This window comes from Arthrobacter zhaoxinii (assembly GCF_025244925.1).
In the GTDB taxonomy this organism is placed as follows: Bacteria; Actinomycetota; Actinomycetes; order Actinomycetales; family Micrococcaceae; genus Arthrobacter_B; species Arthrobacter_B zhaoxinii.
Map to the genome: position 1 here is coordinate 3,357,234 of NZ_CP104275.1, position 55,609 is coordinate 3,412,842.

At 67.1% G+C, this 55,609-nt stretch carries 59 protein-coding genes (2 of these 59 only partly in view); 32 read left to right on the top strand and 27 right to left on the bottom strand.

The features are described from left to right. From N2K95_RS15710 to N2K95_RS15725, 4 genes are all read left to right on the top strand, one after another. A protein-coding gene (locus N2K95_RS15710; RefSeq protein ID WP_260652310.1) for a hypothetical protein crosses the window boundary here: on the top strand, positions 1-93 show its 3' portion. The gene continues 579 nt to the left of window position 1, outside the view; only the last 93 of its 672 coding nucleotides appear in the window; its start codon lies beyond the left edge, outside the window; its stop codon occupies positions 91-93. Positions 94-192: 99 nt separating this feature from the next. Then, the gene (locus tag N2K95_RS15715) at positions 193-552 is read left to right on the top strand and encodes a hypothetical protein (RefSeq protein WP_260652311.1); all 360 of its coding nucleotides are present in this window, start codon (positions 193-195) and stop codon (positions 550-552) included. A 78-nt stretch (positions 553-630) separates the two neighbouring features. Beyond that, a complete protein-coding gene (locus N2K95_RS15720; protein ID WP_260652312.1) occupies positions 631-1,428 on the top strand; it encodes a sigma-70 family RNA polymerase sigma factor in 798 nt (265 codons plus the stop codon). A gap of 54 nt (positions 1,429-1,482) precedes the next feature. Then, a complete protein-coding gene (locus N2K95_RS15725) occupies positions 1,483-2,532 on the top strand; it encodes a S66 family peptidase (protein ID WP_260652313.1) in 1,050 nt (349 codons plus the stop codon). On the opposite strand, the gene N2K95_RS15730 is transcribed toward N2K95_RS15725, so the two are convergent. Then, positions 2,529-3,467, bottom strand: a complete 939-nt coding sequence (locus N2K95_RS15730; RefSeq protein WP_260652314.1) for a glycosyltransferase family 9 protein — start codon at positions 3,465-3,467, stop codon at positions 2,529-2,531. The genes N2K95_RS15725 and N2K95_RS15730 overlap by 4 nt on opposite strands. 158 nt (positions 3,468-3,625) lie before the next feature. Here N2K95_RS15730 and N2K95_RS15735 point away from each other — a divergent pair, with 158 nt between their 5' ends. Genes N2K95_RS15735 through N2K95_RS15765 form a run of 7 tightly spaced genes read left to right on the top strand, consistent with a single transcriptional unit; the run spans position 3,626 to position 10,310 of the window. After that, entirely contained in the window at positions 3,626-4,159 is a 534-nt protein-coding gene (locus tag N2K95_RS15735) for a D-glycero-alpha-D-manno-heptose-1,7-bisphosphate 7-phosphatase (RefSeq protein ID WP_260652315.1), read from the top strand. Continuing rightward, positions 4,156-5,217, top strand: coding sequence for a glycosyltransferase family 9 protein (locus N2K95_RS15740; RefSeq protein ID WP_260652316.1), 1,062 nt, complete (start codon positions 4,156-4,158; stop codon positions 5,215-5,217). The genes N2K95_RS15735 and N2K95_RS15740 overlap by 4 nt, the downstream gene beginning before the upstream one ends. Beyond that, positions 5,214-6,242 carry a glycosyltransferase gene (locus N2K95_RS15745; protein WP_260652317.1) on the top strand — a complete coding sequence of 343 codons (1,029 nt, stop codon included), beginning with the start codon at positions 5,214-5,216 and terminating at the stop codon, positions 6,240-6,242. Before N2K95_RS15740 ends, N2K95_RS15745 begins: the two co-directional genes overlap by 4 nt. Further along, complete coding sequence (locus N2K95_RS15750; protein WP_260652318.1) at positions 6,239-7,492, top strand: glycosyltransferase; 1,254 nt, start codon at positions 6,239-6,241, stop codon at positions 7,490-7,492. Before N2K95_RS15745 ends, N2K95_RS15750 begins: the two co-directional genes overlap by 4 nt. Next, entirely contained in the window at positions 7,489-8,136 is a 648-nt protein-coding gene (locus N2K95_RS15755) for a D-sedoheptulose-7-phosphate isomerase (protein ID WP_407080097.1), read from the top strand. Before N2K95_RS15750 ends, N2K95_RS15755 begins: the two co-directional genes overlap by 4 nt. Continuing rightward, on the top strand, positions 8,133-9,497 hold the full coding sequence (locus N2K95_RS15760) for a PfkB family carbohydrate kinase (protein ID WP_260652319.1): 1,365 nt from the start codon (positions 8,133-8,135) through the stop codon (positions 9,495-9,497). Before N2K95_RS15755 ends, N2K95_RS15760 begins: the two co-directional genes overlap by 4 nt. A 39-nt stretch (positions 9,498-9,536) precedes the next feature. Then, entirely contained in the window at positions 9,537-10,310 is a 774-nt protein-coding gene (locus N2K95_RS15765; protein WP_260652320.1) for an SDR family oxidoreductase, read from the top strand. A gap of 11 nt (positions 10,311-10,321) precedes the next feature. Here the strand turns inward: N2K95_RS15765 and N2K95_RS15770 are convergent, their stop codons facing one another. Beyond that, positions 10,322-10,804, bottom strand: coding sequence for a GNAT family N-acetyltransferase (locus tag N2K95_RS15770; RefSeq protein WP_260652321.1), 483 nt, complete (start codon positions 10,802-10,804; stop codon positions 10,322-10,324). A gap of 128 nt (positions 10,805-10,932) precedes the next feature. On the opposite strand from N2K95_RS15770, the gene N2K95_RS15775 reads away from it, so the two are divergent. Further along, positions 10,933-11,445, top strand: a complete 513-nt coding sequence (locus N2K95_RS15775) for an adenylyl-sulfate kinase (RefSeq protein WP_260652322.1) — start codon at positions 10,933-10,935, stop codon at positions 11,443-11,445. A gap of 41 nt (positions 11,446-11,486) precedes the next feature. Here N2K95_RS15775 and N2K95_RS15780 read toward each other — a convergent pair whose 3' ends face one another. From N2K95_RS15780 to gap, 5 genes are all read right to left on the bottom strand, one after another. Next, positions 11,487-11,774, bottom strand: coding sequence for a helix-turn-helix domain-containing protein (locus N2K95_RS15780; protein ID WP_260652323.1), 288 nt, complete (start codon positions 11,772-11,774; stop codon positions 11,487-11,489). After that, the gene (locus N2K95_RS15785) at positions 11,774-12,265 is read right to left on the bottom strand and encodes a DUF2975 domain-containing protein (RefSeq protein WP_260653846.1); all 492 of its coding nucleotides are present in this window, start codon (positions 12,263-12,265) and stop codon (positions 11,774-11,776) included. The genes N2K95_RS15780 and N2K95_RS15785 overlap by 1 nt, the downstream gene beginning before the upstream one ends. Positions 12,266-12,353: 88 nt before the next feature. Continuing rightward, positions 12,354-13,400, bottom strand: a complete 1,047-nt coding sequence (locus N2K95_RS15790; protein ID WP_260652324.1) for a CU044_5270 family protein — start codon at positions 13,398-13,400, stop codon at positions 12,354-12,356. After that, positions 13,366-13,962: an RNA polymerase sigma factor gene (locus tag N2K95_RS15795; RefSeq protein ID WP_260652325.1), complete on the bottom strand. Its 597-nt coding sequence runs from the start codon at positions 13,960-13,962 to the stop codon at positions 13,366-13,368. Before N2K95_RS15795 ends, N2K95_RS15790 begins: the two co-directional genes overlap by 35 nt. A gap of 160 nt (positions 13,963-14,122) precedes the next feature. Beyond that, on the bottom strand, positions 14,123-15,130 hold the full coding sequence (gene gap, locus N2K95_RS15800) for a type I glyceraldehyde-3-phosphate dehydrogenase (protein ID WP_260652326.1): 1,008 nt from the start codon (positions 15,128-15,130) through the stop codon (positions 14,123-14,125). A gap of 96 nt (positions 15,131-15,226) precedes the next feature. On the opposite strand from gap, the gene N2K95_RS15805 reads away from it, so the two are divergent. Further along, entirely contained in the window at positions 15,227-16,432 is a 1,206-nt protein-coding gene (locus tag N2K95_RS15805) for an ROK family protein (protein ID WP_260652327.1), read from the top strand. Positions 16,433-16,481: 49 nt separating this feature from the next. Here the strand turns inward: N2K95_RS15805 and N2K95_RS15810 are convergent, their stop codons facing one another. Both N2K95_RS15810 and N2K95_RS15815 read right to left on the bottom strand, forming a co-directional pair. Next, the gene (locus N2K95_RS15810) at positions 16,482-16,997 is read right to left on the bottom strand and encodes a hypothetical protein (RefSeq protein ID WP_260652328.1); all 516 of its coding nucleotides are present in this window, start codon (positions 16,995-16,997) and stop codon (positions 16,482-16,484) included. Between the two features lie 202 nt (positions 16,998-17,199). Further along, on the bottom strand, positions 17,200-17,658 hold the full coding sequence (locus N2K95_RS15815; protein WP_260652329.1) for a MarR family winged helix-turn-helix transcriptional regulator: 459 nt from the start codon (positions 17,656-17,658) through the stop codon (positions 17,200-17,202). Positions 17,659-17,833: 175 nt separating this feature from the next. Here N2K95_RS15815 and N2K95_RS15820 point away from each other — a divergent pair, with 175 nt between their 5' ends. Genes N2K95_RS15820 through N2K95_RS15835 form a run of 4 tightly spaced genes read left to right on the top strand, consistent with a single transcriptional unit; the run spans position 17,834 to position 21,430 of the window. After that, positions 17,834-18,778 (top strand): SDR family NAD(P)-dependent oxidoreductase, encoded by a 945-nt coding sequence (locus N2K95_RS15820; RefSeq protein WP_260652330.1) that lies wholly within the window; start codon positions 17,834-17,836, stop codon positions 18,776-18,778. An 11-nt stretch (positions 18,779-18,789) separates the two neighbouring features. Continuing rightward, positions 18,790-19,719, top strand: a complete 930-nt coding sequence (locus tag N2K95_RS15825) for an amidohydrolase family protein (RefSeq protein ID WP_260652331.1) — start codon at positions 18,790-18,792, stop codon at positions 19,717-19,719. Beyond that, entirely contained in the window at positions 19,716-20,912 is a 1,197-nt protein-coding gene (locus N2K95_RS15830) for an acyl-CoA dehydrogenase family protein (protein ID WP_260652332.1), read from the top strand. The genes N2K95_RS15825 and N2K95_RS15830 overlap by 4 nt, the downstream gene beginning before the upstream one ends. A 41-nt stretch (positions 20,913-20,953) precedes the next feature. Then, entirely contained in the window at positions 20,954-21,430 is a 477-nt protein-coding gene (locus N2K95_RS15835) for a MaoC family dehydratase (RefSeq protein ID WP_260652333.1), read from the top strand. A 42-nt stretch (positions 21,431-21,472) separates the two neighbouring features. Here N2K95_RS15835 and N2K95_RS15840 read toward each other — a convergent pair whose 3' ends face one another. The 7 genes from N2K95_RS15840 to N2K95_RS15870 form a co-directional block, all read right to left on the bottom strand. Continuing rightward, positions 21,473-21,700, bottom strand: coding sequence for a hexameric tyrosine-coordinated heme protein (locus tag N2K95_RS15840; protein WP_260652334.1), 228 nt, complete (start codon positions 21,698-21,700; stop codon positions 21,473-21,475). A gap of 152 nt (positions 21,701-21,852) precedes the next feature. Then, positions 21,853-22,635, bottom strand: a complete 783-nt coding sequence (locus N2K95_RS15845) for an ABC transporter permease (protein WP_260653847.1) — start codon at positions 22,633-22,635, stop codon at positions 21,853-21,855. Next, complete coding sequence (locus tag N2K95_RS15850; protein ID WP_260652335.1) at positions 22,635-23,456, bottom strand: ABC transporter permease; 822 nt, start codon at positions 23,454-23,456, stop codon at positions 22,635-22,637. Before N2K95_RS15850 ends, N2K95_RS15845 begins: the two co-directional genes overlap by 1 nt. Then, positions 23,453-24,172: an ABC transporter ATP-binding protein gene (locus tag N2K95_RS15855; protein WP_260652336.1), complete on the bottom strand. Its 720-nt coding sequence runs from the start codon at positions 24,170-24,172 to the stop codon at positions 23,453-23,455. Before N2K95_RS15855 ends, N2K95_RS15850 begins: the two co-directional genes overlap by 4 nt. Positions 24,173-24,304: 132 nt before the next feature. Then, on the bottom strand, positions 24,305-25,369 hold the full coding sequence (locus N2K95_RS15860) for an ABC transporter substrate-binding protein (protein WP_260652337.1): 1,065 nt from the start codon (positions 25,367-25,369) through the stop codon (positions 24,305-24,307). 150 nt (positions 25,370-25,519) lie between these two features. Then, on the bottom strand, positions 25,520-26,662 hold the full coding sequence (locus N2K95_RS15865) for a glycosyltransferase family 9 protein (protein ID WP_260653848.1): 1,143 nt from the start codon (positions 26,660-26,662) through the stop codon (positions 25,520-25,522). 83 nt (positions 26,663-26,745) lie between these two features. Further along, entirely contained in the window at positions 26,746-27,717 is a 972-nt protein-coding gene (locus N2K95_RS15870) for a sugar phosphate isomerase/epimerase family protein (RefSeq protein WP_260652338.1), read from the bottom strand. A gap of 62 nt (positions 27,718-27,779) precedes the next feature. Between N2K95_RS15870 and N2K95_RS15875 the strand changes: the two genes are divergently transcribed. From N2K95_RS15875 to N2K95_RS15895, 5 genes are all read left to right on the top strand, one after another. Further along, entirely contained in the window at positions 27,780-28,469 is a 690-nt protein-coding gene (locus N2K95_RS15875; RefSeq protein ID WP_260652339.1) for a GntR family transcriptional regulator, read from the top strand. 189 nt (positions 28,470-28,658) lie between these two features. Next, positions 28,659-29,651, top strand: a complete 993-nt coding sequence (locus N2K95_RS15880; protein ID WP_260652340.1) for a 3-hydroxyacyl-CoA dehydrogenase family protein — start codon at positions 28,659-28,661, stop codon at positions 29,649-29,651. A 92-nt stretch (positions 29,652-29,743) separates the two neighbouring features. Continuing rightward, entirely contained in the window at positions 29,744-31,492 is a 1,749-nt protein-coding gene (locus N2K95_RS15885; RefSeq protein ID WP_260652341.1) for a dihydroxyacetone kinase family protein, read from the top strand. After that, entirely contained in the window at positions 31,489-32,262 is a 774-nt protein-coding gene (locus tag N2K95_RS15890; RefSeq protein ID WP_313771117.1) for a triose-phosphate isomerase, read from the top strand. The genes N2K95_RS15885 and N2K95_RS15890 overlap by 4 nt, the downstream gene beginning before the upstream one ends. Positions 32,263-32,294: 32 nt before the next feature. Next, on the top strand, positions 32,295-32,762 hold the full coding sequence (locus N2K95_RS15895) for a ribose-5-phosphate isomerase (protein WP_260652342.1): 468 nt from the start codon (positions 32,295-32,297) through the stop codon (positions 32,760-32,762). A gap of 32 nt (positions 32,763-32,794) precedes the next feature. Here the strand turns inward: N2K95_RS15895 and N2K95_RS15900 are convergent, their stop codons facing one another. Beyond that, positions 32,795-33,820, bottom strand: a complete 1,026-nt coding sequence (locus tag N2K95_RS15900; RefSeq protein ID WP_313771118.1) for a LacI family DNA-binding transcriptional regulator — start codon at positions 33,818-33,820, stop codon at positions 32,795-32,797. 284 nt (positions 33,821-34,104) lie between these two features. On the opposite strand from N2K95_RS15900, the gene N2K95_RS15905 reads away from it, so the two are divergent. Genes N2K95_RS15905 through N2K95_RS15930 form a run of 6 tightly spaced genes read left to right on the top strand, consistent with a single transcriptional unit; the run spans position 34,105 to position 40,244 of the window. Continuing rightward, complete coding sequence (locus tag N2K95_RS15905; RefSeq protein ID WP_260652343.1) at positions 34,105-35,418, top strand: extracellular solute-binding protein; 1,314 nt, start codon at positions 34,105-34,107, stop codon at positions 35,416-35,418. Continuing rightward, positions 35,415-36,332 (top strand): carbohydrate ABC transporter permease, encoded by a 918-nt coding sequence (locus N2K95_RS15910; protein WP_260652344.1) that lies wholly within the window; start codon positions 35,415-35,417, stop codon positions 36,330-36,332. Before N2K95_RS15905 ends, N2K95_RS15910 begins: the two co-directional genes overlap by 4 nt. Then, positions 36,332-37,219 carry a carbohydrate ABC transporter permease gene (locus tag N2K95_RS15915; protein ID WP_260652345.1) on the top strand — a complete coding sequence of 296 codons (888 nt, stop codon included), beginning with the start codon at positions 36,332-36,334 and terminating at the stop codon, positions 37,217-37,219. The genes N2K95_RS15910 and N2K95_RS15915 overlap by 1 nt, the downstream gene beginning before the upstream one ends. Beyond that, positions 37,216-38,421 carry a Gfo/Idh/MocA family protein gene (locus tag N2K95_RS15920; protein ID WP_260652346.1) on the top strand — a complete coding sequence of 402 codons (1,206 nt, stop codon included), beginning with the start codon at positions 37,216-37,218 and terminating at the stop codon, positions 38,419-38,421. Before N2K95_RS15915 ends, N2K95_RS15920 begins: the two co-directional genes overlap by 4 nt. 33 nt (positions 38,422-38,454) lie before the next feature. After that, positions 38,455-39,150 (top strand): ThuA domain-containing protein, encoded by a 696-nt coding sequence (locus N2K95_RS15925; protein WP_260652347.1) that lies wholly within the window; start codon positions 38,455-38,457, stop codon positions 39,148-39,150. Then, complete coding sequence (locus N2K95_RS15930) at positions 39,135-40,244, top strand: Gfo/Idh/MocA family protein (protein WP_260652348.1); 1,110 nt, start codon at positions 39,135-39,137, stop codon at positions 40,242-40,244. The genes N2K95_RS15925 and N2K95_RS15930 overlap by 16 nt, the downstream gene beginning before the upstream one ends. An 86-nt stretch (positions 40,245-40,330) precedes the next feature. Here N2K95_RS15930 and N2K95_RS15935 read toward each other — a convergent pair whose 3' ends face one another. Further along, positions 40,331-41,551, bottom strand: coding sequence for an MFS transporter (locus N2K95_RS15935; protein ID WP_260652349.1), 1,221 nt, complete (start codon positions 41,549-41,551; stop codon positions 40,331-40,333). A gap of 274 nt (positions 41,552-41,825) precedes the next feature. On the opposite strand from N2K95_RS15935, the gene rfaE2 reads away from it, so the two are divergent. Together rfaE2 and N2K95_RS15945 are read left to right on the top strand one after the other, a co-directional pair. After that, positions 41,826-43,400, top strand: coding sequence for a D-glycero-beta-D-manno-heptose 1-phosphate adenylyltransferase (gene rfaE2 / locus N2K95_RS15940; RefSeq protein WP_260652350.1), 1,575 nt, complete (start codon positions 41,826-41,828; stop codon positions 43,398-43,400). Continuing rightward, a complete protein-coding gene (locus N2K95_RS15945) occupies positions 43,397-44,302 on the top strand; it encodes a glycosyltransferase family 2 protein (protein WP_260652351.1) in 906 nt (301 codons plus the stop codon). Before rfaE2 ends, N2K95_RS15945 begins: the two co-directional genes overlap by 4 nt. Before the next feature lie 71 nt (positions 44,303-44,373). Here the strand turns inward: N2K95_RS15945 and N2K95_RS15950 are convergent, their stop codons facing one another. The 5 genes from N2K95_RS15950 to N2K95_RS15970 form a co-directional block, all read right to left on the bottom strand. Continuing rightward, entirely contained in the window at positions 44,374-44,748 is a 375-nt protein-coding gene (locus N2K95_RS15950; RefSeq protein ID WP_260652352.1) for a hypothetical protein, read from the bottom strand. 75 nt (positions 44,749-44,823) lie between these two features. Beyond that, positions 44,824-45,342 carry a DUF308 domain-containing protein gene (locus N2K95_RS15955; protein WP_260652353.1) on the bottom strand — a complete coding sequence of 173 codons (519 nt, stop codon included), beginning with the start codon at positions 45,340-45,342 and terminating at the stop codon, positions 44,824-44,826. Between the two features lie 94 nt (positions 45,343-45,436). Then, entirely contained in the window at positions 45,437-46,795 is a 1,359-nt protein-coding gene (locus N2K95_RS15960) for an MATE family efflux transporter (RefSeq protein WP_260652354.1), read from the bottom strand. Between the two features lie 106 nt (positions 46,796-46,901). After that, positions 46,902-48,173: an MFS transporter gene (locus N2K95_RS15965; protein WP_260652355.1), complete on the bottom strand. Its 1,272-nt coding sequence runs from the start codon at positions 48,171-48,173 to the stop codon at positions 46,902-46,904. Further along, positions 48,170-49,084 (bottom strand): DUF4031 domain-containing protein, encoded by a 915-nt coding sequence (locus N2K95_RS15970; protein WP_260653851.1) that lies wholly within the window; start codon positions 49,082-49,084, stop codon positions 48,170-48,172. The genes N2K95_RS15965 and N2K95_RS15970 overlap by 4 nt, the downstream gene beginning before the upstream one ends. A 155-nt stretch (positions 49,085-49,239) precedes the next feature. On the opposite strand from N2K95_RS15970, the gene N2K95_RS15975 reads away from it, so the two are divergent. Then, positions 49,240-50,373: a WD40/YVTN/BNR-like repeat-containing protein gene (locus N2K95_RS15975; RefSeq protein WP_260652356.1), complete on the top strand. Its 1,134-nt coding sequence runs from the start codon at positions 49,240-49,242 to the stop codon at positions 50,371-50,373. Continuing rightward, complete coding sequence (locus N2K95_RS15980; protein WP_260652357.1) at positions 50,351-50,701, top strand: MoaD/ThiS family protein; 351 nt, start codon at positions 50,351-50,353, stop codon at positions 50,699-50,701. Before N2K95_RS15975 ends, N2K95_RS15980 begins: the two co-directional genes overlap by 23 nt. A gap of 131 nt (positions 50,702-50,832) precedes the next feature. Here the strand turns inward: N2K95_RS15980 and N2K95_RS15985 are convergent, their stop codons facing one another. The 4 genes from N2K95_RS15985 to chvE all read right to left on the bottom strand — a co-directional run. Continuing rightward, positions 50,833-51,609 carry a transglycosylase family protein gene (locus N2K95_RS15985; protein ID WP_260652358.1) on the bottom strand — a complete coding sequence of 259 codons (777 nt, stop codon included), beginning with the start codon at positions 51,607-51,609 and terminating at the stop codon, positions 50,833-50,835. A gap of 458 nt (positions 51,610-52,067) precedes the next feature. Beyond that, positions 52,068-53,318, bottom strand: coding sequence for a multiple monosaccharide ABC transporter permease (gene mmsB, locus N2K95_RS15990; RefSeq protein ID WP_255791266.1), 1,251 nt, complete (start codon positions 53,316-53,318; stop codon positions 52,068-52,070). A 2-nt stretch (positions 53,319-53,320) separates the two neighbouring features. Next, positions 53,321-54,829 (bottom strand): multiple monosaccharide ABC transporter ATP-binding protein, encoded by a 1,509-nt coding sequence (mmsA, locus tag N2K95_RS15995; RefSeq protein ID WP_407080098.1) that lies wholly within the window; start codon positions 54,827-54,829, stop codon positions 53,321-53,323. Positions 54,830-54,922: 93 nt separating this feature from the next. Next, on the bottom strand, positions 54,923-55,609 hold the 3' portion of the coding sequence (gene chvE / locus N2K95_RS16000) for a multiple monosaccharide ABC transporter substrate-binding protein (protein WP_260652360.1). It continues 429 nt past the right edge of the window; only the last 687 of its 1,116 coding nucleotides appear in the window; its start codon lies beyond the right edge, outside the window — the gene reads right to left on this strand; it ends in the stop codon at positions 54,923-54,925.

The following is a 55,609-nucleotide window of genomic DNA, read 5'->3' on the forward strand; positions in this document are numbered from 1 at the left end:
CAGGCTGCGGCCGACGAACAGTCTCCGGCCGGAAAAGTACCTGTCATTGTGGAGGAATCGGCCGGGATGGCAACCCCCCTGTCCACAAACTAGGAACAAGACAAGCGGAACCGGCGCCGGACGCCGCCTGCGGGCCTAGGGTTGATGGGTCAAGCAGACGGCGTCTTCCTTCTTCCTGTCTGGACGTCTGCCATGGAGCAAACGCTGCTCTCCCTCCTCAGCCGCCGCACCGCATGGATTCTCCTCGCCGCCTGCACGGTGTTCTGGCTGGTCCTGGCCGCCGGATTCCTCGAGGCACCGATGGGCACCCCGCCCACCCTCATGTTCCTGTGGATGTACTCCAGCCTCATGATCGCCCTGGCCAGCGCACCGGTTGCCGCGGCCGCCGTCGCCGCCCTGGTGCTGCACCGCGCAGAAGACCGCGCCGAACCAGGGGAAACCGACGCCGCCGGTGCTGCCGCCCCCGAGCAGCCGCACGAATCACGGAGCTTATACCTTCTGCTCCAACGGCAGTTCAAGAAGCAGCAACAAACAAGTGGTCCGGACTCTTGATAACCGATGAGTGCTCTGGTGTCCTGATCTGGCGGTCCAGCAGTGGGCCGGACCTGCTGCCGAAACCCCCTGCCGCTCATGAGCGCTCTCTCCAGTGTTCCGCCGTCCCTGCTTCCATTCGAAAGAGCCCGCCAGGCACGCGGTGACCTGCAGCAGGCCCTGCACAACGAACTGGTCCTCAGATACCGCGAAATCGCCGAAACGGCAGCAGTTTCCTATGCCGGGAGGGGACGCGAGCTCGCGGATCTGCGCCAGGTCGCCTATCTGGGGCTCATCAAGGCGGTCCGGCGTTTCGACCCTGCTGTCGGTCCGCATTTCCCCGCCTTCGCGGTTCCCACCGTCCACGGCGAGCTCAAGCGCTACCTCCGTGATTCCACCTGGATGGTCCGGCCGCCCCGGCAGCTCCAGGATCTGCGGACCTCCCTCGCCCGCCTCCAGCCGGAGCTTCTCCAGGCCCTGGGACGTGAACCTTCGCTGCGGGAACTCGCCGAAGCGCTGGGGGTCACTGCCAAAACCGTTGCGGAGGCACTGAACTGCCAAAGCAGCCTGCGCCCGGAGTCCCTCGAAGCCCTCGCCGACATCAACGGATCGGAAGAGTGCGCCGTCGCCGACGGACGGTTGGAACGCGCCGAAAACCTGGCCATGCTCCGCCGTGCTGTGCGGAACCTTTCCGGCCAGGACAAGGAACTGCTGTTCCTTCGGTATTTCCACGAGGAATCCCAGCAGGCCATCGGCGAGCGCCTGGGCCTGACACAGATGCAGGTTTCCCGTGGACTGGCCAGGATCCTGGTCCGGCTGCAGCATGAGCTCCTGGACGCCCCCGCTTTCCGAGGCCGGACGGCCGCCCCTGCCGGCAAAGGCACAGCCACAGCCTGAACCTGCAACGCGTTCCTGCCCGGATACCGCCGTCGGCCTTGCTATCGTTCCACCATGAATCCCTCCGCCGCTCCCGAAAACGCCGCCTCCGCAATCACCGCACCCACAGTCACCGCACCCACAGTCACCGTGCCTCCGAAACTGGCCAGGGGCGACCTGCTGCGCGTCATTGCCCCGGCGAGCAGCCGGGCCATGGTCGCCGAACACGACCACAGTGCACTTATCGAGAGCCGTTTCGCCGACCTGGGCCTGCGGCTTTCCTACGGCAGCCATGTGGATGAACGCGACATGTTCGACTCTTCCTCGGTCGCCTCCCGCGTCGCTGACCTGCATGACGCGTTTGCGGATCCGGCAGTCAAGGGCATCCTGACCGTCATCGGCGGCTTCAACAGCAACGAACTCCTCCCGTACCTGGACTGGGACCTGATTGCCGCCAATCCGAAAATCCTGTGCGGATACTCCGACATCACGGCACTGCAGAACGCGATTTTCGCCCGCACGGGCCTGGTCACCTACTCCGGTCCGCACTGGTCCAGCTTCGGCATGCGGGACCACTTTGACCTGACCCGGCAGTGGTTCGTGGACGCCCTGGTTGACGGCTACCGGATGGAACTCACCCCGTCCGCGGAGTGGACCGACGATGCCTGGTTCCTGGACCAGGACAACCGCAGTCCCCTGGCGGGGGAAGGATGGTGGCCGCTGCAGCAGGGCAGCGCAGCCGGGCGCATCATCGGCGGGAACCTGTGCACGCTGAACCTCTTGCAGGGCACCGCGCAGATGCCTCCGCTGGCAGGCAGCGTCCTGATGCTGGAAGACGATGCTTCCACCGATCCGATGACCTTTGCCCGTGACCTCACCTCATTGCTCCAGTTGCCGGACGCGGAAGATATTCAGGGCCTGGTCATCGGCAGGTTCCAGCGTTCGAGCGGCATCACCCGGGCGCATCTGCAGGAAATCACGGCCCAGCCGGCGCTGGCCGGCCTGCCGGTCCTGGCCAACGTGGATTTCGGCCACACCCAGCCGCAGTTGACCCTGCCCATCGGCGGCCGGGCGGAACTGGCGGTGGACTCATCCGGCGGCAGGCTGCGCCTCGCCGACGGCTAGAACGCGTCCAGCTTTTCGACGGCGGCCAGGACATCCTCCACAGTGACCGCCAGCAGAGCGGGATCAGGGTCTACGGCGAAGGTGTCCCCGCGGCGCCGGGTTTCGTCGGTCAGGGCGATGTGCGGGCCCGGAGGCGGCCCCCATTCGCTGACCGGCGCCGGGCCGAACAGGACCACCGACGGCCGGGCATAGGCGGACGCGAGATGCGCGGCACCGGTATCGGCGGAGATCACCAGCCGGGACCGGGCAATGACGGCGGCAAACTCCTCCAGCCGGAGTTCACCTGCCACGACGCGCTCCGGCGCCAGCCCGGCGGCGTCGGCCACGGCGAGCGCCCGCCGGCGTTCACCTCCGCTGCCGGTGAAGAGAATCGGTGAACCTGCGGTGTCCAGTTCACGGGCGACGGCGGCAAACCGGGCTGCGGGCCACAGCCGGCTGCCGTACGCCGCCCCCACATGGATCACCACCGCTTCCGGCGCCGTCGACCACGCCGCCGGCGGGTCCAGGCGGTAATCCAGCGGATCGGCAGGGATTCCGTGCCAGGACAGCAGCCCCGCCCACCGCTCGCGTTCGTGCACGCCGTCCTTCCACGGCGGGCCGTCCCAGCCGGGTCCGGCATGTCCGATGAGCCGTGAGGGCTGTAGTACCTCCAGCCGGCTGCAGCTCTCCGGGCCGCTGCCGTGCAGGTTGACGGCAATGTCGAGCTGTCCGGGCTCGAGGGGAATGGGCACATCGAGGCCGTGCAGGGGAAGCAGGTCATCCACGGCACCGGTGAGCGGCAGGATGGGGCGCAGCCACTCCTGCGCCGCATAGCGGATGCGGTGCCCGGGGAAGGCCCGCCGCAGGGCCTTCAGTGCGGGAACCGCCACCAGGAGATCCCCCAGTTTCAGTGCGCGCAGCACCAGCAGTTCGGGACGGTCAGCCGGTTCGGGCATGGTCGCGGTGTCCTTCCGGTCGGTGCTTCTCCTGCCAGGAACGTCCACATCCTGCCAGAACCCAGCGGCTCGGGATACGCGTGGGGCGGCAGTGGAGGCTGTCCAGGAAGTGACCGGCGGGATGTTTAGCTTTCCTTCCGGCGGGGAACAGATGCGGTATGGAGTTCTTCCGGCCGCCGCCGCGTGCCGTCCTGTTTGACCGGGACGGAACGCTGATAGTCGACGTCCCCTACAACGCGGACCCGGCACGGGTGCGGCCGATGCCCGGCGCTGCCGGGGTGCTGGCCGGGCTCCGCCGCCGGGGCGTACCCGTAGGGGTGGTCACCAACCAGTCCGGCATCGGCAGCGGGAGGCTGTCCGCCGAGGACGTGGCGGCAGTCAACGCCGCCGTAGAAGACCTGCTGGGGCCGTTCGACGTCTGGGAAATCTGCCCGCATGTTCCCGGCTACGGCTGCATTTGCCGCAAGCCGATGCCCGGCCTGGTGCTGCGGGCCAGCCGCCGCCTGGGGCTCGACCCCGTGGAAGTAGCCGTCATCGGCGACATTGGTTCCGACGTTAAAGCCGCAGCTGCCGCGGGGTCACGCGGTGTATTGGTGCCCACCGCCGCTACCCTCCCCGCTGAGACCGCCGCGGCCCGGCTCGTGGCCCGCGATCTGGCCGAGGCCGTGGACCTGCTGTGGGGGAACGGATGAGCCGCCGGGTACTGATCGCCCGGCTCGACGGCGCCGGCGACGTTCTGCTCGCGGGCCCCGCCGTCCGGGCAGTCGCCGCCGCCCCGGGAGTGGAGGCGGTTTTGCTGTGCGGTCCGCAGGGCGCGGCCGCCGGCCGGCTGCTGCCCGGCGTCGCGCAGGTATTGCAATGGCCCTGCCCCTGGATCCTGAACCCCGCCCCGGAACCCACCCCCGACCTGATGCAGGCCCTGCTGCAGCTGGTCCGCTCCGCTCGGACCGAGGAAGCGGTAATCCTCACGTCCTTCCACCAGTCCCCGCTGCCGCTGGCGCTGCTGCTCCGGGACGCGGGGATCCGCACCATCACCGCGGCATCCACGGATTACGCCGGCACGTTGCTGACCACCCGGCTCAAGCCCGGGGAGGACTTCCTCGAAGACCAGCCCGAGGCCGAACGTGCACTGCGGATCACGGCTGCCGCGGGTTTTGCGCTTCCGGCCGGCGACGACGGCCGGCTGCGGCTGGGTCCGCTGCCCGATGTCTCCCCTCTGGTGGGCGCCGGCCCCTACATCGTGGTGCATCCCGGCGCCGCAGTGCCGGCACGGGCCTGGCCGGCACTGCACCATGCGGCCGCCGTCGAACTGCTCACCGCCGCCGGCTTCCGCGTGGTGGTCACCGGCGGCCCGGGCGAGAAGGAATTAACCGCGACGGTGGCGGCAGTCGCCGGCCTGGACCTGGGCGGACGCACCGACCTGGCCGCGCTGGCGGCCGTCCTGGCCGGAGCCGATGCAGTGGTGGTCGGAAACACCGGACCGGCCCATCTCGCCGCCGCCGCGGGCACCCCCGTGGTCAGTCTCTTTGCCCCCGTGGTCCCCGCCATCCGCTGGGCGCCCTACCGGGTGCCGCTGGAACTGCTGGGCGAGCAGCACGCCGCCTGCAGCGGAACCCGGGCCCGGACCTGTCCCGTGCCCGGCCACCCCTGCCTGTCCGGGGTCTCTCCGGAACAGGTGGTGGAGGCAGTGCAGCGCCTGGTCAACGGCGTCCCGTCCCTGCAGACGCACCGCGAAATGAGGCACCGATGAAGATCCTGCTGTGGCACGTGCACGGCGGCTGGATGGAGGCCTTCGTCCGCGGCGGGCACGAGTATCTGCTGCCGGCCACCCCCGCCCGGGACGGCTGGGGGCTGGGCCGCGGCGGCCGGCCCTGGCCCCGGTCCGCCGTCGAACTGGCGCCGGACGAGCTGCGCGGACAGCAGATCGACGTGGTGGTGCTGCAGCGCATCGAGGAAATCGAGGCCTGCACCCGCCTGCTCGGCCGCCGGCCGGGCCGTGACATTCCGGCGGTGTTCCTGGAACACAACACGCCGCGCGGCAGTGTGCCCGAGACCCGGCATCCCCTGGCCGGCCAGACGGACATCCCGATTGTGCACGTGACACAGTTCAACAGCCTGTTCTGGGACAACGGGGAGACACCGGTCCGGGTGATCGAACACGGCATACCCGATCCCGGCTATCTCTATTCCGGGGAGCGCCCGCACCTGGGCGTTGTGGTGAACGAACCGGTGCGCCGCGGCCGGGTGGCCGGAACCGATCTGCTGCCGGCCTTCGCCCGGACCGCTCCGCTGGAAGTCTTCGGCCTCGGCACCGAACGGCTGCCCGCGCTGCTCGGGCCGGACCGGCTGCTGATCCGCGGCGACCTCCCGGTTGCCCGGCTGCACCGGGAGCTGGCCGGCTGCCGGGCCTACCTGCACCCGATGAGGTGGACTTCGTTGGGCCTGTCCCTGCTCGAAGCCATGCACATGGGCCTGCCGGTGCTCGCCCTTGCCACTACCGAAACCGTCCGGGCTGTTCCGCCGGGGGCGGGAATGGTCAGCAACGATCCCGACGAGCTCCGCCAGGCTGCGCAGCTCTTCCTGGCAGATCCGGAACAGGCCCGCGCCTGCGGCCGGACGGCCCGCCAGGCCGCACTGGCCCGGTACGGGCTGGACCGGTTCCTGTCCGACTGGGACGGACTCTTCGCGGACCTGCTGACAGGAACGGCCTCCACCGCGCCGCCGCGTGCCGCGGCAGGACCCATGCCGGCATCAACAGGAGGGGGACAACAGTGAAAATCTCGATGGTGTCCGAACATGCAAGTCCGCTGGCCGCCCTCGGCGGGGTGGATGCCGGCGGCCAGAACGTGCACGTGGCGGCGCTCTCCGTGGCACTGGCAGCCCGCGGCCACACCGTTCAGGTGTACACCCGGCGGGATGATCCCGGACTCCCGGACCGGGTCCAGGTCCAGGACGGCCTGGAGGTGGTGCATGTAACGGCCGGTCCTGCGCTGCCGCTGCCCAAGGATGACCTGCTGCCCTACATGGGGCAGCTGGCCGGCGGGGTCCTCGCCGACTGGGGCACCGAACCGCCCGACGTCGTGCATTCACACTTCTGGATGTCCGGCCTCGCGGCACTGGAGGCAGCCGGCAAGGCACCGGAGGGCGTGCCGGTGGTCCACACCTTCCATGCCCTGGGCACCGTGAAGAAACGGCATCAGGGCTGCGACGACACGTCCCCGCCGGAGCGGGCCTGGCTGGAGCCCTCCGTAGGGCGGCGGGCGGACCGGGTCCTGGCCACGTGCTCGGACGAAGTCTTTGAACTCAAGGCCATCGGGGTGCCCGGCAACCGGATCTCCATCGCCCCCTGCGGCGTGGACGTTTCCCTCTTTGCTCCCGGGGGACCGGCGGAGCCGCGCGGACGGCGGTACCGGATTGCCGCCGTCGGGCGCCTGGTGCCGCGCAAGGGCGTGGACCTGGCCATCCGTGCGCTGGCGCTGCTGCGGGACGAGGGCCTGGCGGACGTGGAACTGCTGATTGTCGGCGGCTCAAGTGACAGCGCGGGATTGGAATCGGACCCGGAGGCCCGCCGGCTGCTGGCCCTCGCCCGGTCCCTGGGCGTGGCGGACCGGGTGCTGCTCCGGGGACAGGTCCCCCGCGAACAAATGCCCGCGGTGCTGCGCAGCGCCGACGCCGTGGTGTGCGCCCCCTGGTACGAACCCTTCGGCATCGTCCCGCTGGAGGCCATGGCGTGCGCCGTGCCGGTGGTGGCGGCCGCCGTCGGCGGGCTGATCGACACCGTGGTCCACGGCAAAACCGGGCTGCATGTGCCGCCCCGGGATCCGGCAGCCCTGGCCGCGGCGCTCTCGGAATTACTGCAGAATCCCCGCTACGCGCGGCGGCTCGGTGCGGCGGGGCGGCAGCGCGCCTCCGCCCGCTACTCCTGGGACCGGGTGGCGCTGGACACGGAGAAGGCCTATCAGCTGGCCCTGGGGGCCACCGCCCGGCCGGCCCGGCTGCAGCCGCTGGGAGGGAAGGCACTGTGAGCATCGAATCATCGGTCACCGCCGCCCCGGCCCTACCCGGTGCGGGACCTGCGGCACCGGAACAGGCCGTGCTGGACCATCTGGCCAACGCGCAGCCCGCCCTGATGTCCGTCCAGCGGCAGGCCCGGCACCTGACCGACTGGGGGGTGGAGCTGGCAGCCCGCCTGCTGGCCGGGCACCGGCTGCTGACCGCCGGAAACGGCGGATCCGCCGCCGAAGCCCAGCACCTGAGCGCGGAACTGGTGGGACGGTTCGACGGCGAGCGCCGCCCGTTTTCCGCCATCGCCCTGCACGCGGAAACCTCCGCCGTGACGGCCATCGCCAACGATTACGGCTTCGAGCAGCTTTTCGCCCGGCAGGTGCAGGGCCACGGCAGGCCCGGGGACGTCCTGATCCTGTTCTCCACCAGCGGCGCCAGCCCCAACCTGCTGGCCGCGGTGCAGGCCGCGCACGCTGCCGGTCTGCGCACCTGGGCCCTTACCGGTCCCGCACCGAATCCGCTCACGGCCGCCTGCGAGGACTTCATCGCCATCGACGCGCCGGCGGCGAACGCGCAGGAGGCCCATCTGGTTGCCCTCCATGCGCTCTGCCGGTCCTTTGACGCCGAAATCGATCGGCGTACCAGCGCAGGAGGAACATCGTGAAAACGATCGTAGTGGTGGGCGATGTCCTCCTCGACACGGACATTTCCGGTTCCGCCCAGCGGCTCTCCCCCGACGCGCCCGTCCCCGTCGTGGAGGTGGACGACGTCGGCCGGCGGGCCGGCGGGGCGGGCCTGGTGGCGCGGATGCTGGAACGGGACGGCCGGCAGGTCCATCTGGTGACGGTACTGTCCGACGACGACGCCTCCGGACTGCTGCGGTCCGCGCTGGCCGGCATCCCGTTGACCTGCGGTCCGTCGGACGCGCCCACCCCGGTCAAGACCCGGATCCGGGCCGGCACCCACGCCGTCGTCCGCTTCGACTCCGGCTGCTCCCCCGCCCCGGTCCCCGCGGTCACCGCACAGATGCTGTCCGTCGTGGCGGCAGCCGACGCGGTGGTGGTGGCCGACTACGGCCGCGGGCTCACCGCCAATCCCGCCCTGCGGGATCTGCTGGAGATCCTGGCCCAGCGCATTCCCGTGGTCTGGGACCCGCATCCGGCCGGGGCTGAGCCGGTGCCCGGCGTCGCGGCGGTCACGCCGAACCTGGCGGAGGCCCTGCAGACCGCCGGGCGGGTGCCGGGCGGCGTTCCGGCGGCATTACGCGCAGCCGAACAGCTGCTGACCCGCTGGCAGAGCCGGTCGGTGGTCATCACCATGGGAGCACAGGGGGCGCTGGCCCTCCCCGCGGCGGGCCTGGCGCAGGTCCTTCCCGCCCCGAGGATTTCCGTGGACGATCCGTGCGGTGCCGGGGACCGGTTTGCCGCTTCACTTACCGCCCGCCTGCTCGACGGCGCCGGGCTGGAGGCCGCCGCCGAAGACGCCGTGTCCGCCGCGGCCGCCTTCCTGGCCGCCGGTGGTGTGGCCGGCCTCGACGCAGGGGAAGTTCTGCGGCTGCCGGGCCCCGAAACGCCGGACGCCATGGCGACGGCGGCGCGGATCCGGGAACGCGGCGGAACCGTGGTGGCCACCGGCGGCTGCTTCGACCTGCTGCATGCCGGCCATGCCCGGACCCTGCTGGCGGCCCGCGGTCTGGGCGACTGTTTGATTGTCTGCCTGAACTCCGATGATTCCGTCCGGCGGCTCAAAGGCGAGCAGCGCCCGATCATCGGCGTCGGGGACCGGGCGGAACTGCTGCAGGCCCTGGAATGCGTGGACGGGGTGCTGGTCTTCGAGGAGGACACCCCTGCGGCGGTGCTGGAGCGCCTGCGGCCGGACATCTGGGTCAAGGGCGGGGACTACCGCGAAGACCAGCTCCCGGAGGCCGCGCTGATCCGTTCCTGGGGCGGGGAGACCGTCACCGTCCCGTTCCATCCGGCGCGGTCCACCACCGCCCTGGCCTCCGCACTGGCAAAGGTCGGCTAGGCGAACTGACTCAGACCCGTTCTACCGAAAGGAAATCCCATGAGCTTGAACCCTGTGGCCCCCCTACCTGCGACCGTCCCCGGCCCGACCCCGGACCCCGCCCTTCGGGGGCCCCGCCTGCAGACCGCCTTCCGCGGCCGCGTCCTGGTGACCGGCGGTGGATCCGGGCTGGGCGCCGCCGTCACAGCTGCCGTCACCGCCGCCGGGGGCAGCGTGGTGGTGCTGGACCGCGATGTCAGCTCGGTTGCCGAAGCCAAGGCCCTGCAGGTTGACGTCGCGGACCGCGCCTCGGTGGAAGTAGCGGTCCGCGAAGCGGCGTTGATGCTCGGCGGGCTGGATGCCGTGGTCACCGCCGCGGGAATTGACCGGTGCGGGCGGCTGGAGGACGTGGCGGCCGCCGAATGGGAGAAAGTGATCGGCGTGAACCTGCTCGGCACGGTATCCGTCATCCGGGCCGCGCTGCCGTACCTGACCGTTTCCCACGGCCGGGTGGTCACGGTGGCGTCCTCACTGGGCATCAAGGCGGTGGCCGATGCGACAGCGTACTGCGCCTCCAAGTTCGGGGTGATCGGGTTCAGCCGGGCGCTGGCGGCCGAGACCCGCGGACAGGTGGGCGTGACCACCATGATTCCGGCCGGCATGAAGACCCGGTTCTTCGACGACCGCACCGAGCAGTACCGCCCCCAGGACGACTCACGATTGAACGATCCGGAGAACGTGGCCGCGGCGATCCTTTTTGTGCTGGGGCAGCCGCAGGGCAGCGAAGTGCGCGAAATGGTCATCTGCCACGAGGAGGAGGAATCCTGGCCGTGACCGGGGATTGCTTACGGCAGGCGCAGCAGCATGGTGTCCGAGTCCCCGCTCCTGTCGACCTTGCGAAAGCCCGCCCGCTCATACAGGCGCCGGGCGGGATTGGCGTCCTCCACGCTCAGGCTTAGCGCGTCGATCCCCAGCCCTTGTGCCTGTTCGACGACGGCCGTCATCAGTGCGGTGCCGGCACCGCTGCCGCGGTGCCCGGGCAGGACTCCCATGGTCAGCTCGGGGATCGCATCCGACACGAAGCCGTAGCCGGGATCGGCCTGGCTCAGCAGGCGCGCCCAGACAGCTCCGATGGGACGGCCGTCATCCGTTTCAGCGACGGTTCCGAAATCCTGCTCCCGCTTCCACCCGGCCACATAGTGGCTGACCGCGGGGGTGTTCAGCAGCTGATCCTTCGTAAAGGTCGGCTCCCCGGACCAGTTGAAAGCGTGCAAAAGAATGTCCACGAGAAAGGGAAAATCTGAGTCGGCAGCGGCGCGCAGGTACATGGGACCCGATCCTAATCGCTGTTACCCAACACCCCGCCTCGAAACGGCGGCAGTGGTCCTTTCGTCACCGGTTCCCCTTCCCTATGATCACTGGGAACTGCATTTTCTTCCTAGGCCTCGGGGGCTGCGTGACGACCGTAGATCAGGCCGTTTTTATTGGCGGCCGTGCCGGGGTGGGCAAGACCAGCGTCGCCATGGCCCTGCATTCCCTGCTGGCGGAGCGCCGGGTCCGCCACTGTGTCATCGAGGGAGACAACCTGGACCTGGCGTACCCGGAACCGTGGGAACACGAGCTGGCGGCACGGAACCTGCAGGCTATGTGGGCTAACTACCGGGAGCTGGGCTATGACCGGCTGATCTATACCAACACCGTAAGCGTCCTGGAAATGGATTCTCTTGCGGCGGCCATGGGCACCAACCCGGTGGTCCGCGGCATCCTGCTCACGGCCACGGATCGATCCGCGTTGGAGCGGCTCTCGCTGCGGGAACGCGGAGCGGAACTGGAGCGGCACGCCGCCCGGAGCAACGCCATGGCGCGGATCCTCGCGGACCAGGCGCCGGCGAATGTTCTGGCGGTGGACACCGATCACAAGGACATCGAGCAGGTTGCCGGAGAAATACTGCTCCATTTGGGCTGGTGAACCTGCACCGCTCCGGGAAGCGGCACCGGGACGGCTGACCGCTACTCCCGGGCGCGGGTATCCGCCGCGGCGGAGTTTCGGGCACCGTTGCCGGTTCCGTCCGGCGCGCCGTCGTCGTCCATATCCCCCGCCTCCCACCGGAGCAGGTCCCCGGGCTGGCAGTCGAGTGCCTCGCAGAGGGCGGCGAGGGTGGTGAAGCGGACCGCTTTGGCGCGGCCGTTTTTCAGGACGGCCAGGTTCGCCGGGGTAATGCCGATCAGTTCGGCCAGGGTTCCCACGGGCATTTTCCGCCGCGCGAGCATCACGTCGATGTCCACGATGATCGGCATCAGATGACACCGCCCAGTTCGGTGCGGAGCCGGGCGGCCTCGGCGGCCGTTGCGACAGCGGAGGCCAGCAGGGCCCGCATCACCAGCATCAACAGGGCACCGGCAGCGACTGTTATGCCCACTCCCCCGATCAGCAGGACAATGCCCGGCGCCGCTTCCTCGCCGGGCGCCAGTACCGTGCCCAGCGCGAACAGCAGCAGGGCTGCGGCCGTGATGGCACCAATGATGACATCCACGTAGCGGAAGGCTGCGGAGGAAAAGACCGTTCCCCGCCGCACCATGGTCAGCAGCCGCCAGACGCAGACCAGGCAGACCTGGAACGCAAGAATGCCCAGCACCACAATGAGGAGCACCGGCACCCGGACCGCTTCGGCACCGGCCTCGGCCAGGTCGATACCGAACAGCGGCACCATCACGGCCTGGACAAACAGGGTGCCGAGGAGCACCAGGGCCAGGGCTATGCGTAACACGAGGATTGCTGCTTTTCCCATCATGCTCTCCCTGCGGAAGCACTGCGGCTATTGAAGGACAATCAATAGTTATCGATTATCGAGAGATTCCGCAAGGGTCTCGCCGAGTCTAGGGTGCAGAATCCACCACCGAGGTGGTGATGGCGGTCCACGCCGTCACGGTGCCGGCCGGGACACCTCGGTAGTCCTTGAGCTGCACCTCCCGCTCGCCGATCATCTGGCCGGATTCCTGGTCGATGATGATCTCCATCCTTGTCCGGTAATCGCTGCCCTTCATTCCGAGTGACACTCCGGTCCGGCCGTCCAAGGCGACCTCGCGGTCCACCAGGGATACTCCCGGAATCAGCGCAATGGCTTGGTAGATCACGGCACGCAAGTCCGCAGGAACGGCTCCCGTACGCAGGATATTCGCGAAGGCCATGAAGGCTTCGGCCTCCGTGTTCCAGTGGTTGCCCTCTGTTTGTTCATAGATCATCTTCAACAACTCGTCCGGGTCGCGGGGGGCGCTTTCGATGAACTCATTGAGCGGCATTTGTCCTAGGACCTCCCATGCGAAGCCCTCCCATTGGCCGCCGGGTGCACGCAGGACCTCGCTTTCGTCCATCTGTATTCCGTCTGCCTGCAGGTCTGCCTTCATCCTTTCGGACGCCTCCCGGGACCCTTCGCCGAAGAATTGCACCGGCACGCTGGGCTCCCGGGACCAGACCCACTCCGCCGTCCGGTCCGCAGGCACATACATCTGTGTATCGATACTGGATAGCCAACGGGGAGTAGTGTCTCCGAGCTGCCCTGACGCGAACGTCATAGCGACACCGGTGGTGTCGACCAACAGGTACTGCCCCGGCTCCAGCACCGGGTCGGAGGTGGCAATGGTCGATGCCGCGGCGTCGTTGAGGACATCGGCCGCCTCCGCCGTCACCCCCGGGCGTTCGCCCGAACCCATGACGTCGACCGCGACCAGCGTGGCGACGAGTGCTACAGCCGCGGCGGAGGCAAACAGAGTGCGTCGCCAGGGCCGTACGGGGTGCAGCCCCGGTGCCGGCTCGCGCTCTCCGGCTGCCTTTTGCATCAGTTTCTCCCGCCCGGCGGCCAGGACGGCCGGGGGTACGGTTCCGGTGGTGTTACGCGTGGCGCGGAGCAGGTGCAGTTCGTCCATGATCACTGTCCATTTCGTCGAAAAGGGCAAAGCCGAGGTCGGCCCGGAGCTTGCGCCGGGCGCGGTTGATGCGGGAGCGGACAGTGCCGATGGGCACGCCGGTGGCGGTGGCGATCCCGTCATAGGTCAGGTCCGCCCAGGCATAGAGCAGGATGGCTTCCCGGTCGATCGGGGCCAGCGCGTGAAGCGCAGCTCCGATTCGGGACCGGTCGACGTCGGCATCCACCTTCGCGTCGACTTCTTCCAGTCCGTCAACGGAATGCCTCCGGCCCTCGTTCCGGGCCAAGGCCCGCAGCATGCGTGCTTCGGCACGGTGGTGCCGGCGCAGCAGGTTGGTGGCGATGCCGAAGAGCCAGGGGCGCACGGCCTCGGACGGACCCTCGAAGACTGCCCTGCGTTCAAAGGCGATCAGGAAGGTTTCCGCCATCACATCTTCTGCGGCAAAGTCTCCGGCGCGGCGGGCCGCGTACCGGTAGATGTCCGGCGCGTGCCGGTCATAGAGTTCCCCGAATATGGCAGGGCCGCTGCGCGACCGCTCCACAATCTCTTTGTCTGTGTTCACACCTTGTAATGCCCGCTCACCGGCAATGGTTCACGGTCCCCCCGGTTTTCTTTCCGACGGCTGCCCCTTTGGACAACAAGGCACATTAAACGACGACGGCGCCGCCCGGACCCACAGGGAGTCCGGCGCGGCGCCGTCGTGCGTTGTTACTTGGTGCTGATTAGAGCTTGGAAGCAACCAGTCCGGTCAGGTCGACCAAGCGGTTGGAGTAGCCCCACTCGTTGTCGTACCAGCCGACGATCTTGACCTGGTTGCCCATAACGCGGGTCAGACCGGAGTCGAAGATGCAGGAGGACGGATCGCCCACGATGTCGGAGGACACAATCGGATCCTCGGTGTAGGTGAGGATGCCGGCCCAGCGCGGATCCTGTGCAGCCTTGGCGTAGGCGGCGTTGATCTCCTCGACCGTGGCTTCCTTTTCCAGCGTGACGGTCAGGTCAGTGACGGAACCGGTGGGAACGGGAACGCGGATGGCGAAGCCGTCCAGCTTGCCCTTCAGCTCCGGCAGGACCACGCCGATGGCCGCGGCGGCACCGGTGGAGGTGGGAACCATGTTCAGGGCTGCGGCGCGGGCGCGGCGCAGGTCCTTGTGCGGACCGTCCTGCAGGTTCTGGTCTGCCGTGTAGGCGTGCACGGTGGTCATGAGGCCCTTTTCGATGCCGAAGGCGTCGTTGAGGACCTTGGCCAGCGGGCCCAGGCAGTTGGTGGTGCAGGAAGCGTTCGAGATGATGTCGTGCTTCTCGGCGTCGTAGTCGCCGTCGTTCACGCCCATGACCACGGTGAACGCGTCACCCTTGGCCGGTGCGGAGACGAGGACCTTCTTGGCGCCTGCGGAGATGTGCTTGCGCGCATCCTCGGCGTTGGTGAAGAAGCCGGTGGATTCGATGACGATGTCCACATTGAGGTCGGCCCAGGGCAGGTTGCCCGGATCGCGCTCAGCGAAGACCTTGATGGTGTGGCCGTCGACCACGAGGTTGCCGTCTTCGACGGTGACCTTCTCGGCCAGGCGTCCCGCAACCGAGTCGTACTTGAGCAGGTGGGCCAGCTGTGCGGGATCGCCGAGGTCGTTGACTGCGACAACCTCGAACCCTTCGCCGTGCTGCAGTGCTGCCCGCAGGTAATTGCGGCCAATCCGACCAAAACCGTTGATTCCGACGCGTACCGTCATGAGGGCCTCCTTGATGCCAAACCTAAATTTAGGAACTAAATTTATTGTCTCCTATAATTATGCTGTTATTACCGCCACACGTCAAAGGCCACTTCCATGGATGCCTCCGCAAACACCCCGCAGTTCCTGCGCCGCACGAACCTGCGCGCCGTGCTGGAGGTGCTCCGTGCTGCCCCGTCCGTCACGGGCACCGATCTGATCAATGCCACGGGCCTGACCCGGGCCACCGTGATTGCGGTGTGCGATGACCTGATCGCCCGCGGCTGGGCCCGGGAAACGGTCTCCCCGCGCATCGACCGGCAAAAAGGCCGGCCCGCCCGCCGGTTCGAATTCAACGAAAGCGCCGGTTACGTCCTGGGGCTCGACGTCGGCATTGCCACCGTCCGGGTCCTGGTTGCCGATCTCGCGGGCGCCGTCGTCGGCGAATCGGAGGCCCGGTTCCCGCGCCACGGCGGGGAGCCGGAGGAACGACGCCGGGTAGTCACCGAAGCCGTCGACGCCGCGCTGGCGAACGCCGGGATTTCCTCCGCGGCGGTGCTGTGCGCCGGCATGGGCATCGCGGCCCAGGTCACCGGGGCAGGCGCCGTTGCCCCGGGGCAGGACGTGGCCCCGATGTTCGATCTGGGATTGAGCTCCACCTTCAGCGACTCCCGGGGCTGGCCGCTGCTGGTGGAAAACGACGCCAAGCTGGCGGCCCTGGCCGAACGCTGGCGCGGGGTCGGCGCGGGCGAAGACAACCTCGCGGTCATCCTGGCCGGCGAGCGGCTGGGCAGCGGCATTATCGAGTCCGGCCGCCTGCTGCACGGCGCTTCCGGCGGCACGGGCGCCATGGGTGCGCTGGATCTGGTGGAGGGCGTGGGCAACGAGGACGGCATTGCGAAGCTTGCGCGGCTTTGGGGCAGCGCGGCTTTGAACGAAGGCCACAACGGCCGGATCCGCGACCTCGTGGGGCCGGACACCAACCGCGCCTCGGCCCGGCTGGTGTTCGAGGCGGCCGCCGCCGGGGATCCGGTGGCCGAAGAAATCCTGGACCGGATTGCCCGGCGGATGGCTCGGGTACTGGCCCTGGTGTCCTCGTTCTTTGATCCGCGGCTGATCGTGATCGGCGGCGCGGTGGCTGCCTCGGCCACTGCCCTGCTGCCCGCCATGACTCGGGAGCTGGACCGGTACGCGGTAAAGCCGCCCCGGGTGGCGGTTTCCAATCTGGGCACCATGCTGGTGCCCACCGGGGCTGTCCGCCTGGCCCTGGACTACGTGGAGACCCACCTCTTGGACCTCGTGCCCGAGCCGCGCCGGGAGTAGTGCAAAAAAGGGCCGGGTGCCGCTGCACCCGGCCCTTTGACTGCGGAAACTACGCGGGGGCCGATCCGTCCTCGCTGTCGTTCTCCCGGTCCTCATCCGGTCCGCCGTCGTGGTGGCCGTCGTGGTGCCGGCCGCCGTCGTGCCGGCCTTCACCTTCCTCGGCGTCCTGGTCCTTCTCCTGGGGACCTTGGCCGCCCGGACCCTGCTCCTCGGCGTCCTCGCCGTCGGTGTCCCGGTCCTGGTTCCGCCCCTCGGCGTCCTCCCGGTCGGGACCCGGTCCGTCGCCGTCGCGGTCGCGGTCACCGTCACGGACGTCGCCGTCGCCGTCGGTGTCCTGACCCTCCTCCTGGGCGTCCTGCTCGCCCTGGGTATCCTGCTCGTCGAACAAATCCCGGCTCTCGTTGTCCCCGGCGTCCTGTTCCTGGGCCGTGGTGCCGGCCTGTTCAAATTCCGTGTTGTCCCCTACAGCGGTACCCGCGAAGAAACTGGCAACCAGCAGGCCAACCCCGGCGAGGGCGCCGCCGCCCCAGACGATGGCTTTCCGAGCTCCGCTCCCCATAGCCATATTGGTGTTTCACCTCCGAATGAGTGGTTTTCTTGCAGTTCCATCTTCAAACCGGATTCTTTGAGAATGCTTGAAAAACGCAGCGGGCAAGCAGAAAGCGGGCCGCCATGGAGGCCGAACGAGCCGCTGGGAGATATATGCACCCCTGCGCATATGGCGCGGATTCCTGCGGCAGGGCGGGCCGGATGAAGGCATCCTGTGCCTAGAACGCCACCAGCTGCAGCAGACGGCGGAGTTCGCGCTGCTCGGCGGCGCTGAGCTTCGCCATGGAGATTTCGGTGGCGCCGTCCACTGCCTCCTTGGCCTTGCCATACAGGGCATGTCCGTCCTTGGTGGGCACAATGACCTTTGACCGGCGGTCCCGCGGATCGGTCTGACGCTCGACGGCGCCGCGGTGCTCCAGCTCGTCCACGATGGCCACGATCTGGCTGGGATCCAGCACCAGGAACTGACTCAGCTCCCGCTGCGTGGGTGCGGTTCCACCGCAGGCCAGGGACAGCACGGAGTAGTGGCGCACCTTCAGCCCGAAGTCGGCCAGCCGGCGGTTGGCCTCCGCCGATCCGATGGATGCGGCACGCGCCATCAGGAACACGGGTTCGGCGCCGAGGCTGGCAGCGGCGAAGCGCGCTGCGTCGGCAACGCCGTCAGGGGAGGTGCTCATAGGGTGTTGGATCCTTCGGCAGGGACACGGTAGGACCCCATCCTAGAAGACGGATGCAGCTCCTAATCAATGAGGATCATAACTGTTGACAATTTCAACGGTATGCCGTGGAATGGTTCCAATGCCGCAACGTGGCCGCAGTCACATGCAGCCGGCCTGAGCAAAGGAGCTTCGAATGACCGCTGAATCCACTGGTGCACTCGCCGGAAAGGTCGCCGTCGTCACCGGCTCCGGCCAGGGCCTCGGGCTGGCCTACGCCTCCGAACTCGCCCGCCGGGGTGCCGCCGTCGTCATCAACGACGTGGTTCAGGAAACAGCAGACCGGGCCGTCGAAATGATTACTTCCGCCGGAGGCCGGGCCGTCGCCGTCGTCGCCCCGGTAGGCACCACTGAAGCCGCCGTAGCCCTGGTGGAGGGTGCCGTGGCCGCCTTCGGCCGCCTGGACATCCTGGTCACCAATGCGGGTGTCCTGCGGGACAAGTCACTGCTGAAGATGACGGACGAGGATTTTGACCTGGTGATCCAGGTGCATCTGCGCGGCACGTTCACCTGCGCCCGCGAGGCGTACCGGTACTTCAAGGAAAACAACGTGGCGGGCCGGATCATCACCATCGGCTCCCCCACCGGCCAGTACGGCAACTTCGGCCAGACCAACTACGCCGCCGCCAAGGCCGGCATTGTCGGCATGGTCCGCACCTGGGCGCTGGAAATGCGCAAGGCCGGCGTCACCGCCAACGCCGTCATTCCCGTGGCCGCCACCGCCATGACCGAGACGGTCCCCTACTTCCGCGCCGCTGTCGAGGCGGAACGCCGCGGCGAGCCGATGCCGGACTTCTTCCGCAAGGACCTGGGGTTCGGCACCTCCGCCGACGTCGCCGGGCTGGTCGCCTATCTGGCCTCCGACGACGCCGCGGGGATCACCGGGCAGGTTATCGGTGCCGGCGGGGACCGGCTGCAGATCTTCTCCCACCCCGTCCCCGTAGTCACCGAATACCGCGAGGGCGGCTGGACGTTTGAGGCGCTGCACGAGCAGTTCCCCGCACTCTTGGAGGGCAACCTGCAGCCGGTCGGGGAGAAGATGCCTCCGCTGCCTGAGGAACTCGAACCGCAGGCATCGTAAGGGGAATCAAAATGCGATACGAATACGGCCTCGACCTGGCGTCCCTGGACGCCATCGACATGCACGTGCACATCGAGTGCTCGGACCACGGCCACGCCTCGCTGCCGGCGGCCCTCACCGAGGCTTCCGCCAAGTACTTCAAATCCGAGGACCGCAGCCCCACCCTGGACACCATCGCCGAACGCTACCGCGAGTGGCGGATGGCCGCCGTCGTCTTCACCGTGGACGCCACCACCGCGCTGGGCCACGAACCAAACTCCATCGAAGAGATCGCCGAGGGCGCGGCACGCAACAATGACGTGCTGATCCCCTTCGGCTCCGTGGATCCACTGCAGGGCAGCCGGGCGGTCGACCGGGCGCGGATGCTGGTGGAGGACTACGGGGTCAAGGGCTTCAAGTTCCATCCTTCCCTGCAGGGTTTCGATCCTTCGGACCAGCAGTTTTATCCGATCTACGAGGCCATCGCCGCCCTGGGCGTCCCGGCCCTGTTCCACACCGGGCAGAACGGCATGGGGGCCGGACTGCCCGGGGGCTACGGCATCAAGCTTGCGTACTCGAACCCGATGCTGCTCGATGCCGTTGCCGCGGACTTCCCGGAACTGCAGGTCATCATGGCCCACCCGTCCGTGCCATGGCAGGACGAGGCCAACTCGATTGCCATCCACAAGGCCAATGTCTGGATCGACCTGTCCGGCTGGTCGCCGAAGTATTTTCCGGAGTCCCTGGTGCGGGCTTCGAACTCGATGCTGGCCGACAAGGTCCTGTTCGGCACCGACTATCCGCTGATCTCCCCGCAGAAGTGGCTGGGTGCCTTTGAGCAGCAGAGCTTCAAGGATGAAGTGCGCCCGAAGATCCTGAAGGACAACGCGGTGCGCCTGCTTGGGCTGGATACCGCTGCCGGCGCTGCTGCCGGTGCCGCCGGTGCAGGGGAACGCGCATGACCGGCCTGCTGACCGAGTCCCGCCTGTACCCCGACTGCGATCCGTTCAACGTCGAGGGGCGGCTGACCGAGGCGGAGAAGGCACCGCTTCGGCGTCTGCGCCGGGTCCTGGAAGACACCGCCCGGCCGCTGCTGGCGGACTACTGGGAGGCCGGGGAGTTCCCGTACCAGCTGGACGGTCCGCTGCGGGAGCTGAACCTGATGGTTCCGCCTGAGCTGACTGCCGGCGGCGCCGAACCGCGGGCGCTCTACCACGGCTTCCGGATCTTCGAACTGGCCCGCACCGACGCATCGCTGGCCACCTACTACACCGCGCAGGCCGGGTTGTTCCGCACCGCCTGCCGGGTGGGAGGAACACCGGAGCAGTTTGCGCAGTGGGATCCGTTGATCACCACCTTCGAAATGACCGGCGTGTTCTGCCTGACCGAGCCCGAGCACGGTTCGGACATTGCCGGCGGGCTCTCGACGTCGGCACACCGCGACGGCGACGAGTGGATCCTGGACGGGGCCAAGCGGTGGATCGGCGGCGCGTTCACCGCCGACTATCTGGCGGTCTTCGCCCGGGACGTCGCCGATGGACAGGTCAAGGGGTTCCTCGTGGACCGCGAAGCACCCGGGGTGCGGCTCGAAAAGATCCGCGGCAAAACGTCGCTGCGGATGATGCAGAACGCCGACATTTCCCTCGACGGCGTCCGCGTTCCTGAATCCCGGAGGCTCGGCAACGTGAACTCCTTCAAGGATGTCGCGGCGATGCTGCGGGCCATGCGGTCCGACGTAGCCTGGATCGCTACCGGCATCCAGGCCGGAGCGTACGAAGCTGCGCTGCGGTACGTCCGCAGCCGCGAACAGTTCGGCCGGTCGCTGGGGAGCTTCCAGCTGGTCCAGGAAAAACTCGCCCGGATGCTGGGCAACGTCACCGCGTCCCTGAATCTGGTGGCCGGGCTGGCGGAGCGCCAGCAGGAAGGGATTTTCCGGGATGAGGATTCCGCCCTGGCGAAGATGTGGATCAGCCTGCACATGCGGGAAACCGTTGCCCTGGCCCGCGAAGTGGTCGGCGGCAACGGCATCACCCTGGCCACCGATGTCGCACGCTTTCACGCCGACGCCGAGGCCGTCTATTCCTACGAGGGAACCCACGAAATCAATGCGCTGGTCGTAGGCCGCGCAATCACCGGCAAGAGCGCCTTCATTTGACGTATTCCGCCGTATTCCGCCCCGCAACCCAGGAGTTTTCCATGACCGAAGCACCCGCCTCCGCCCAGACCATCGTCGCGTTCGATGAGGTTCAGAACCTCATCGGCAAAAATCTCGGACACTCGGCATACCGCGAGATTACGCAGGGCCAAGTGGACCTGTTTGCCGACGCCACCGATGACCACCAGTGGATCCACGTGGATCCGGAGCGGGCCAAGGACGGCCCCTTCGGCGCTCCGATTGCCCACGGGTTCCTGACCCTCTCGCTGCTGATCCCGATGTGGGGCGAGCTGTTCGATGTGACGGGCGTCAAGACGAAGGTCAACTACGGCCTGGACAAGGTCCGCTTCACCTCGCCGGTGAAGGTCGGCTCCCGGATCCGGATGACCGCCGAAATCGCCGATGTCCAGGACGTCAAGGGCAACGGCCTGCACGTGGTCGCGGACCTGACCATCGAGATCGAGGGCCAGGAACGTCCGGCCGTCATCGCCCGTTTCCTCAGCCGGCTGTACGCCTAGCGTTTCCGGGCCGCCCCGGGGCCCCCGGGGCGGGCGGAGGGGTTACCGCCAGTAGTTGTTCGCGGCCGCAACGGTCGCGAACTCAGTGGCCACCACGTGGGAGGCCGCGATGATGCCGTCCGGGTTGTTGGCATAGGCGTCGCGGATGATGTGCTCCGCCTGGTCGTCCGGCTGGATGGCGAAGGCGGTCTGCAGCGCCAGTTGAATGGCCAGCTGCCGGCCTTCCTCCGGGGTGGCGCACTTGAGCGAATTGTTCGGAACAAGCTCCATGGTGTCCGTCCTGTCTTTTCAAAGCCCGCCGGCCTGCCGGCTCGGGCGTGCGGGCGGATACACCCGACGGCACCAGTCTCGCCCCGCACCGCCCGGCGCTCAACCGTTCGCCCCGCTTTGCCGTCCACTGAAGCAAGGACGGCGTTGCAGGGCTATGTCCCGGTCCGCTGCTTCAAGGCCGCCTCCACCGCGGCAACCACCGCGTACAGCAGGATCGAGGCCAGGGTCACGGCGACGACGGCGGCCCACACCTGGTCATACCGTGCCCGGGACACCGCGGAGACAATCCCGTAGCCGATTCCCTGCCCCGTGGCGAGCCACTCCGCGAGCAACGCCCCGGTCAGCGCCCCGGGAATGGATACCCGCAGCGCGGTGAACAGGGCGGGCACTGCGGTCGGCACCGCCACCTTCCGGAAGGCATCGAACCGGCTACCCCCGTACACCTGCACCACCTCGAGCATGGCCGGCGAGGCGGAGCGCAAGCCAAACACGATGGTGACGAGCGCAGGGAACAGCACCACAATGCCGCCCATCGCGGCCACCGCCGCCTCCTGCCGGCCGAAGACCAGGATGATCATCGGTGCCAGTGCCACCAGCGGCACCGAGCGCAGGAGCATGGCCAGCGGCATCAGTGCGTGCTCCACCCCGCGGAACAGGGTGAAGACACAGGCCGCGGCGAGCGCGGCCAGCATGCCGGCGGCGAACCCCATGCCGGCGTCGAGCAGTGTCTGTCCCAGCTGCCCGCCCACCAGGGCGCGGTTCTCCGCGGCCTCCGGGTCCAGGACCAGGAAAGTCCAGACCTCCCACGGTCCCTTGCCGATGTAGGCGGACACGTCGAAGACCTTCAGCAGCCCGATCCAGAGCGCACCAACCACGGCCAGTGAGACGGCCAGGCCCAGCAGCATCCGGCCGACGGACCGGACCAGCGCGCCCATCACAGCCCGCCCATCCGGACACCCGGCCCGCCGGAGGACCACGGAACAACAACCCGGGACAGGAGCCCGAGCACCGCATAGGCGGAACCGGCCAGTGCGGCACACGCACCCGCCACACCCCATACCCGCGCCACTTCCAGGGTCTGCTGCGCGTTGACCATCGCCGGCCCCAGTCCGCGGTCCACTCCCCCCACGTACTCCCCGAGGATCGCACCGAGCAACGCGGCCGGTGCTGCAATTTTCAACGCCGCCAGGACCGACGGCAGGGCGGCAATAATGCGGACCTTGAGCAGCTGATGGATCCTGCGGCCGCCGAAAACCGTGACGATGTCCAGGCAGGCACGGTCCGCCGCTTTCAAGCCGGCCAGGGCGCTGACCATCGTGGTGAAAAACACCGACAGTGCTGCCAGTGCCACCGCGGTCCCGGAGGACTCCCCGGACCGCGGCGGGCCCAGGACAATAAAGATCACGGGGCCGACGGCGACCACCGGCAGGCAGTAGCTGACAACGGCCAGCTGGGTGGCGACCTGCTCGAGCCGCGGGACCAGCAGCACCAGGAACGCCAGCAGCAGGGCCAGGGCATTGCCCCACAGATAACCGGCGCCGGCCTCGGCCAGGGTCACGGCGGCATTGCGCCAGTAGAAGCCCCATCCGTCGGCGCCCATCTGGGCGAGGACCTGCCACGGGGTCGGGATGGCTCCGGGGCCGCCGTCGCCCGCGGCCCCGATGCCGCTGAGGAAGGTGGCCGCTCCCACCCACCAGAGGGCCAGTACGGCGGCCGCACCGGTGACCCCCACCGCCCACGGCGGCACGCGGGTCATGAATCCTCCGCGGAGGACGGCCCGCCGAAAAGGAGCTCGGAGGCGTGGTCGTGCAGGGCGTGGAATTCGGGGGTCCGCATCATGTGCGGGGTGCGCGGCCGCGGGAGGCCCACGGTGATGACCTCCTTGACACGGCCGGGACGCGGACTCATCACCGCCACCGTGTCCGAAAGGAAGATGGCCTCGGAAATACCGTGGGTGACCATCAGCGTCGTGGCGGGTTTCTCGGTCCAGATCCGCAGCAGCTCAAGGTTCAGGCGTTGGCGGGTCATGTCGTCCAGGGCCCCGAAGGGCTCATCCAGCAGCAGTACCGACGGTTTCAGAACCAGCGCCCGCGCAATCGAGACGCGTTGCCGCATGCCGCCGGAGAGCTGCGCAGGCCGGGCCTTTTCGAATCCCTCCAGGCCCACTAAATTGATCAGCTCGCGGATATACGCGTCATCCGCTGTATGGCCGGCAACCTCCAGCGGCAGCCGGATATTCGTGTACACGCTCCGCCATGGCAGCAGCGCCGAGTCCTGGAAGGCGATGCCCAGTTCATGGCCGCGCCGGAGATCCTGAGGCGACTTTCCGTCGACAAGGACTTCCCCGGTGGTCGGTGTTTCCAACCCGGCCAGGATCCGCAGCACGGTGGATTTTCCGCAGCCGGAGGGACCCAGCAGGGAAATGAAGGAGCCGCGGTCGGTGACGAGGTTGGTTTCCGTTAGGGCAGTCACCTCTTTCCGCCCCGATCCGAACGTCTTGCCAAGGTTCGTTATCCGGATTCCCGTACCGCTGCCCGGCCGGGCAGCTTCCCCGGGTGCTGCTGTGCCCGGGGAAGCAGGGGCCAGGGTGTGGTCGGACTGCATCTACTTCAGCTCCGGGTTTTCCTCGTACACCTCGGCCAGGAGGCTCATATCGAACACCTGCTCGGCGGTGAGGTCATATCCGGCCAGTTTCAGGATCTCCAGGTTCTCCTCGATCAGTGAGTCCGAGATGGTGAACAATCCGTTGGCCTCGGTGTCCGCCGAGACAACAAGCTTGGTGTTCTGTTCCTCGGCCTGCCGGATTTCCTTCGCCGTGTCCAGGTTCAGGTCCGTGCCGTATACCTCGACGGCCAGCCGTGCGGACTCTTCGGGGTCAGCGACGGCGTCCTTCCATCCCTGTGCGGTCGCCTTCAGGAATGCCTTCAGTTCCTCCCGGCGGGTTTCAATGGCTTCGTCGGTGGTCACGAAGCTCTCCGCGATGAACGGGAGGCCGTTGTCGGCGAATGGCAGTACGGCAGTCTGGTGCCCGGCCTGCTCCAGCGTCAGCACTTCATTGGTGAGGTAGCCGAAAAATCCATCCACATCGCCGTTGACCAGCGGCTGCGGGTCATACTGCACCGGGACCTTTTCCACGGACCCGGGATCGATCCCGTTGACCTCCAGCAGGGCGTCAAACAGTGTTTCGTTGACGCCGGCCTGCACTCCGATCCGTTTGCCGGCGAGGTCCTCCGGCGTGGTGATGGGCAGGGAATCCAGGGAGATGATGACGAACGGGTTCTTCTGATAGGTGGTGCCGATGATTTTCAGCGGCGCGTCCTGCTCCGCGATGACCGGGGCCACCCCCATGGGGCTGGAGGTTCCCACCAGGGCGCCCCCGGAGAGAACCATGGTTTCGGTCGAGGTGCCGCCGGGACCGCCTGCTATGAGGTTCACCTCGGAGAAGCCTGCATCGGCGTAATAGCCCTTCTCCTCGGCGAAGTACTCACCGGCGAATTCGGCGTTCTTGATCCAGGACAGGTTCACGTCCAGGGTGTCGTACTCCGCGTCCCCGGCGTCGTCGGCGGATCCGCCGCAGGCGGTGACCATCAGAAGGCTGGACGCGGCGAGTACGCCGAGCAGGATTCGTGCATTCGCGGTGCGTTCGCGCAGCCGGGGCAGGACGTTCATGGGTACCGCTTTCAGTAGGTGCGGGGTGATGAATCCCGAGCCTAGGAACGCTTTGTTTCTGCGGCGGACACCCCCTGTTACGGTGCGGTATCGGTCCGTTACGGTGCCGTAAACTCCCTCTCCTCCGCTGGCCCCAACGGGATCCCGGCGTTACACCAGCAGCTCGTCGACGTCGGCCCACACGTCGGACGGCCGGACCTCGGCCACAAACGAGTCATCATGTTCACACCGCTCCGCCGTCCAGCCCACCTGCGTCACATCAACCTTGCAGACGGGACACGCTGACACCCAGGACATGTGCACCCGGTGCCGGGCACGGCCGATCGCCCCGGCGTTGACGACGTTGCCGAACCAGTAGATCCCCACGGTGGCGGCCCCGACCGCCTGCGCCAAGTGTCGGGGGCCGCTGTCGTTGCCCACCATCACCGCGCTGGCCTGCAGCAGGGCCGCGAGCGCACCGATGCCCAGCTCACCGGCCAGTGACCGCACGGGTGCCGCCGGCCCGGCGTCGGCGAGCGCAAGGTCCACAACCTGCTGCGCAAGGCCCCGGTCGGCGTCGTCACCCACCACCACTACCTGACAGTCCCGGGCAGCGGCACGCACCGCCACTTCCGCGAAGTACGACGCCGGCCACCGCCGCCGCGGGTCCGTGGCCCCGGGGTGCAGGGTCACCAGGCTCCGGTCCGGCATCACCAGGGCCCGTGCCGCTGCGGCCTCTTCGGCGAGGACCGGAAGCTGCCCCTCCAGACTGACGGGAGCAGCGCCGGCCAGACCCGCCACCTCCAGGGCACGGAAGACCTCGTGCTGGTAGTAGATGTAGGGGATGCACCGGTCCAGGGCGGCGGCATCGGGGGTCCGGGTGCCCACGGTGTGCCGGGCCCCCAGGCCGAGCAGAAAGGGATTGGAATTCCGGCCGCCGCCGTGCACCTGGACGGCCAGGTCGAACCGCTCCAGCCGCATCCGGGCCAGGAACTCCTGCACGGCCTGCGGGTCCTCGGGTCCGGCGGCGATCCCGGGAGCTGCGGGCAGGACCTCCACCCGGTGCACCGGCCCCGGGCGTCCCGTCAGCAGGGCGGCATGCAGTGCCGTGCCCAGCAGTGTGACGGACGCGGACGGATACGCGGCGGAGAGCGCTTCGATGGCGGGCAGGGAGAACATCAGATCCCCCAGACCTCCGCCGCGCAGGACGGCAATCTTCCCTACGTCGGGAAACCGGGGTCCCATCGGCCCAACCCCGCGCCGCATTCCGTGCTGCTGCTCGAACCCCTGCTGTCCGGGAGGAAAGGCCTGCATCATCGGTGTCCTTCGGTCGCTGCACCGTGGCCGGTGCTGGCCCCCACCCTAGGGGCCGCTGCCGCAGCGTCACAGGGTGAAGGTCAGTCCTCCGGCAGTTTGGATGCAAGGATGCCGCGGATATAGTCGCGGTTCATTCCCGAAACCGTGAGCCCGTCGCCGCCGTAGTGCTCCACGCACATGGGACCGTCGAAGCCGGCGTCCAGGGCCATTCCGATTGCCTCCCGGTAGTTGATGAACCCGAGCGCCAAAGGTGCGGGGGAAGAGGCGTAGGACCCGGTGGCGGGGTCGTAATCACGGAAGTAGTTCTTCAACTGCCAGTAATTGGTGTGGGGCAGCATCTTGGCCAGCATCGCGCGCCAGTCCTCGACCTCGCGGTGCAGACGGACAATGTTGCCGATATCCGGACACAGTCCCACGTTCGGCAGATCCACGGCGGTCACAAGCTGCACGGAACTGTCAGCCGTTCCAAGGAAGGTTCCCTCGTACATCTCCAGGGACAGGCTCACGCCGCGCTCCGCCGCGTACTCACCAAGTTCCCGGAAACGGAAGGCGGCTTTTCCGCGGTTCTCCTCGGTGTCCTCATTCTCGGCACCCTCAGCCAGCCAGAACCAGGTCGCGTCCTTCTGCGCCTGGGTCAGCGGATCATGCAGTCCCAGACACACCATGGGCACCTCGAGGTCCGCCGCGGCATCGATGGTCCGCTTCGTGTAGGCCATATTCAGCCGGGCCTGCTCCTCGTCCGGAGTGATCACGCTCTTACGCGTGACGGCGATGTCGCTGAAGGCGAGGTCGTAGGAGCGGGCCGTCTCCAGGAGTTGTTTCCGCCCAAGCGCATCAAGATCACCCGGACGTACCCAGGAATCCGTGAGGTCAACGTGGTCAAAACCTGCGTGGCGGACCTCCCGGAAGGTCTGCTTCCAGGCTTGGGGACCGGCGGCAGTGCGGTCGCGGCCGTCCGCAGTGACACCGGTGAAATTCAGCAGGGCCGCACCGATCGGCCAGTTTTCGGGGTTGTAGCCCATGTTGCTCTCCTTGGGAGTCGCGTTGGCCAACACCCTATAGGATATTGGCAGGCTGTCCAGCCGGAAACGGCAGGCATGGGTAAGGGAGTGGCATGGAGAAGAACACCGCCGGCGGGACGTGGATCCAACGCAGCATCCTGACCGACCAGGTGCACAAGGAAATCCTCGCCCGCCTCATGGACGGAAACCTGGAATCCGGTGCTTCCATCAGCATTGACGGAACGGCGCGTGAGCTCGGCGTGTCACCCACGCCGGTGCGGGAGGCCCTGGCCCGGCTCGAGTCCACGGGCCTGGTGACCCGTGCCGCCCTGCGCGGCTACCGGGTTGCGCCGCGGCTTACGCAGCAGGAACTGATTGACCTGATGGAGGCCCGGTTGCTGCTCGAACCGCACAACGCGGAAGTGGCCTGTGCGCGTTCCGACACGGCTTTCCTGGCGGAATTGGAACAGGCTATCGAGGATCTGCGGCAGGCACCGAACGGGCCGCACTTCGCCGATTACCGTTCCTACTGGGAGGCCGACGAGCGCTTCCACCGCATCATTGTCGAGCAGACGGCGAACAAGTTCCTTGTCGGCGCCTACAACTCCCTCGGCGGACATGTGCACCGGTTCCGGCTGTTCGGCGGAACCGGCGTGGGCGATGCCGGCAGTGCCATCGAAGAGCACACCCGCATTCTGCACGCTTTGCGTGCCGGGGACGCGGACGCTGCGCGGACAGCCATGGCCGGGCATCTCTGCGGTGTCCGGGATCGCGCCGTCCGCGAAACCGGCGCCGCCGGTTAGGCCGGACGCAGTACGGCCCGACGGAGCACCCATTTGTCGTTCGAATGGTTGACAGCATCACAACTCGCGTGGATCCTATAGGAAACACGACATGCATCCGGTGTAGTTCCTATCCGCTCTTCCAGTCCCGCATCCAGATGGCGCCGTGTCCGCAGACGCAGCACGTGCACATCAGAGGAGATGGGGATCATGGCCCAGCGCGCAGTAGCAGTAGTCGGTTCGGGATACATGGGCGGGGGCATCGCCCAGGTCCTTGCCTTGGGGGGCGCGCGGGTAGCCCTGGCAGACGTTTCGCAGGAGGTCGCTGAAAAGAACCTCGAACGCCTGCTCGGTGAGGCCGAACAGTTCGTGGCGGACGGGTTGTTTCCGGCGGACGCGGTGCAGCGCCTGCAGGAGAACCTCTGGGCCGCACCGAGCATTGAAGACGCCGTCGCAGACGCCTCCTACATTGCGGAAGCGGTCCCGGAGGTCATCGATATCAAGCACGGCACCCTGCGCCGGATCAGTTCGGCGGCACGGCCCGACGCCGTGATCGGCTCCAACACCTCGACCATTCTGATCGCCACGCTTGCGGAGGCCGTCGACAACCCCGGTCGTTTCCTCGGAGTCCACTTCTCGAACCCTGCGCCGTTTATCCCCGGCGTCGAAGTCATCCCGCATGCGGGCACCACTCCGGAAACGGTTGCGGCCGCCAAGGAGATCGTCGAGCTTGCGGGCAAGCAGGCCGCGGTGGTCAAGGATGTCACCGGGTTTGTGCTCAACCGCCTGCAGTACGCGCTGTTCCACGAGGCCGCCCAGCTGGTCGAAGAGGGCATTGCGAGCGCAGACGACGTCGACACCCTCGTTCGTACTACCTTCGGGTTCCGCCTGCCGTTCTTCGGCCCGTTCGCCATCGCGGACATGGCCGGACTGGATGTCTACTCGTTCTGCTATGCCTCGCTGCAGACGTCATTTCCCGAACGGTTCGCCACCCCGAAGATCCTCCAGGACCTCGTGGCGGAAGGGAAGCTCGGCACCAAGTCCGGCGGCGGGTTCCTGCAGATCCCCGCGGAACGGGCGAACGAGCTTATTGCCTACCGCAACAAGGCCTACGTGGCCATGACCGGGCTGCTGAAGGAACTCGGCCCCAGCCCGGTCGATGAGGCTGCCGCGCAGGACGGCGCTGCTACGAACGCCGGTTAGATCCGCAGTACCAGGCCAGGCTCCGCCGAAGGGATAAGCACCGCGAGGCGCTGCCCCCACCGGCGGTCATTCGAAGCGACCGAGGTGGAACCATGACTTATCTTGTAAACGATCCCGCGGACTTCGCCACGGACGCCCTGCGCGGCTATGTGGCCGCCCATCCCCGGCACGTCACCATGGCCCACGGCGGCGTGGTGCGCTCGAGCGAAACACCCAAGGGCCAGCCGGCCCTGGTCATCGGCGGGGGGTCCGGACACTACCCGGCCTTCGCCGGATGGGTCGGGCCGGGCATGGGCCACGGTGCGCCGTGCGGCAACATCTTCTCCTCACCCTCAGCCTCCCAGGTGTACTCCGTGGCACGCTCCGCCGAAAACGGCGGCGGCGTTGTCCTCGGCTTCGGCAATTACGCCGGTGACGTCCTGCATTTCGGGCAGGCCGCCGAAAAACTGCGGGCAGAGGGTGTGGACGTGCGGATTGTCCGCGTGTCCGACGACATCGCCTCGGGCGCCGCCGGGGAGCACCGTGAACGCCGCGGTATCGCCGGGGATCTGGTGGTGTTCAAGATCGCCGGCGCCGCCATCGAGGCCGGCGCGGACCTCGACGACGCCGAGCGGGTCGCCTGGAAGGCCAATGACGCCACCCGCTCTTTCGGCGTCGCCTTCAAGGGGTGCACCCTGCCCGGCGCCGCAGGGGCATTGTTCGATGTGCCGGTGGGCGAGATGGGGATCGGGCTGGGCATCCACGGGGAGCCCGGCATCCGGGAGGTCCCGATGGGCACCGCCGAGGAGGTCGCCGACCTCCTCGTTGACGGAGTGCTGGAGGAGGAGCCGGAGCGGACCCCGGAGGGCTACCGGGGGCGGGTGGCCGTCCTGCTCAACGGGCTGGGTACGGTCAAGTATGAGGAGTTGTTTGTTGTCTACGGGCGGGTGGCGGAACGCCTGGCCGCGGCAGGGCTCACCGTGGTGGCCCCTGAAGTCGGCGAGCACGTCACCAGCCTGGACATGGCGGGATTGTCCCTGACCATCGTTTTTCTCGACGACGAACTCGAGAAGTACTGGCTGGCCCCTGCCGACACCCCCGCATTCCGCAGGGAAGCTCCGGACCTTACCCCCAGGCCGGAACGCACCGGGGTGCATGTTCCGGGCGAAGAGGCCATACCCGTGTCCGCCCCCGGGTCCCGGGAGCTGGCGGGACGGGTTGTGCAGGCGCTGGAAGTGATCCGTTCCACCACGTCCGAGCACGAGGAGTACTTCGGCCGGCTGGATGCAGTAGCGGGCGACGGGGACCATGGCCAGGGAATGGCCTACGGGTCGCGGGGTGCAGCCAAGTCGGGCCGGGCGGCGGCCGAGCAGGGCGCCGGAGCGCGGACCGTCCTCATCCATGCCGGCGAGGCCTGGGCCGAGGAAGCCGGCGGCACGTCCGGCGCACTGTGGGGCGCCGCCCTGACCGCGGCCGGCGGAGTTTTCACCGACGCCCGCGGTATCGACCCTGCCGAGGTGGTGCGGGCAATCATTGCCGGAATCGAAGCGGTCCTTCGAATCGGCGGCGCGCAGCCGGGGGACAAAACCATGGTTGACGCTGCCCTCCCCTTCCGGGACACCCTTCTCGCGGAGTTTGAAAGGTCTTCCGACCTGGCCGGATCCATGAAGAAGGCCGCCGGTGCCGCGCGGGAAGCTGCCCAGGCCACCGCGCAGATCACCGCCCGCCGCGGCCGTTCCCGTGTCCTGGGTGAAAAGAGCCGGGGCACTCCGGACCCCGGGGCTGTTTCGTTCGCTGTGTTGATGGACGCCCTGGGCGACTTTTTCGGTTCCCCCGCGGCTGTGCCCGGGGAACTTCCGTGACTGTGTGGGTGGGCACCAGCTGGAAGATGAACAAGACCCTGGCGGAGGCTAGGGCCTATGCGCAGGGCCTCCTCGCAGCTGTGTCCGGGCACGGGCTCGACGGCGTTCAGCCGTTCGTCATCCCTCCTGCCTCCGCGATCGCCGCCGTGGCGGAGATTCTGGGCCGCGACGGCCGCGTTCTGGTCGGGGCGCAGAACGCCCACTGGGAAGATGCCGGGGCGTGGACCGGAGAGGTATCCGTACCGCAGGTCGCCGACGCCGGGGCCCGGATTATCGAGATCGGCCATTCGGAACGGCGGGAACATTTCGGCGAAACGGACGATACGGTGCGCCGCAAGGTTGCCGCTGTGCTGCACCACGGACTCATCCCGCTGCTGTGCATCGGGGAACCTGCATCCGTGAAAAATGCCGGAGGTTCCGCCGCCTTCATTCTGAACCAGGCACGCCGCGCGCTGGACGGGCTCGACGACGATCAGCTCGCCCGCGTCCTGATCGCCTACGAACCCATCTGGGCAATCGGTGTGAACGGCCGTCCGGCCACCGCCGGAGAGCTGCAGGAACCGTTCGCCGCGCTCTGGGGTCGCTACGGCGGCAGGGTTTCCGCCCTGCTTTACGGAGGCTCGGTCAGTGTGGACAACGCCGCGCAGCTGCTGGAGATCGAGCACGTCGGTGGACTGTTTGTCGGGCGTACTGCCTGGCAGCTGGAGGGATACCTGAGTCTGCTCGGGATCGCTGCGGAACGCGGGACCTACCGGGGCACACCCGCCTGAAAACGAACGCAAAAAGACAGAAGGAAACCCTGATGAACGAGAACAAGAAACTGCGGATTGTCATAGGCGGCGACGATGCCGGCTTCGATTACAAGGAAGTCCTGCGCAGGGACCTCGAGGCAGACGAGCGGGTGGAGAGCGTCGTGGATGTCGGGGTTTCCGGCAGCGAGAACGTGGACTACCCCCACGTCGCGGTGGACGCGGCACGGAAAGTGGCCAGCGGCGAGGCTGACCGCGCCCTGCTGATCTGCGGCACGGGCCTGGGCGTGGCTATCTCGGCCAACAAAGTCGCCGGAATCCGGGCAGTGACGGCCCATGATTCGTACTCCGTGGAGCGCTCAGTGCTGAGCAACAACGCGCAGGTGCTGTGTATGGGCCAGCGGGTAGTCGGTCTTGAACTCGCCCGGCGCCTGGCCAAGGAGTGGCTCGGCTACGTCTTTGACCCGGCCAGTGCTTCGGCGGCGAAGGTGGACGCCATCACCGGCTACGAGTCCAGCTGAGCGCCCGGTATCGTCCGCGCGGCGGACCCGCCTCAGGATGAGTTGCGCGCGGGTGCCGTGGACGAACGGACGATGAGCCGCGTAGCCAGTTCGACGCGGGTCGGTTCAGGCCGGTCCCCACCCATTTCACGCAGCAGCGCCCGCACTGCCGTGCGCCCCATCTCCTTCAGGGGCTGGGCTACGGTGGTGAGCTGCGGAACGGCCTGCTCACCGATATAGGTTCCGTCGAAACCGACCACGCTCAGGTCGCGGGGAACGGAAATCCCCCGGGTCCGTGCGTGTGCCAGCACCCCGAGGGCAATGCTGTCGGAAGCGGCAAACACGGCCTGCGGCGGGCGGTCGAGGGCAAGGAGCCGGGCCAGGGCCTCGCTTCCTGTGTCCGCGTCGAAGTTCCCTGCCCGGACGTAATCCTCCACGATCGGAATACCGCGTTCGAGGAGGGCGGCCCCGTAGCCGTGCTCGCGGTCCTGGCTGCACTCGGCGCTGGCAGGACCCCCGATGAATCCGATGCGGGTGTGACCCAGGTCGAGCAGGTGCTCCGTGGCGGCCTTGCCGCCCGCCCAGTTCGTCGCACCCACGCTGGACACCCCCGGCCCCGACGGGTTTATCGGGTCAATCACCACCACGGCAATACCGCGGTTCTGGATAGCCTTGATCTGCCCGGACGACCACCGGGACGTCACCAGCAGGAGCCCCCGCCGGCCCCTCTCCCGCATCCGCTCAGCCTTCTCCTCGGCCGGATGCCCGCCCATCTTGGACAGCACCACCTCCGTTCCGCCACTTTCCGCGCACTCGAGGATTCCGTCCATCACCTCCGCGTAGTAAGCACTGGTGACACTGTCCACCACCACGTCGATTGTTCGGGGAGCAACAGGCACCGGCGGTCGCCGCTGGCCCGGGGGCAGGTAGCCCGCCCGGTCCAAGGCATCAAGGATCCGCCGGCGGGTGGCGGGGGCTACGTCACCCCGGTTATTGACCACCTTCGACACCGTGGGCACCGAAACCCCCGCAAGAGCCGCAACCGACGCCAGTGTCACCTTGCCCATCGTTTCCGTCACTATTCGAAAACCTTTCGCTCGTACTGCCACCCGCAATCAACTCCTGCTGGGCAGCATATCCCTCTCCCCACGGTGGGAAGGAGAAAAAAGTTCAGCTAAGAAAAACCTTGACGACGGCATGTGATGTAGATAACTTTACGCATGTTAGTTGTTTTTATCGAAAATGTTTCGATATCTCTTCCGCAGCGTGGCGGTCAACGGCCGCGTACCAGCGGAGTTGACCCGCCCATCTCCGCCAGCCGCTTTGCCGCTGACTGAGTCGACTTACGGAAGAACTGATAAACATGCAAAGACGCACTTCTTTTATCGCCGCAGCCTCCGCACTCACCATGGCTGTTGGCCTGGCCGCCTGCGGTTCGGGCGGCCCCTCCGATCCGGCCGCAGACTCCGATTCCCCCTCGATGTGGGCGCTCACGGGCAGCAGTGAGGATATTTTCCGCTCGTCCGTGGAGCGTTGGAACGAAGAAAACCCGGATAACAGCATCAATCAGGAATTCTTCGCCAATGACGCTTACAAAACCAAGGTCCGCACGGCAATAGGCGCGGGAGAAGGACCGACCTTCATCTATGGATGGGGCGGCGGCGTGCTGAAGTCCTATATTGATGCAGGCCATGTCACCGAACTCGACGAGTTCCTGGCGGACAACCCCGAGGTGAAGGACCGGTACATTCCCTCGGTGCTGGAAAACGGCGTGATTGACGGTAAGACCTACGCCCTGCCGAACAACAACATGCAGCCGGTGGTGCTGTATTACAACAAGGAAGTCTTCGAAAAGATCGGGGCGGAGCCGCCCAAGACCTGGGAAGAACTCATGGCACTGGTGCCCGAGTTCAACGAGGCCGGAATTGCGCCGTTTGCGCTTGCCGGCCAGTCCAAGTGGCCGAACCTCATGTGGCTGTCCTACCTGGTCGACCGCATCGGCGGGCCCGAAGTGTTCCAGGCAATTCTGGACGGCGAAGAGGACGCCTGGTCCGATCCCGCCGTCATCGAGGCACTCACGAAAATCCAGGAACTTGCCGACGCCGGCGGCTTCATCAACGGTTTCTCCTCCATCGCGGCTGATGCCGGCGCCGACAGTGCGCTGCTGTACACCGACAAGGCTGCGATGATGCTCCACGGCGGCTGGATCTACCAGAACCTGAAGAAAGATGCCCCTGAATTCGTCGAAGCGGGAGACGTCGGTTTCGTTTCCTTCCCCGCCGTTGAAGGAGGGGCGGGCGATCCCGCCAACATCGTCGGCAACCCCGCAAATATGTGGTCGATTTCGGAGACAGCTTCGGACGAGCAGAAAGAGTCGGCGCTCAATTACCTGAAGGACGGGCTGTTCAGCGAGGAGTACACCCAGGCCATGATCGATTCGGGGGCCGTGCCTGCGGTCAACGGCATTGAAGACCAGCTGGCAGCCTCTGAGGACAAAGATTTTGTCCAGTTCGTCTACGGCCTGGCGCAGGACGCCCCGAGCTTCCAGCTCTCCTGGGACCAGGCACTCAGCCCGGCCCAGGGCGACGCCATGCTCGCTAACCTCGACCAGATCTTCCTGGGCGAGATTACGCCGGAGCAGTTTGCCGAGAACATGAACGCAACTCTGGGCAAATGAGTACCCTGCTGAAACCGAAGCCGGGCATCCCCGTGAGGGGTGCCCGGGCTGAGGGTCCGTCCGCATGGATGGTTGTCCCGGCCCTGGTCTTCTTCCTGACCTTTGCCGTGATACCCCTGCTCGGCGTCGTCTTCCTCAGCTTCACCCGCTGGAACGGGCTGGGCGAAATCACCTGGGGCGGCCTGGAGAGCTGGCGGATTGCGCTGACCGATTCCGTCACCCTGAATGCTCTCGTCGTCACCCTGAAAATCCTGGTCTATTCACTGCTCGTGCAGGTTCCCGTGAGTCTCCTGCTGGGCGTCTTTACGGCCGGGAGGCAGCGTTACAGGGCACTGCTGGCGGTTCTGTACTTTGTCCCCCTCCTCCTCTCCTCGGCTGCGGTTGCCATCGCCTTCAGGGCACTCCTGGACCCCAACTTCGGCGTCGGGCCGGGCCTGCACCTTCCGGCCCTGGCGCAGGACTGGCTGGGCAACCCCGACCTGGTGCTCTTCGTGGTCGTTTTTGTCATTGCCTGGCAGTTTGTTCCCCTGCACACCCTGATTTACCAGGGCGGGGTGCGTCAGATTCCCGCATCCTTCTACGAAGCCGCCCAGATCGACGGGGCAGGACGCATGCAGCAGTTCTTCCACATCACGCTGCCGCAGCTGAAGTACACCATCATCACGTCCTCAACCCTCATGGTCCTCGGATCACTGGCGTACTTCGACCTGATTTTTGTTCTCACGGCGGGCGGCCCCGGATACGCCACCAGGCTCCTGCCCCTGCACATGTACCTCACGGGCTTCCGTGCGAATGACATGGGTGCAGCCAGCGCCCTCGGTGTCATCCTCGTCGTTATCGGTCTGGGGCTCGCCCTCATCCTGCAGCGGCTTGGCGGCAGGAACCGCGGCGCCAGCCAATTGGAAGGATCATAATGGCACTCGCCACCGAGTCACCGAAGACACATGAACCCGTCAGGCAGCCCGCGAGGCGGCGCCGGGCAGTCCGGAGCACCCCCAATATCGTCGGAGGTTTCGGCGGCTGGGTGTGGCTGGCCCTGATCATTCTCCCCATCTATTACGTGGTGATCACAAGCCTGAAAAACCAGGCGGGTTTCTTCGGAAGTAATCCGCTGGCGCCGCCCACCGACCCGACACTTGCGAATTACCGGACGGTCCTGGAGGCAGACTTTGTCCGGTACTTCTTCAACAGCGTGATCGTCACGCTGGGCAGCGTAGTGCCGGCGGTCGCAGTTTCCTTCATGGCCGCCTATGCAGTGGTTCGAGGCAGCGGCCGCGTCATCGCATCAGCCCATACGTTGTTCCTGCTGGGGCTGGCCATTCCGCTGCAGGCAACCATCATCCCGATTTATTTCATGATCACCAAGGCCCAGCTCTATGACACCCTGCTGGCCCTGATACTTCCCTCGATAGCGTTCGCCATTCCGATCTCGGTCCTGATCCTGTCGAACTTCCTGAGGGATGTACCGCGGGAGCTTTTCGAATCAATGAGGCTGGACGGCTGCTCGGAATTCACCATGATGTGGCGCCTGGCCCTTCCGCTGGTCCGTCCCGCAGTGGTCACGATCGCCATCTACAACGCCTTGAACGTCTGGAACGGTTTCCTGTTCCCGCTCATCCTCACCCAAAGCCCCGATATGCGGGTGCTGCCGCTGTCCCTGTGGACCTTCCAGGATGAGTTCACGGTCAATGTGCCGGCGGTCCTGGCCGCAGTGGTGCTCTCCACGCTGCCGCTGGTGATCCTGTACGCATTTGCCCGCCGCCAGCTCGTCAGCGGCCTCACGGCCGGGTTCAACAAATGAGCGGGGAAAACGCCGGTCCGGCGGCTTCCGCTTCCAAGCCTGCGCTGCGGGTAGGCATGGTCGGATACTCCTTTATGGGCGCCATGCATTCCCATGCCTGGCGCACCGCCCCGCGCTTCTTCGATCTGCCGATGCGCCCGGAACTCGCCGTCCTTGCCGGCAGGAACAAGTCAGCCGTGGAAACCGCCGCAGAAAAAATGGGCTGGCGGGACACCGAAACGGACTGGCGGGCTTTGGTGGAACGGGACGACGTCGACCTCATCGACATCTGCACTCCCGGTGACACCCATGCAGAGATAGCCATTGCCGCCCTGGCGGCCGGCAAACACGTGCTCTGTGAAAAACCGCTGGCCAACAGCGTCGAGGAGGCCGGCCACATGGCTGCGGCCGCCAAGGCTGCCGAGGCAAAGGGGGTCTTCGCGATGTGCGGTTTTTCGTATCGCCGGACCCCCGCACTGACGCTCGCCCGCAGGCTTGTGCAGCAGGGCAGAATCGGCACCATTCGGCACATCCGTGCCCAGTACCTGCAGGACTGGCTGTCCAGCGAGTCGGCCCCGCTCACCTGGCGTCTGGACAAGAGCAAATCGGGGTCCGGTGCGTTGGGCGACATCGGCGCGCACAGCATCGATGCAGCCCAGTATGTCTCGGGCCTGCCGATTGTCAGCGTCTCGGGCCTGCTGCAGACCTTTGTCCATGAGCGTCCCGTGGGCGGGACCTTGGTGGGTCTCGGCGGCGCGGGCGCCAGCGACGGGGCGAAAGGGCCGGTCACCGTGGACGACGCCGCGATCTTCACTACGAGGTTCGACGGCGGTGCTGTGGGTGTCTTCGAAGCAACCCGTTTCGCGCTGGGGAGGAAGAACTCCATGCGCCTGGAGATCAACGGTTCCCTGGGCTCACTGGCGTTCGACTTCGAGAACATGAATTCACTGGAGTTCTATGACGGCGCGGAGCCGCCGGAAACGGCTGGATTCAGGACCATCAACGTTACCGAGCCGGAGCACCCTTACACCGGTAATTGGTGGCCCGCCGGTCACGGTCTTGGATACGAACACGGTTTCACCCATCAGGTAGTGGATCTCGTGAATGCGATCTCCGCCGGCAGCACGCCGTCGCCGTCTTTTGCAGAGGCCCTGCAGGTGCAAAAAATCCTGCACGCCGTAGAGCAGAGTGCAGAAGCCGAATCGGTTTGGCAGCATGTCTGAGCCGCTCAACCCAATCCTTACGAAAGAGACTCCATGAAAAACAAACAGGCCCTGGTCGTCCGAGGCGGCTGGGACGGCCACCAGCCGGTTGAAGCCACGGAGCGGTTCATCCCGTTCCTCAGGGACCGGGGGTTCGATATCCGGATTGAGGAATCACCCAAGGTCTATGCAGACGCCGACTATATGTCCGGGGTGGATCTCATCATGCAGTGCAACACGATGAACACCATCGAAAAGGACGAGTTCCGCGGCCTCCGGACGGCAATAGAAGCCGGTACCGGCCTGGCTGGATGGCACGGCGGAATCGCTGATTCCTACCGCAACGAATCCGACTACCTTCACCTGATCGGCGGTCAGTTCGCGTGCCATCCCGGTAAGCATCCGGAAGAGAGAACCGGGGAACAGTCCGACAATTACGTGCCCTACCGGGTGAATATGCTGCCCGCCGCCGCTGACCACCCCATCACCGCCGGAATAGCGGACTTCGATCTCGTCACCGAGCAGTACTGGGTACTTGCGGACGATTACATCGACGTCCTGGCAACCACAACCCAGGCCGTCCGGGAATGGGATCCCTGGAACCGGCCGGTAACCTCCCCGGCCATCTGGACCAGGCAATGGGGCAAAGGCCGGATTTTCGTCTCGACGCCGGGGCACCGCGTGGAGATTCTCGACGATCCAAACGTGCGTCTTATCATCGAAAGGGGTTTGCTGTGGGCGAGCCGTTGAACGTCGGAATCATCGGATGCGGCGCGATTGCAGCGCAGTACCTGAATACCTTTCCCTCCCTGGGGTCCATCCGCCTCCAGGCGGTCGCGGACCTGGACCCCCGCCGCGCAGCAGCCGTCGCAGACTCTTCCGAAAACGTCCGCGCACTGTCCGTCGATGAGCTATTGGCTGATCCCGAGATAGACACGGTCCTTAACCTCACCATTCCTGCCGCTCACGCGGAGGTCGCAGCGCAGGCCATTGCTGCGGGAAAGCACGTCTACGGCGAGAAGCCCCTGGCTGCGGAGACAACCTCTGCACGGCACGTACTCGAACTGGCGGAGAACGCCGGGGTCCGGGTCGGCTGCGCTCCTGACACGGTTCTCGGCACGGGGATCCAGACCGCGCGCAAAGCCGTCGACGACGGCCTGATCGGCCGTCCCGTCGCCGCCGTCGCAACCATGGTCACGCCCGGCCACGAGCGGTGGCACCCCAACCCGGACTTCTACTACGTACCGGGAGGAGGGCCGCTCCTGGACATGGGCCCGTACTACGTCACGGCTTTGGTCACCCTGCTCGGGCCGGTCACTTCCGTGATCGGCTCCGCCAGCCACCTGCGCGAACACCGGACAATCGGGACAGGTCCGCGGGCCGGCAAATCGGTGCCGGTGTCAGTCGATACCCATGTCACCGGTGTGCTTGTTCATGAGTCCGGCGCACTGTCCACACTGATCATGAGCTTCGATGCCGTGCAGACCCGTGCTTCCAACATCGAGCTGCACGGTGAGGAGGCGACCCTGACCGTGCCTGATCCGAATTATTTCGACGGCGACGTCTCCATCTGCACGCTTGCGGGCCGGGACAACGGGTGGGACGCCCTCCCCGCCAGCGCGGGGTACATCGGTGCAGGCCGTGGTTACGGCCTCGCCGACATGGCCCTCACCCCGGCCGGCGAACAGCACCGCGCCAACGGCCAGCTGGCCTATCACGTACTCGACGTCATGGAATCGCTGCTGCGGTCGGCGGCAGAGGGAACCTCGGTTCCGGTGCAAAGCACCGCACAGAGGCCAAAGGCAGTTCCGCTCACGTCACTGTCCCGGCTCGCCGTCCCGTAAGTAGTTCCCGAAGCCTGTTTCGGGGCATGGGGAGGACTGCTCTCCATGCCCCGTCGGACGGCCGGCGGGCGGGCAGCCACCAAAACTTATGCCTTTACGGGCATGTATCGCTTTTGTATCAACACGGCCGCTAAACCGGTGCAGGCAATAAAAACAATGCCCCCGGTGAGAACCGGCAGGGCCAAATCCAAAGTGGCGAGCGCTCCACCGGCAAGGGAACCCGCTGCCAGGCCCAGCAGCCCCAGAGTCCGTGTTCCGGAATTGACTCTTCCCCGCAGGAAATCCGGAACGAGCTCCTGCCGGAGCGATGTTGCGCAGATACCCCACACCACCGCATGCAGTATGTACGTCGCCAGGAATAACGCCGCCGCAGCGGGTTCGGTGGTCAGGGCCAACCCGAACAGCGACAACGCTCCCGTCAGAAGGCTCATCAGGATGGTTGTTCGGTAACCCAACCGCGCCCGGACCGGACTCGTGAGGAACGATCCGATTAGCCCCCCGACCGCGGACACGGAGAGGATGAGTCCATATCCGGCCGCGTTCACGCCGAGGCGCTCCTGGGCAAAGAGAACGAGAACCGAGAAGGGCAGCATGTAGCCGAAACTGGCCAGGGCGCCCACTACGGCGAGGCCGCCTACTAGACGGTCACCCGCAAGCCAGCGCAGTCCATCGGATGCATCTTTCCAAAAGGACCGGTGCGGGGGTCGTTCCGTGCCACCGACAGGGGGCCTCCGTCCCCGCGGCAACGCCAGCGCCAGGAGACCGGCGGCAGCCCAGAGTCCGCCCATCAGGAAAACCGGAGCGGCGGCAGCAACGGCGAACAATAAACCGCCCAGCGGCGGGCCGGCGAACTCATCTGCGATCAGCTGCGTCGCGGAAATGCGCCCATTTGCCCGGTCGAGGTCCCTGCTGCGTACGTACGCGGGAACCAGGGAGACCGCCGCATTGTCGGCGGCGCTTTCAAGCGCGCCGAGGATGCCGTAGGCCGCATAGAGCAGTACCAGGCTTTCAAGGCCGAGCTGGAAACAGATGGCCAGGAAGAGTATCGCCATGCCGCGCAGAAGATTGGCTGCGGCAAGAACCGTTCGCCGGTCAATCCGGTCGACCAGGACACCGATGGGCACCGCCACGGCCAGCCTGACAAGCGCGTAGACGGCCGCAAGACCTGCGATGAGCCGGGGGTCGCTGGTGAGAGATGCTGCCAGCAGGGGTATTGAAACAAACGCGAGACCATCGGCGAGATTCGATGCAGCATTGGCGCTCACTAGAACGCGGAATAAGCGGCCGGTAGACATTGCGTTGAGCATACAGCCAGGCCGGGAAACTGCTGATTCTGTCGTGTTCCGGCACCGCACGGTGGCCGCCCCGGCACGTCTTCCCCTCGCCGAGACCGTGATGAGTGTCCCCGGGCGCATGCCGCCGTTTTTGCGCGCCTGTCTAAATGCGGCGGAAACGGGGTACGGGAGCTATACACCGCGCAACAAGGAGCAGCATGTCCACCACCACTCACCCGCCGCTTTCCGGGCCGGATCAACCGGTTTCCAGTCCGCATGTCTTCGGCGGCGCACCGGACGCATCGGCGTGACGGAGCGTTGGCGCCCCGCGGAGGTGCGCAGCCTCGCTCCCGGGCTGCCGGGCCGGCTCGCGGCAGCTGCCCTGCGAGTCGCCGTCGTTGGCGATGTGATGCTGGACGGCTGGTGGTCAGGAGTCACCGAGCGGTTCTGCCGGGAGGCGCCGGCGCCCGTGGTTGACGTGCAGCGGAAAACCTACGCTCCGGGCGGCGCCGCCAATACGGCCATGAACCTGCAGGCCCTGGGAGCGCGGGTGCGGCTGGGCGGTCTGACAGGGGCGGATGAACCCGGGATGCGGCTGCGCGGCATCCTGGCCGAAGCGGGAGTGGACCTGGGCGGACTGGTGCAGCACCCCGGCGCCCAGACCGCCACGAAGTACCGGATACTCGCCGGGGAGCAGGTGCTGTTCCGGCTCGACGACGGCGGGTGGTTTCCGGACGGGGCGGACGAGCTGCTCGCCGCCTCGCTGCCTGCACTCCTGGCGGACACCGATGCCCTGATTGTCTGCGACTACGGCACCGGACTGCTGCACGGGTCCGTCCGTGACGCACTGGTGGCCCTTCGCGGGGGCCGCCTGACGGTGGTGGATGCCCACGACGCGGCGGGATGGGCCGATCTCGCGCCGGACCTGGTCACCCCGAACGCCGCCGAAGCAGCGCTGCTGCTGGGCGGACCGAAGACCCTTGGGTCCGACCGTGCCGCGGCGGTGCGGGCAGCCGCACCGGACGTGCTGGCCGCGGCCGGTGCCGCAGCTGCCGCCGTCACCCTGGACCGGGACGGCTCGGCAGTGATCAGCGCCGGCGGCGGATTCCACCGGACCTGGGCCCGGCCCGCGGCGGAAAAACAGGCGTCGGGGGCGGGCGATACCTTTGTTGCCTGCCTGACGCTGGCCCGGGCTGCGGGCCTGCCGCTGTCCACCGCCGCTGACCTGGCGCAGAACGCCGCCGACATTGTGGTCCGGCGGCCCGGCACCTCCGTGTGCAGCACCGACGACTTGGAAAAGCACCTGAACGGCTTTGCCGACGCGGCGCTCAGCCAGGCCGATCTCCTGGCCCGCACCGCCGTCGAACGGGCCGCCGGCCGCCGGATTGTCCTGACCAACGGCTGCTTCGATGTGCTGCACCGCGGGCACACCCGGTACCTGAACCAGGCAAAGCAGCTCGGCGACATCCTGGTGGTGGCCCTGAACAGCGACGCCTCCGCCCGCCGCCTGAAAGGGCCCGGCCGGCCGATCAACACGGTCCATGACCGGGCCGGGATCATTGCCGCACTCAGCTGCGTAGACTTCGTCACCGTCTTCGACACGGATACCCCCATTCCGCTGATCCGGGAACTGCGGCCGGACGTCTACGCCAAGGGCGGCGACTATTCCGCCCAGATGCTGGCCGAAACGCCGGTGGTCGAGGCGTGCGGCGGGCAGGTGATGATCCTCGATTACGTCTCCGACCACTCCACCACCGCACTGGTTTCCCGGATCCGTTCGGGCGGGGCAGGGAACGGTCCCGGGCAGGCTTCAGCCGGCCGCGGAGCCTCCGGGGAGCCGGCCGCCGACGGCACCGCAACTCCCGCCGGAGATCCGCCGTGACGCGGCGCTGGTCCGGGGACTGGGCGCAGCCGTCCGGGTCCGGCCCGGCCGAAGTGGACGTGCTGATCCCCACCCGCAACCGGCCGGCCGAACTGGCGGTGACCCTTGCCGGGCTGGCGGCGCAGGACGGCCCGGACTTCTCCGTGGTGATCAGCGACCAGAGTACCGATGTCCCCTCCTGGAACCATCCCGCCGCCGAAGCCATGGTCCGGGTCCTGCAGGCGCAGGGCCGCACCGTCCGACTGCTGCGGCACCTGCCGGCCAGAGGGCTGGCCGAGCAGCGGCATTTCCTGCTTGGGGAGGCCGCCGCTCCGCTGGTCCTCTTCCTGGATGACGACGTCTGGCTGGAACCGGACATGCTTGTTCGGCTGACGGCTGCACTGGAGGCGTCCGGCGCGGGTTTCGTGGGTGCGGCCGTCCAGGGGCTGTCCTATCTGAGTGACCGGCGGCCCGAGGAACAGCAGCCGTTCCAGCTCTGGGAAGACGGGAGGGTGCAGCCGGAACGGATCCGCCGCGGCGGGCCGGGCTTCTCACGCTGGACCCTGCACAACGCAGCGAATCTGGCGCATGTGGCTTCCGGCCTCGGGATTCCGACCGGAGATTGGCAGCTGTACCGGATCGCCTGGGTGGGGGCCTGTGTCCTCTACGACCGCCGGGCCCTGCTTGCCTGCGGCGGCTTCGGATTCTGGGATCAGCTTCCGGCGGGGCACGCCGGAGAGGACGTGGCGGCACAGTGGAGGGTGATGGAGAGGTTCGGCGGCGCCGGGATGGTTCCCTCCGGGGCCGTGCACCTGGAGTCGCCGACCACCGTCAGCGACCGCACCGCTGACGCCGCCGAGCTGCTGCTGGGCGCCGACGGGCAGGATGCACCCCTCAGTAAGCCGCCGCAACGGAGGCGCTGAAGAACCTGCCGGACCGCCGATACGGCTCACCGACGGGCATCAGCAAGGAAATCTTCGGCCAAGCCCGCTGATCAGGCGGTGGGATCCGTAGGGCGGGGAGAGTCGTCCGGAGTGTCCGTGGTGTCCGGAGCGGACGACGCCGGCCTGCCCACGTGTCCCGCACCGCCGGGGATCTTTGCCGAGCTGCGGTGGATACCCGAACCCTGGCTGAGGTGCTCGGGGTTCGGCTTCTCCGTCATCAGGAGCAGCGAAGAGACCAGCAGCGAGGCAATAAACGCGATGCCGACGGCGATGAGCCCGAGGTCGAACCGCAGTTCCTGCTCCGCTCCGCCGGTGGCGAAGATCATGGTGGCAACGCCGGCGATCAGCGCCAGCACGGCAGAGAAGATGAGCGGTGCCTTTACGGAGTTCCGCTTCTGCGGCCCGCCGGTTGAGCTGTTCGCCACTATCTTTGCCTCCTGCTGCGTTGGGGTGGCGCGGATCGGTGCAGATTGCACCGCGCGCGTTACCTAGTTTACGGCCTACGCCTGCGTTGCCGCCGCGGTACGGGAATCATGCCGTGCGCCCAGCGCGGAAATCGCCACGATCACGGCAATGATGATTGCCGCACCGCCGGTCACGCCGAGCAGCGCACGGACGCCCAGGCCGTAGAAGACCGGCACCAGGACACCGGCCGTCAGTGCCGCGACACCGGTGATCAGCCAGTCACGCGCCGGCAGGAAGTCTCCTCGATTCCGGACCCAAAGGAAGATTTCCAGCACTCCGCCGAGGATGAGGGCGGCCGCCGCCGCGACGCGGAAGGCCTCAGCCGAGGCGAAAATCAGGGTGGCCGCGCCGGCAAGAACGTAGGCAGCGGCTTCCACCAGCAGCAGCGGCCGGACCTTCCCGTGGCCCCTGGCTTCCGTCAGCATGGGCCAGAGCGCAACACCGGTAAGCAGCAGATAGGCGCCGCCGGCAAACACCAGGACCGGCTCGGTGGGCTCCTGCCAGAAGACGGTCAGCACGCCGTAAACTGCGGCCACCACTGAACGGACCAGCATGGGTCCCCAAGGTGCGCCGGGATTGGATGCGCCCACTGCAGAGCCTCCGCTTTCACTTGCCGTCATATCAATGGCCGGTTGGCCACCGTCAAGCTTAGTCGCTTGCGGTCCGGGGCACGGCACCGGTAACCATCCACGCGTCCCGCCGGGTCCGCCAGGAGAGGGTGATTCCGCGGGCGCTCATGTACCCGAGGGCGAAGGCCGCCCACAGCCAGGCAATCCCGCCGGGACCGGACAGGCCGGCACTGTGCACCCAGATCAGCAGCGGCACGTAGGCGGCCAGGTTCAGCAGTCCGGTGAGGGCCAGGTATCTGGCGTCCCCCGCCCCGATCAGCACTCCGTCCAGCACGAACACCAGCCCGCAGATCGGCTGGGAGACTGCGAGGACCCAGAGTCCGGCCGTCATGGCCTGCTGCACCCCGGCGTCGTTGGTGAAGAGCACACCGGCCACCGGCGCCGCCAGTGCCAGCAGTGCCCCCGTCACCACCCCGAACCCGACGCCCCAGAGGATCATCCGGCGGGTCAGTGCGCGGGCCAGCACGGTGTCTCCGGCACCGAGCTCCTTGCCGATCATTGCCTGTGCCGCGATGGCCAGGGCGTCCAGCGCGAACGCCAGGAAGGTGAACACGGTCATGACCAGCTGGTGGGCGGCCAGGGATTCCGGACCCTGCGCGGTGGCCACCAGCACCGTCGCGAGCACCGCTGCACGCAGGCTCAGCGTGCGCAGCATAAGCCATGACCCCACGTGGGCGGTGGCCCTGATGCCCGACGCTGCCGGCCGGAGGGGGACACCCTGTGAACGGGCCATCCGCGCCACCGCAACCAGGTAGAACACCGCCATGCCCCACTGGGCAATGCTCGTACCCAGCGCCGATCCCGCCACGGACAGGGAGAACCCGTACACCAGCAGGTAATTCAGCCCGATGTTCACGGCGAAACCGGCCGTGGCCACCACCAGCGGGGTGCGGGTGTCCTGCAGTCCGCGCAGCACGCCCGTGGCGGCCAGGACCACGAGCATCGCCGTCAGGCCCGGCATTGAAAAACGCAGGTAGTCCACGGCGTACCGGTGCACGTCGCCGGTGGCGCCCATTGCAGCGCACAGCTGGGGAGCAAAGAGGTACCCGACGGTGGAAAGCACCACACCGAGCAGGACGGCCAGGGCTATGCCGTCCCGTCCGGCGGCGAGCGCCTCAGGCTGCCGGTTGCCGCCGAGAAAGCGTGCCACCGTGCCGGTGGTGGAATAGGCCAGGAAGACCATCAGCCCGACGGCGGTCTGCAGCACCGTGGACGCGAGGCCGACGCCGGCCAGCTGGGCTACTCCGAGGTGGCCGACAATGGCGGAGTCGGCCAGCAGGAACAGGGGCTCGGCAATCAGTGCACCCAGCGCCGGCAGGGCCAGGGCGAGGATGCGGCGGCTGAGCCGCCGGGAGGAAAGGTCGGCGTCGGTCTTCACGCCTTCCAGCCTACGTTTTCGGCACCGCCGGAATCGAAAGTGCAGTATTTACGGGTTTTCATCCGGAAATCGGTAAGTACTGCACTTTCGCTCTCCCCAACGGTAACTACTGCACTTTCGATGACGGTTTCCGCGCAACGTCGTCCTCGGTGCGCAGGACCAGAACGGCCACCAGCGCCGCGGCCGCCAGCAGCACGCCGACAAACAGCACCAGCGACCGCCAGCCGTCCTGCTGGAAGCAGTAGCCGCCGGCCCAGCCCAGCAGGCTGGACCCCGTGTAGTAGAAGAGGTTGTACAGCGAGGAAGCCTGCGCCCGTCCTTCCAAGGCCAGCAGCGGCGTCCAGCCGGAGGCAATCGAGTGCGCTGCGAAGAAACCGGCGGTGAAGACCAGCAGTCCGGCCACGATGGCCGGCAGGTTGTCTGCCACGGTCAGGCCCAGACCCAGTGCCATCGCGCCGATGGACAGCAGCAGCACCGGCTTCCGCCCGCCGCGAAGCCGGGCTGCCAGGGTTCCCGCCGCACGGGAGGACCACGTGCCGGCGAGATACGCGAGGAACAGGGAGCTGGCCAGGCTCGAGGGCAGCCCGAAAGGTGCCGCGCCGAGCCGGAAACCCAGATAGTTGTAGACCGCCACGAAGCCGCCCATCAGCAGGAAGCCCTGAAGGTACAGCGCCAGCAGCCGCGGGTTGCGGAGGTTGGCTGCCAGCCGGGCGGCCAGGCCGTGCCCAGGAGGTGCCCCGCGCACGGGGACAAAGCCGCGCTGGCGGGGTGCGGTGAGCATAAACACGGCTGCCGCACCGGCGGCCAGCAGGCTCACGGCGGCCACGCCCACGCGCCAGTTCACGAGTTCGGCCAGTGGTGCCGCCAGGATCCGGCCGAGGAGGCCGCCTATGGTGGTGCCCGAAACATAGGTCCCGGCCGCCACGGCGGCGTGCAGCCGGCTGACTTCCTCGCTCAGGTAGGCCAGCGCCACGGCCGGAATTCCGCCCAGCGCCGCACCCTCGAGGAAGCGCAGGCCCAGGAGCACCGGCAAACTGGGGCTGAGGGGAACGGCCAGGCCCAGCACCACGGCGGCCAGGATCGCCAGGCGCATGGCCGGCAGCCGTCCGAAGCGGTCCGCTGCTGCGGACCAGGGAATCACGGTGACGGCGAGCCCAAGAGTGGCTGCGGAAACGGTCAGTGCGGCCGAAGCGGCCGAGATCCCCAGATCCGCCGCCAGCTCCGGCAGGACCCCCTGCAGGGAATACAGCTGGGCGAAGGTTGCCACGCCGGCGGCAGCGAGCCCGATCAGCACGCCGCGGTAACCGCGGCTGCCTCGGCGGTGCCCGGTGAATTCGCCAGGGGGCTGCCCGCCGGGGGCCGCCGCCGGGATACTCACTGCCGGTCCGCTGCCGCGGTGCGGGAAGGGACGACGACGCCGGGCACTCCGTCCAGCTCCTCGGCCAGGTTGCGGCGGGCCTGTTCCTCCCAGAGACGCCGTCCGGCCGGAGTCCGGAAGAGCGGATCCGCGGCGGCAAGCTGCCGGACCACCCGCCGTCGGCCGGCAGCAAAGTCCTCTGCCGAAAGATGCGCGTATTCGGCCCGGACGCCCTGCAGGTAGGCGGCGTAGCGGGCGGGTTCGCGGGCCAGCACGGCAAGGTCCGCGTCCGTGAGCAGTGCCCCGTGGATATCCGCCGCCGCAGGGTCGTGGGTGGCGGTCAGACGGACCAGCCGGGCGCATTCGGCGGTCACGGCGGCGGGGACGCCCGCGACCGGCAGCAGCTGTTCGGCCAACCGGGCCGACGCTTCCTCGTCGGCACCGGGCCGGCCGGTGTACACGGCGTCGTGGAACCAGGCGGCAAGGGCCACGGGAAGGGGAACATCACTGCCGGTAAGCAGGTCCAGCGCCTCCAGGACCTGCAGCAGGTGCCTGCGGTCGTGGTAACGGCGGTGCGGTTCATTCCAGTGCTCCAGCAGGCGCCCGCCCAGGTCCGGCGTGCCGGGCAGCAGCCGGTTCCACCGGTGGCGCAGCGGACCGGCGAGGGCGGACGGGCGTTCCCGCGCCGGGATCCGCAGTCCGCAGGCGATCAGGATGCGGACCAGGTCCCCGCCGCTGACCGGCACGGCACCGCGGGACACCAGCGCATCGTAGCGTTCCCGGGGCACGTCGTAGTGGTCGCCGTCGAACGCCCTGGACGAGATGCCCGCGGCCGCGGTGAAAGCGTGCAGCTCGTCGAGTCCGGTGTCGGAGACCAGATGGGAAAAGAGGGTGTTGTGCGCCGGCCACATCGGCGGATCGATGTAGATCATGGACACCGGGCTTCCGGCCGCAGGAACAGCATCTTTTATGTCTATCGCACCCGCGCCTGCAATTTCCATGCCGCGGCCGGCTTGGTTGGCCCGCGGCCCTCGCCGTCTTTCCACAACCCCTTGTTCCGGCGCACCCCCGGTGCTGGAATAACCGCATGGATGCCGTGCCCGAAGCGATGCCCGCTGCCGTACCTGCTGCCGTATCCCCCGGTGCCTCCACCGTCGTCGCCATTGGAACCCGCAAGGGACTGTGGCTGGCCACGAGTCCGGACCGCCGGACGTGGGAGCTGCGGGGGCCGGAGTTTGCCATGACCGAGGTGCCGTCCCTTGCCTTCGACGCCAGGAGCGGGACCCCGCGGCTGCTCGCCGGGGTGCGGTCCGAGTGGTGGGGCACCAACGTGGCGATTTCCGATGATCTGGGGAGAACCTGGCAGGAACCGGAGCAGGCGGCCATTGCCTTTCCGGACGACACCGGAGCGTCGCTGGAGCGCATTTGGCAGCTGGCACCGGACAGTGCGGACCGGCCCGGCGTGATCTGGGCGGGCTGTGAACCGATTTCCGTGTTCCGGTCCGAGGACGGCGGCAAGCACTTCGAACTGGTGCGGGGACTCTGGGACCATCCTCACCGCACCCAGTGGGGCGCCGGCTACGGCGGCCCGGCTGCGCACACGGTCCTGCCCAGTGCCAGTGATGATTCGGTCCATGTCGCGATCAGCAGCGGCGGGGTCTACCGGTCCGATGACCGCGGCGACACCTGGGACGCCTTCAACACCGGCATCATCGCGGACTTTATGCCGGAGAAGTATCCCGAGTTCGGACAGTGTGTGCACAAGGTGGCCCGGGACGCCGGCAACCCCCAGCGGCTGTACGCCCAGAACCACGGAGGTGTGTACCGCAGCGACGACGCCGGCGGACAGTGGATTTCCATTGCCGACGGCCTGCCCGCGGACTTCGGTTTCGTGATGCTGGCCCACCCCACCCGCGCCGATACCATCTGGACCATTCCGCTGGGGTCCGCCGGGGAACGGAATCCGCCGCAGGGCCGCCCGGCCGTGTACCGCAGCACCGATGCCGGCGAAAACTGGGAACGGTTCGACGCCGGCCTGCCGGCCTACGACTTCAACGCCGTGCTGCGCGACGCCGCCCATGTGGACGACGCCGATCCCGCCGGCATCTACTTCGGCACCCGCGGGGGCGAGGTTTACGCCAGCGCGGACGAAGGTGAAACCTTTCACCTGGTGGCAGCCAATCTTCCGGATGTGCTCTGTGTCCGCGCCGTTGCAGCCTGACGCTCCCGGCCGCACCGGCGTCGAGCTGCTGCTGCCGGCGGCGCTGGCCGACGCCGCGGGCGGCCGGCGCCTGCTGACGCTGCGTCCCGTGTCCGCGTCGGTCCCCGGAACCGGGCCGGCAGGGAGAACTACGGTGGCGGACGTGCTGGTGCTGCTGCAGGCGGGGTACCCGCGTGTGTACCGGAAGGTCTGCGACGAGAAAGGCGACCTCCGCCGCTACGTAAACCTGTACCTGGACGGCGAAGATATCCGGGACCTTGACGGGGTGGCTACCGTGCTGCCGCACCACGCAGAACTCCTGGTGCTGCAGTCCATCGCCGGAGGCTAGCGGCGGCGGGTAGCACCGGCCGGTTAATCGGTTAAAAGGCAATGGGCGCTTCCGCAGTCAGCGGAAGCGCCCATTGTGCTTCGATGTCCGCTACAAGGCGGAACTATTACCGAAGACTTGCGTTGCCGTCATTAGGCCGGCAGCTGCAGGGTCTGACCGGCGAAGATCAGGTCCGGGTTGGAAACGGTGTCCAGGTTGGCGTTGTACAGCGCCTGCCAGCCACCGGCGATGCCCAGCTTCTCGGCGATGCCGGACAGGGTGTCGCCGGGCTGGATCAGGTAGGTCTCGCCGGACAGGGCCGGGGCCTGGACCGGAGCAACGGCCTCAACGGGGATGCTCGTAGGAGCAGCCTGGACCGGAGCCGGTGCAACGTAGGTCTGGACCGGAGCCTGCTCGACAACCGGAGCGGGCTCGACAACCGGAGCCTGCTCGACAACCGGGGCAGGCTCGACAACCGGAGCCTGCTCAACAACAGGGGCGGGCTCAACAACCGGAGCCTGCTCAACCGGAGCGACCTGAGTGGTCGGAGGAGTCTGGGCGGCCTGCGGGTTGGCGGTGGCGCCGGTCAGGCCCAGCTTGGCGGTGCAGGCAGGCCAGGCGCCGGGGCCCTGCTCAGCCAGCACACGCTCGGCTACGGCAATCTGCTCTTCGCGGCTGGCGTTTGCAGCGTCGCCGGTTCCGCCGAAGGCTGCCCAGGTGCTGGGGCTGAACTGCAGCCCGCCGGAGTAGCCGTTACCGGTGTTGATGGCCCAGTTTCCGCCGCTTTCGCACTGCGCGAGGGCGTCCCAGTCCATGGAGGCTGCGTTGGCCGGGGCGGCCATTCCTACGAGGCCTGCAGCGCCAGCGCCGGTGATGGCGGCGGTAGCGAGGCCGCGGCGTACGATACGACGGATCTTCTGGTTCTTCATAAGTCTTTTGCTCCCACGGGTTCCACCTGCGCTCGTCCCGTCCCCGGGCGTCTTCACGCCGTCGCCTTCCCCATATAGATAGAGGTCTTCTTCGATGCCACGCAGCGGCGACGCACAGTGGACGCGTGGCATCTTGATTCTGGTTTGAGGCCGCACCAGGATTGGTGCCGGCCGCCGCCGACTTCGTTCCAGTCAGCGGTCCAGCCCTCGACCGGGGCCTTAATCAAAGTAGGGGAGCTCTTGGTCGATATCAAATCGATATCAAGCGTGCATGAATTGTTACCTTTCCCGGAGCCGCGGAAACAAGCGGAAGAAGTACAATTTCGAGGCTATTTTGTATTCTTTGTCACACAATGCGCCTTGTGGTCCCTATCATGCTTTTTCCATGGTATAGACCACATAAAACGACGCCGGCGGACGCCCGAAAGGACGCCCGCCGGCGATGATTCAAAGGGTGGTTATTTCAGCGCATTGGAAGCCTTGCGCTTGTTGAAGACGTCAAAGCCCACGGCAAGGAGAAGGACGAGCCCCTTGATGAACTGCTGGTAGTCGATCCCCACCCCCAGGAGCGACATGCCGTTGTTCAGCACACCCATGATCAGACCGCCAGTGATGGCCCCCACGATCGTTCCGACACCGCCGGTGACGGCTGCCCCGCCAATGAAGGCTGCGGCGATGGCATCGAGTTCAAAGAGGTTGCCCGCCCCGGGGCCGGCGGAGTTCAAGCGGCCGGTGAAAATGAGTCCGGCCAGGGCCGCCAGCACGCCCATGTTGACGAACAGCATGAAGTCGACGCGTTTGGTGTTGACGCCCGAAAGATGGGCGGCCTGCAGGTTCCCTCCCCGGGCGTAGACGTGCCGGCCGAACACGGAGCGGTTCATCACGGCGCTGTAGGCCACCACCAGGATCCCCAGCACCACCAGCACAATCGGCGTGCCGCCCCGGGAACTGGCGAGCAGATAGGTGAGCCCAAGCATAATCACGGCACTGAAGACCAGCCGGGTGAGGAACCAGGCCCGGGGCTCATCATCCAGGTTCAGTTTCATCCGGGCGTTTCGGCCGCGCAGCTGGCTGATCACCAGCAGTGCGGTGGCCAGCACGCCCAGTCCCACGGTGGTCCAGTCCAGGAGGTTGGTCTCCGGCGGGAACAGCCCCGGGAAGAGGGAGCCGCCGCCAAGCTGGCGGTACTCCTCGGGGAAGCCGGTGATCCGCTGGTTGCCCAGGATAATCTGCGTCAGGCCGCGGAAGACGAGCATGCCAGCCAGCGTGACGATGAAGGCGGGGATACCGACGTAGGCAACCCAGAAGCCCTGCCAGGCGCCCACCAGGGCACCCACCACCAGGGAGAGTCCCAGTGCAGCCCACCAGGGCATGCCCCAGTCACGGATCATGATGCCGGACATGGCGCCGACAAAAGCCGCCACCGACCCGACCGAAAGGTCGATGTGCCCGGCCACGATGATCATGACCATGCCGATGGCCAGCAGCAGGATGTAGCTGTTCTGCACAATGATATTGGCCACATTATCCGGCTGGAGCAGGGCGCCGCCGGTCAGCACCTGGAACAGGGTCACGATGACCAGCAGTGCGAGGAAGATGCCGATCTGGCGCAGCCTGCTGGTCAGGAAGCGCGCCGCGTCCCCCAGCGGGGAGTTTTTGGGGCTCCTGGTGCCGAGAGCCGGATCCTCGCCGGCGAGAGTGGAAACCATGGTTATTCCTTTTCCTGGGTCATGTACTGCATAAGTCGTTCGGGGGTGGCCTCGGCTATCGGGACCTCCGCGGTGATCCTGCCCTGTGCCAGCGTGTAGATGCGGTCACAGATCCCGAGGAGCTCCGGGAGTTCCGAGGAGATGACCACCACCGCTTTGCCCTGCGCTGCCAGCTTGTTGATAATCGTGTAGATCTCGTACTTTGCACCCACGTCGATGCCGCGGGTTGGTTCATCAAGGATCAAAACGTCCGGGTCGGCGAACATCCATTTGGACAGCACCACTTTCTGCTGGTTTCCGCCGGACAGCTTGCCCGTGACCGCCGCGACGGAGGGTGCCTTGATGTTCATGCTGCTCTTGTAGTCCTGCGCCACCACGGTTTCGCGGCCGCCGTCGACCCAGCCCCTGGTGGCGAGTTTTGTCAGGGCGGAGGCGGAGATGTTCCGTTTGATGTCTTCGATGAGGTTCAGGCCGTACCGCTTGCGGTCCTCCGTGGCATAGGCGATGCCATGGCGGATGGCTTCCTGCACCGTCCGGGCAGTGATTTCCCTGCCGTTTTTGTACAGCTTTCCGCTGATGTTGGATCCGTAGCTGCGCCCGAAGATACTCATGGCCAGTTCGGTGCGGCCCGCACCCATCAGGCCCGCGATTCCGACGATTTCTCCGGCGCGGACGGTCAGGTGAGCGTTGTGGATCACGGTGCGGGCATGCTCCCGGGGGTGATGGACCGTCCAGTCCTCCACGCGGAGCACTTCCTCGCCGATGTCGGGTGTCCGGTCCGGGTAGCGGTTGGTGAGCTCGCGTCCCACCATGCCCTTGATGATCCGCTCCTCGGTTACGGAGTCCTCCTGCAGGCTGAGGGTTTCGATGGTCTGTCCGTCACGCAGGATGGTGACGGAGTCCGCAATCGCCCTGATCTCGTTCAGCTTGTGACTGATGATGATGCAGGTGATGCCGTCCTCGCGCAGGCCGCGGACCAGGCCCAGCAGATGCTGTGAGTCTTCGTCATTGAGGGCGGCCGTCGGCTCGTCGAGGATCAGCAGCTTCACGTCCTTGGACAGCGCCTTGGCGATCTCCACCAACTGCTGCTTTCCGACGCCGATGTCCCCGGCCGGGGTCACCGGATTGAGGTCCAGCCCCACCCGCCGGAGCAGTTCGGCGGCACGGACGTTGGTCTCGTTCCAGTTGATGAATCCCCGGGCCGCACGTTCGTTGCCTAGGAAAATGTTCTCGGCCACCGAGAGGTAGGGGGAAAGTGCCAGTTCCTGGTGGATGATCACAATGCCGCTGCGTTCGCTGTCCTTGATGTCGCGGAAGGAGACCGGTTCGCTGTCCAGCAGGATCTCGCCGTCGTAGGTCCCGTGCGGGTAGACACCCGAGAGGACTTTCATGAGGGTCGATTTGCCGGCACCGTTCTCTCCGCACACCGCGTGGACTTCTCCGCGGGCAACGGCCAGGGTGACGTCCTGCAACGCCTTGACCCCGGGGAAGGATTTCGTGATCCCCATCATTTGGAGAATGTAGTCGCTCACGCGGACCTCTCTGTGTGCCTGAACTGTGCCGGTTCACAGGGCGGGCAGCAGCACGCCGCCCGCCCCGTGCTGTTATTCGAGGTCCGAGGCCTCGTAGTAGCCGCTGTCCACGAGGGTTTCCTCGTAGTTGTCCTTGGTGACAATCTCCGATTCGAGCAGGTAGGCGGGAACAACCTTCACGCCGTTGTCATAGGTCTCCTCGTCGTTGACCTCCGGGTCCTCGCCCTTCATCAGGGAATCGACCATCAGGACGGCACGTTCGCCGAGTTCGCGCACGTCCTTGAAGATCGTGGAGTACTGCTCGTCGGCCATGATGGACTGCACCGATCCGACTTCCGCGTCCTGGCCGGTGATGACCGGCAGGTTTTCCCCGGAGTAACCGCCGGAACGGAGGGCGGAGATGATGCCGATGGACAATCCGTCATACGGGGACAGCACGCCGTCGAGCTGCGCGCCGCCGCCTATTGTCAGGAGGTCTTCCATACGGTCCTGGGCGGTGTCCGGCAGCCAGCGGAGGATGGCGGCCTGCTCGAATTCGGTCTGGCCGCTGGGCACCTTCAGGGTGCCGTTGTCCAGGTAGGGCTGGAGGGTGTCCATGGCGCCGTCCCAGAAGAACGTGGCGTTGTTGTCATCGGGGCTGCCGGCGAACAGTTCCACGTTGAACGGGCCCTTTTCGCCGGTTTCCGCGCCGGCCTCGTCGAGGATTCCCAGCCCGGTGAGCAGCGAGGTGCCCTGCTGCACACCTACCTCGTAGTTGTC

Coding starts and splice junctions, on each gene's coding strand:
- N2K95_RS15715 (WP_260652311.1), top strand. CDS start 193: ATGGAGCAAACGCTGCTCTCCCTCCTCAGCCGCCGCACCGCATGGATT.
- N2K95_RS15720 (WP_260652312.1), top strand. CDS start 631: ATGAGCGCTCTCTCCAGTGTTCCGCCGTCCCTGCTTCCATTCGAAAGA.
- N2K95_RS15725 (WP_260652313.1), top strand. CDS start 1,483: ATGAATCCCTCCGCCGCTCCCGAAAACGCCGCCTCCGCAATCACCGCA.
- N2K95_RS15730 (WP_260652314.1), bottom strand. CDS start 3,467: ATGCCCGAACCGGCTGACCGTCCCGAACTGCTGGTGCTGCGCGCACTG.
- N2K95_RS15735 (WP_260652315.1), top strand. CDS start 3,626: ATGGAGTTCTTCCGGCCGCCGCCGCGTGCCGTCCTGTTTGACCGGGAC.
- N2K95_RS15740 (WP_260652316.1), top strand. CDS start 4,156: ATGAGCCGCCGGGTACTGATCGCCCGGCTCGACGGCGCCGGCGACGTT.
- N2K95_RS15745 (WP_260652317.1), top strand. CDS start 5,214: ATGAAGATCCTGCTGTGGCACGTGCACGGCGGCTGGATGGAGGCCTTC.
- N2K95_RS15765 (WP_260652320.1), top strand. CDS start 9,537: ATGAGCTTGAACCCTGTGGCCCCCCTACCTGCGACCGTCCCCGGCCCG.
- N2K95_RS15770 (WP_260652321.1), bottom strand. CDS start 10,804: ATGTACCTGCGCGCCGCTGCCGACTCAGATTTTCCCTTTCTCGTGGAC.
- N2K95_RS15780 (WP_260652323.1), bottom strand. CDS start 11,774: ATGCCGATCATCGTGGACATCGACGTGATGCTCGCGCGGCGGAAAATG.
- N2K95_RS15785 (WP_260653846.1), bottom strand. CDS start 12,265: ATGGGAAAAGCAGCAATCCTCGTGTTACGCATAGCCCTGGCCCTGGTG.
- N2K95_RS15790 (WP_260652324.1), bottom strand. CDS start 13,400: ATGGACGAACTGCACCTGCTCCGCGCCACGCGTAACACCACCGGAACC.
- gap (WP_260652326.1), bottom strand. CDS start 15,130: ATGACGGTACGCGTCGGAATCAACGGTTTTGGTCGGATTGGCCGCAAT.
- N2K95_RS15805 (WP_260652327.1), top strand. CDS start 15,227: ATGGATGCCTCCGCAAACACCCCGCAGTTCCTGCGCCGCACGAACCTG.
- N2K95_RS15810 (WP_260652328.1), bottom strand. CDS start 16,997: ATGGCTATGGGGAGCGGAGCTCGGAAAGCCATCGTCTGGGGCGGCGGC.
- N2K95_RS15815 (WP_260652329.1), bottom strand. CDS start 17,658: ATGAGCACCTCCCCTGACGGCGTTGCCGACGCAGCGCGCTTCGCCGCT.
- N2K95_RS15820 (WP_260652330.1), top strand. CDS start 17,834: ATGACCGCTGAATCCACTGGTGCACTCGCCGGAAAGGTCGCCGTCGTC.
- N2K95_RS15825 (WP_260652331.1), top strand. CDS start 18,790: ATGCGATACGAATACGGCCTCGACCTGGCGTCCCTGGACGCCATCGAC.
- N2K95_RS15830 (WP_260652332.1), top strand. CDS start 19,716: ATGACCGGCCTGCTGACCGAGTCCCGCCTGTACCCCGACTGCGATCCG.
- N2K95_RS15835 (WP_260652333.1), top strand. CDS start 20,954: ATGACCGAAGCACCCGCCTCCGCCCAGACCATCGTCGCGTTCGATGAG.
- N2K95_RS15840 (WP_260652334.1), bottom strand. CDS start 21,700: ATGGAGCTTGTTCCGAACAATTCGCTCAAGTGCGCCACCCCGGAGGAA.
- N2K95_RS15845 (WP_260653847.1), bottom strand. CDS start 22,635: ATGGGCGCGCTGGTCCGGTCCGTCGGCCGGATGCTGCTGGGCCTGGCC.
- N2K95_RS15850 (WP_260652335.1), bottom strand. CDS start 23,456: ATGACCCGCGTGCCGCCGTGGGCGGTGGGGGTCACCGGTGCGGCCGCC.
- N2K95_RS15860 (WP_260652337.1), bottom strand. CDS start 25,369: ATGAACGTCCTGCCCCGGCTGCGCGAACGCACCGCGAATGCACGAATC.
- N2K95_RS15865 (WP_260653848.1), bottom strand. CDS start 26,662: ATGCAGGCCTTTCCTCCCGGACAGCAGGGGTTCGAGCAGCAGCACGGA.
- N2K95_RS15875 (WP_260652339.1), top strand. CDS start 27,780: ATGGAGAAGAACACCGCCGGCGGGACGTGGATCCAACGCAGCATCCTG.
- N2K95_RS15880 (WP_260652340.1), top strand. CDS start 28,659: ATGGCCCAGCGCGCAGTAGCAGTAGTCGGTTCGGGATACATGGGCGGG.
- N2K95_RS15885 (WP_260652341.1), top strand. CDS start 29,744: ATGACTTATCTTGTAAACGATCCCGCGGACTTCGCCACGGACGCCCTG.
- N2K95_RS15895 (WP_260652342.1), top strand. CDS start 32,295: ATGAACGAGAACAAGAAACTGCGGATTGTCATAGGCGGCGACGATGCC.
- N2K95_RS15905 (WP_260652343.1), top strand. CDS start 34,105: ATGCAAAGACGCACTTCTTTTATCGCCGCAGCCTCCGCACTCACCATG.
- N2K95_RS15910 (WP_260652344.1), top strand. CDS start 35,415: ATGAGTACCCTGCTGAAACCGAAGCCGGGCATCCCCGTGAGGGGTGCC.
- N2K95_RS15915 (WP_260652345.1), top strand. CDS start 36,332: ATGGCACTCGCCACCGAGTCACCGAAGACACATGAACCCGTCAGGCAG.
- N2K95_RS15920 (WP_260652346.1), top strand. CDS start 37,216: ATGAGCGGGGAAAACGCCGGTCCGGCGGCTTCCGCTTCCAAGCCTGCG.
- N2K95_RS15925 (WP_260652347.1), top strand. CDS start 38,455: ATGAAAAACAAACAGGCCCTGGTCGTCCGAGGCGGCTGGGACGGCCAC.
- N2K95_RS15935 (WP_260652349.1), bottom strand. CDS start 41,551: ATGCTCAACGCAATGTCTACCGGCCGCTTATTCCGCGTTCTAGTGAGC.
- N2K95_RS15955 (WP_260652353.1), bottom strand. CDS start 45,342: ATGCTGGTCCGTTCAGTGGTGGCCGCAGTTTACGGCGTGCTGACCGTC.
- N2K95_RS15970 (WP_260653851.1), bottom strand. CDS start 49,084: ATGATCTACATCGATCCGCCGATGTGGCCGGCGCACAACACCCTCTTT.
- N2K95_RS15975 (WP_260652356.1), top strand. CDS start 49,240: ATGGATGCCGTGCCCGAAGCGATGCCCGCTGCCGTACCTGCTGCCGTA.
- N2K95_RS15985 (WP_260652358.1), bottom strand. CDS start 51,609: ATGAAGAACCAGAAGATCCGTCGTATCGTACGCCGCGGCCTCGCTACC.
- mmsB (WP_255791266.1), bottom strand. CDS start 53,318: ATGGTTTCCACTCTCGCCGGCGAGGATCCGGCTCTCGGCACCAGGAGC.
- mmsA (WP_407080098.1), bottom strand. CDS start 54,829: ATGATGGGGATCACGAAATCCTTCCCCGGGGTCAAGGCGTTGCAGGAC.